Genomic DNA, 56,964 nt, shown 5'->3' with positions numbered 1-56,964 from the left:
CAACGCGGTCGATACCGTCTACTGCGTACCCGGCGAAAGCTACCTGCCCGTGCTCGACGCGCTGTACGACGCAAAGAGCGTGAAAACCATCGTGACGCGCCACGAAGGCGCGGCCTCGAACATGGCCGACGCCTACGGCAAGCTGACCGGCCGGCCCGGCATCTGCTTCGTCACGCGCGGCCCGGGCTCGGCGCACGCGAGCAACGGCGTGCACACCGCGCGCGAGGACTCGACGCCGATGATCCTGTTCGTCGGCCAGGTCGAAAGCGGCTTTCTCGGCCGCGGCGCCTTCCAGGAGGTCGATTACCGGCAGATGTTCGGCGGCCTCGCGAAATGGGCGACGGAGATCGACTCCATCGAGCGGATTCCGGAAATCGTCGCGCACGCCTTCAACGTCGCGCTCTCGGGGCGGCCGGGCCCGGTCGTCGTCGCCCTGCCCGAGGACGTGCTGTTCGGCTCCGCCGTCGTGACCGACGCGCCGCCCGTGCGCGTGAGCCAGGCCGCCCCCAACCCGGCCGCGATGGGCGAGCTGCGCGAATTGCTCGCCGCCGCGAGCCGGCCGCTCGTCGTCGTGGGCGGCACGGGCTGGAACGCCGAGGCAGGCGCCGCGCTCAAGCGTTTCGCGACCGCGAACGCGCTGCCCGTCGCAGCCTCGTTCCGCCGCCAGGACCTGTTCGACAACCGCGATCCGCACTACGTCGGCCAACTCGGCCTCGGCGTCTCGCCGAAACTCGCGGACCGCGCCCGCGAAGCGGACCTGCTGCTCGTGATCGGCTCGCGCCTCGCCGAAACGACCTCGTCCGGCTACACCGTCGTGCAAAGCCCCGTCACGCGCCAGACGCTCGTGCACGTGCACCCCGATCCGCAGGAACTCGGACGCACCTATCAGGCCCGCCTGCCGATCAACGCCGGCCTGAGCGCGTTCGCGCGCGCGCTCGATTCGCTCGAACCCGTCGCGGCGCCGGCCTGGCGCGCCTGGACCGAGGCGGCCCGCGCCGACTACGTCGGCCACTCCACGCCGCAGCCGACGAGCCCGGAACTCAAGGGCGTCGACCTCGCACAGGTCGTCGCGTACCTGAGCAACGTGCTGCCCGACGACGCCGTGATCGCGAACGGCGCCGGCAACTACACGGTGTGGGTGCACCGCTTCTACCGCTATCGCACCCAGCACACCGAGCTCGCGCCGACCAACGGCGCGATGGGCTACGGCTTCCCGGCGGCCGTCGCCGCCAAGCTCAAGGACCCGCAGCGCACCGTCGTCTGCTTCGCCGGCGACGGCTGCTTCATGATGTACCCGCAGGAGCTGGCCACGGCCATGCAGTACGGCGGACCGCTCGTCGTGATCGTCGTGAACAACGGCATGCTCGGCACGATCCGCATGCACCAGGAACGCGAATACCCGGGCCGCGTCTCGGCCACGCAGTTGGCCAACCCGGACTTCCTCGCGCTCGCGCGCGCGTTCGGCGCCCATGCCGAGCGCGTGGAACGCACCGAAGACTTCCCCGCGGCGTTCGAGCGCGCGCAGCGCGCCGGCGTCGCGGCCCTGATCGAGCTGCGCACCGACCCGCAGCAGATCACCCCCATTAGTCGCCTGAACGGATGAACGACACCATGCAGATACTCGGCGAACTGATCATTGGACACGAAGCCCGCCGCGGCACCGGCGGCGAACTTCACGCGCTCGCGGCCGCGAGCGGCGAACAGCTCGAACCGGCGTTCGGCGCCGCGACGCAGGACGACCTCGACCGTGCCTGCGCGCTGGCCGAAGCCGCCTTCGACCCGTTCCGTCAATTGCCCGACGAGCGCCGCGCCGCGTTTCTCGAGCGCATCGCGCAGGGTCTCGTCGACCTCGGCGACACGCTGATCGAACGCGCGCAGCTCGAAAGCGGCCTGCCGAAGGCGCGTCTCGAAGGCGAGCGCATGCGCACGGCCGGCCAGTTGCGGCTCTTCGCGAGCCTCGTGCGCGACGGCCGCTGGCACGGCGCCGTCATCGACCCGGCGCAGCCCGAACGCACGCCGCTGCCGCGTCCCGACCTGCGCCAGCGGCGCATCGGGCTCGGCCCCGTGGCCGTGTTCGGCGCAAGCAACTTCCCGCTCGCGTTCTCGGTCGCGGGCGGCGACACCGCCTCGGCGCTCGCGGCCGGCTGCCCCGTCGTCGCGAAGGCCCACCCGGCGCACCTCGGCACCTCCGAGCTCGTCGCGCGCGCGGTCCAGCAGGCGGCGCGCGACACCGGCATGCCCGAGGGCGTGTTCTCGCTCGTCGTCGGCGACGGCAACTGGATCGGCGAGGCGCTCGTGAGCCATCCGGCCATCCAGGCCGTCGGCTTCACGGGCTCGCGCCAGGGCGGCCTCGCGCTGCAGCGGATCGCCCAGGCGCGGCGCGAACCCATCCCCGTCTATGCGGAGATGAGCAGCATCAATCCCGTGTTCCTGCTGCCGGCGGCGCTCGACGCGCGCGGCGAGCAGATCGCGCGCGACTTCGTCGATTCGCTCGTGCTCGGCGCCGGCCAGTTCTGCACGAACCCGGGCATCGTCGTCGGGCTCAAGGGCGCGGCGCTCGACGCGTTCTGCACCACCGCGAGCGCCGCGCTCGCCGCGAAGGCCGCCACGACGATGCTGACGCCGGGCATCCACCGCGCCTACGGCGCCGGCGTCGAACGCCTGCGCGCGCTGCCCGGCGTGACCCGGCTCGCCGAGGGACAGCCGGCGCAGGGGCGTCACGACGCACAGCCGGCGCTGTTCAGGACCGACGCGCTCGCATTTCTCGCCGACCCGCGCATGGAAGACGAAATCTTCGGCCCGAGCTCGCTCGTGGTCGTCTGCGACGATCTCGCCGAAGTGCACGCCGTGGCGCGCCATCTGTCGGGGCAGCTCACGGCGACGCTCCAGTACGACGCCGGCGACCGCGAGAGCGCGCGGCAACTGCTGCCGACGCTCGAGCGCAAGGTCGGCCGCATCCTGTTCAACGGGTTCCCGACCGGCGTCGAGGTGAGCTACGCGATGGTGCACGGCGGCCCGTTCCCGGCGACCTCGGACAGCCGCACCACCTCGGTCGGCGCCGCCGCGATCGACCGCTTCCTGCGCCCGGTCTGCTACCAGGCCGTGCCCGACGACCTGCTGCCCGAGGCGCTGCAGGAGCGCAACCCGCTCGGCATCTGGCGGCTGCGCGACGGCCAGCTCGTCAAGGGCTGATCTCGACCTGACCGGCCGCCGCCGCCGCGAGCGCGGCCTCGGCGGCCGGATGCATCGTCGCGTCCGGCCACGCGCCGTCGCGCATCAGCGCGGCGGCGCGCTGCCGGATCATCCGCGTCACTTCCCAGATTCCTTCCGGCACGGCCCGGTTCTGCGGCCACGCGATCGCCACGTCGCGGCGAATGGCCGGATTGTGCAGCGCGTGGCAATGAAGCCGCCCCGCCGCGACCTCCTCGACCACCGCCGCGAACGGCAGCACCGTCGAACCGCAGTTTTCGAGCACGAGCCGCTTGGTGATCGAGATCGAGCCGTCGCATTCGAGCGCGATTTTCGGCGCGAAGCCGCAGCGCGCCGCGAGCGACTCGACGAGCACGCGCAGCCCGTGGTGCGTGCTCGGCAGGATGAGCGGCAGCTCGCCGAGCACGCGGACGTCGACGGGACCCGGCGGCAGCGCGCAATCCTTCGGCGTGACGAGACAGACGCCCTCCGTGAGCAGCAGGTCGAACTGCGTCGAGCCGCGGTACTCGGGCACGTACATGATGGAGAGGTCGACTTCGCCGTCGCTGAGCCAGCCGAGGATGTGGCTCGCGAGCCCCTCGACGAAGCGCACCTGGGTGCCCGGGTAGCGCGCCTTCAGCGCGTGGCCGAGACTGCCGAACATGATTCGCGCGATGGTCGGCTGCGCGGCGATGCAGAGCCTGGCCGGCCCCTGCTCGACGCTGCTGCGCATCGCGTGCTGCGCCTCGTCGAGCGTGCGCTCGAGCGTCCTCGCGTAGCCGAGCAGTTGCTCGCCGCGCTCGGTCAGCAGCACGCCGCGGCCGCTGCGCCGGAACAGCCGCACGCCGAGTTCGCCTTCGAGCATGCCGATGCGCCGGCTGACGGTCGACTGGTTCGCGCCGAGATCCATCGCCGCGCGGGAAATGCTGCCGGCCTTGGCGACGCGCGCAAACAACTCGAGGTCGTCGGAATTCATACCCACCTTTTCGAAAGAACGCCGGGCGCACGCGCCGTCCGCCGCCGGCGAGGCCGCGCCTCGCGCGGTCGTCCCCGCCCGGTCGCCGTGAATGATAGTGCAGTCTGACGAAACGCAAACATTCTGACCGACGGAAACGGCCGCAACGGCGCAAATGCCGTCCCCGCCTGCGCGGCCGGACAACTGCGTCAAACCGGCGCTCACCCGGCGGTACGGGTAGAAACGGCATCTATAATAGGAATGGTTCTTATTTACCATTCAGGCATTCGATGTATCTCTCCGATCTCCCCAAAGGAACGTCCGCCGTCGTGGAACGCGTCGAGGACGTGCAGGCTTCCGACGCCATCGCGAAACGTCTTCGCGACCTGGGCTTCGTGCCCGGCGAGCCGGTCCGCGTCGTCGCCCATGGCCCGTGGGGCGCCGAGCCGGTGCTGATCCAGATCGGCTCGACCCGCTTCGCCCTGCGCCGGGCCGAAGCGCGGCGCGTCAGCGTCGCCCCGGCGGTCCGCTCATGAGCCGGAACGCGCTGCGCATCGCCCTCGTCGGCAACCCGAACTGCGGTAAAACCGCGTTGTTCAACCTGCTGACGGGCGGCCGCCAGAAAGTCGCCAACTACGCCGGCGTGACCGTCGAGCGCAAGGTCGGGCGTCTCGTCACGCCGTCCGGGCGCGCCGTGCAGGTGCTCGACCTGCCCGGCGCCTACAGCTTCGACTCGGTCAGCCCCGACGAGCGCATCACGCGCGACGTCGTGCTCGGGCGCCATCCCGGCGAGGTCCCGCCCGACCTCGTCGTCTGCGTCGCCGACGCGACGAACCTGCGCCTGCACCTGCGTTTCGTGCTCGAAGTCAAACGCCTCGGCCGCCCCGTCGTCCTCGCGCTGAACATGATGGACGAGGCCCGCCGGCGCGGCATCGTCATCGACGTGCCGACGCTGCAGCAGCGGCTCGGCATCGGGATCGTGCCGACCGTCGCCGTGCGGCGCGGCGGCGCGAGCGGCCTGATCGAGCTGCTCGACCTGACCGCCGCCGCAGGCAGCGCCGATACGGCCGATACCGCCAATACCCCCAATACGCGGCCCGCGCAACATAACGCCTCCGGGCGCGACGCGGCGAACAGCGACGGCGCCGATGACCTGCACGCCGAGGTCCGCGCGCTGCTCGCGGCCGCCGTCATGATGCCGCGCGCCACCGACGCGCGCGACGACGCCCTCGACCGCATCGCCCTGCACCCCGTGCTCGGCATGCTGCTCCTCGCGCTCGTGATGTTCCTCGTGTTCCAGGCCGTCTATTCGCTCGGCAAGCCGCTGACGGACGCGATCGGCGACGGCTTCGACTGGCTCGGCGGCGCCGTCGGCGCCCTGCTGCCCGACGGACCGCTGCGCGGCCTCGTGACCGACGGCCTGCTGACCGGGCTCGGCACGGTGCTCGGCTTTCTGCCCGAGATCCTCGTGCTGTTCTTCTTCATTCTCGTGCTCGAGGAATCGGGCTATCTGCCGCGCGCGGCCTTCCTGCTCGACCGGCTGATGCTCTCGGTCGGCCTCACGGGCCGCTCGTTCATCCCGCTGCTCTCGAGCTTCGCCTGCGCGATTCCGGGCGTGATGGGCACGCGCAGCATCACGGACCCGCGCGACCGGCTGACCACGATCCTCGTCGCGCCGCTGATGACCTGCTCGGCCCGCCTGCCCGTCTACGCGCTGCTGATCGGCGCGTTCATCCCGGCGCGCCGCCTGTTCGGCGTCTTCAACCTCCAGGGGCTCGTGCTGTTCGCGCTCTACGCGGCCGGCATCGGCGGCGCGATGCTGGTCGGCTGGCTGTTCAAGCGCCTGCGCCGCGACAAGGCCGAGCACGCGCTGCTCATGGAACTGCCGTCGTACCGGCTGCCGCGCGTGCGCGACGTGGCGATCGGGCTCTGGGAACGCTGCACCATCTTCCTCAAGCGGCTCACCGGCGTGATCCTCGCGCTGACCGTGCTGATGTGGTTCATCGCGACGTTCCCGGCCCCGCCCGACGGCGCGACGGGGCCGGCCATCGACTACACGTTCGCCGGCTACATCGGCCACGCGCTGCAATACGTATTCGCACCGCTCGGCTTCAACTGGCAGATCAGCCTTTCGCTGATTCCCGCGTTCGCCGCGCGCGAGACGGCCGTCTCGGCGCTCGCGACGGTCTACGCCGTGAGCGGCGGCGATGCCGACACGCTCGGCCTCGGCCACGCGCTCACGGCCAACCTCCCGCTCGCGAGCGCGCTGTCGCTGCTCGTCTGGTTCGCGTTCGCGCCGCAGTGCATGTCGACGCTCGCCGTCATTCGCCGCGAAACGCGCTCGTGGAAGAACGTGGCCATTTCGTTCGGCTACATGTTCGTCATGGCCTATGCGGCCTCGTTGCTGACCTGGTCGATCGCGAGGTGGCTCACGTGAATACCGGCCTCTATCTGCAATACGCCGTCATCGTCCTGCTGGTGGCCGCGAGTTCCGTCTACCTGTTCCGTCGGCTCGCGCCCCGCGCGGCGGCGCGCTGGCAGACCTCGGCGGCCGCCTCGCTCGCGAAGACGCGACGCCCGCGCGCGGTGCGGGCGCTGGGCCGCTGGCTGGAACCGCGCGCGGCCGCGTCGGGCGATTGCGACAGCGGCTGCGGCGGTTGCAGCGGATGCGGCAAGGCCGAAGCCCCGTCCGCCGCCGAGGACCAGGACGTCCTGCAATTCCGTCCGCCGCGAAAATAGGCGGCCGTCTCCGGCGCGCCTTGCCGCGCTCATGCGGCAAGGCGCGCCTTTCAGCAGCGTTTGTCCGCCACCGACCCGCGTCCCGCCTCGCCCCGTTCCGGACTTCCCGCTTCCCCGCTCCCCCGCTTCCGCCTCAAACCCGCCCAGGCTTCCGCTTCACGCATCGCCGTCGAGAGCCGCGTTGCCGTACGGACGCGGCCATCGTGAACGCGCCCCAATCGGCCGGCATGCTTTAATGTGGGTTCGCAGGTCTGTAATTCGTTCCGAAACGACAGGAGGCAGTACCGATGATCCATCCATTCCGAACCCCCATGCGCCGGGCGCTGGCCGTGGCGCTCGTCGCGGCCATGACCGCGACCGTGGCGCTGCCGGCACAGGCACAGCACTTCCGCGGCCGTGGCGGCTTTCACGGCGGCGGTGGCTATCACCGAGGCGGAGGCGGCATAGGCGTGGGCGGCGGGCTGCTCGTGGGCGCGCTGCTCGGCGCCGTCGCGGGCGCGGCCGTCACGAACGCCACGGCCGCGCCGCCGGCCGCCGCCTACTATTCGGCGCCGCCGCCGCCCCCGCCGCCCGGCGCCTACTACTATCCCAACAGCTATCCGGCGCCGCCCGGCTACTGATGCCGAGCCACAGCGCACCCGACGCCGGCCGCCCGTTGCCCACCGATTCCGGCAACCGCGAACCGCGCGCCCTCATCCGACAACCCGATTCCAGCATCCCGACATGAAAAACATCGTTCGCCAAGCTCTCGCTCCTGCCCTGCTCTCGCTCGCCTTCGTCGCGACGTACGCCTCGGCGCAAACGACGCCGGCCAGCGCGCCCGACGCCGCCTCAGGCTCGCATGCCCGCCGGCACGCGGACTACATCGAGCAGCGGCTCAACACGCTGCACGCCCAGCTCAAGATCACGGATCAGCAGTCGCAGCAGTGGGACGCCTACGCGCAGGTCGTGCGCGACAACGCCCACAGCACCGACGCCGCGTTCCGCGACCGCGCCCGCCAGTTGCCCACGCTGAACGCCGACGACGCGATGAAGTCCTACGCGTCGATCGCCCAGCTCCACGCGGAAAACATGCAGAAGCTTTCGACCGCGTTCAGCGCGCTCTACGCGTCGCTGTCCGACGACCAGAAGCAGACCGCCGACGAGCTGTTCCGCAACGAGCGCGCGCGTCGCCACGGCGCGGCGAGCCACCGGCACGCTGCCCCGGCCGCCGCTTCGGCGCCGGCACCGGCCTCGAACTGACCGGTCGCCCAGCCCCGGGCATACGCCCGTCCGCCCGCATTGCGCGGGCGCGGCGGTCGCATGCCCGCCGTTGCGCTTTTCAACGCCGGTTGGCGCCGCCGCCCATGCAAATGAGCGGGCAAGGCGCTCCATGACGTGCTATCGGGCGGAGTACGTACCGCTCGCATCCTGTTGACGCTCAGTCTCGGCAGCAAGCTCAGTCAACGAAATATCCAGCGCCTTGCACAGCGAAATCATCGTGCCCAGCGTGGGCGAGCATCTCCCCGACTCCAGGATCGAAATATATCCGCGGTCCAGCCTGGAATCGAAAGCCAGAGACTCCTGCGTCAACCCTCGTGCCTTGCGAAGCTGTCGCAGCGCGCGACCGAAGGCAAAACTATGCCGGGACATTTCCGACGCCCGGTGGTAATCGAAATTGCTGCATGCCGGCACGCCGTGCATGACATGGCCGCCCCGGCGCTCCCCGCCGATCGAACGATCTCCCGCCGTGGGCCACGATCGACTGCATCGTCATCCCCGTCGCGCCGTCTACTTCGCCGCCGCGACGGCCTGCGTGACGCGCCGGTACAGCAAATCGAGTTCGGCCATGTGATGCGAGCTCAGCTTCGGCCCCGGCATGCGCATCGTCGCGTGACGAATCGCGCCGCGCCGCCGCAGCACCTCCTTGCGCGCGGCCACGCCGAAAAAGCCCTGCGCCTCGTAGGAAAGCAGCGGCAGATAGCGGTCGAAGAGATCGTGCGCGGCCTCGACCTGACCTTCGGTAAAGAGCCGGTAGACGCCCGAAAGCATCTCCGGATGCGAGAACCCGGCCATCGGCCCGTCGATGCCGCGCGCCATCTCGTAGGGCAGGTAAAGGCCGTTGTTGCCGGTCAGGATCGCGACGCGACGCGTCTCGCCCTTGCGTAGCTGCGTGATCTTCTCGAGGCTCGGCAGGTCCTCCTCCTTCACGACCTGGATCTGCGGGAAATGCCCGATCAGCCGCAGGATCGACGGCACCGACATCCACACGCCGCTCGCGCCCGGAAAGTCCTGCAGCACGACCGGCACGTCGCCGATCATCGAGAACACCGTCGAGAAATAGCCGAACAGCTCCTCCTCCGTGCGAATGCCCGACGGCGGCGAGATCATCACGCCGGCCGCCCCGCGCGACATCGCCTCGTGCGTGAGCGTCGCGAGCTGCGCCGTGCTCGGGTTGCTCACGCCGACGATGACGGGCTTGCCCTCGGCGCGCGCGATGAAGCGGCTCGTCACCTCGACGGCCTCGTGCTGGGCCAGCTTGCCGCCCTCGCCGCTCACGCCCAGCACCACGAAACCGTTCGCGCCGTGCTGGAGATAGAACGCCGTGAGCGTGTCGATGCTCTCGAGATCGAGCTCGCCCCGCTCGCCGAACGGCGTCTGCGCAATGATGAAACTGCCCCGGATGTGACTCAGCATGTCTGTCGGCTCCTTCTGCCCGTGTCCCGTCCGCCCCGCCCCGCTCGCGTCGCGGCAACCCGGCCAGGCGGGACGATTGAGATGATTTGAACGACTTGTTGAACGATTTGTTGAAGAACCGCGATGATTGCGCTAACAATCCATTCTTGCGCGAGTCGCCCGATGCTGTCAACGGCGGCCCCGTGCTTTCATGCCGGCCGGGCGAACGATGCCCGGCCGACTGCCGTCATGCGCCGTTCCGCCCCGCGCCGAGCGAGGCCGACGACGGCGCGAAGGCGTCGTCGCGAATCTCGACGGGACCGCGCACGAGCACCAGATAAACCGCCGACGCGGCCAGCGAGACGCCCGCCCCCGTGAGCAGCGCCGGCACGAACGAGCCCGTGTGCTGGACGATGAGTCCCGTCACGATCGGCGCCAGCGCGCCGCCCAGATAGCCGCCGAAGTTCTGCAGCGCGCCGAGCGAGCCGGTGCAGCCCGCAGGCGCGAGCACGCTGATGGCCGACCAGGCGATCGTCGAGGCGGCCGTGCCGCAAAACATCGCGACCGACACGCAGGCCACGGCGACGGCGTTGCTGTCGACGAAACCCGCGATGCCGATGAGCACGGCCTGCACGACGAGACACACGCAGGCGGGAATCTTCCGGCTGTTGACGAGACTCAGACGCCAGTTCGCGAGCCAGTCGACGACGTAGCCCGCGCTCAGCGCGCCCGCCACCGCGAACAGATACGGAATGGCCGCCGTCCACCCGATGCGCGCGATGCTCATGTGTCGCGCGATCTGGAGATAGCCGGGCAGCCAGGTGTTGAACAGCCAGTTCACGTAGATCATGCCGAAGAAGCCGAGCACGAGCCCCCAGGTCGTCACCGAGCCGAACAGGCCGCGCCACTGCCGCAGGTTGATCTTCGGCGCGACCGTCCGCTCGGCGTTGCCCGTGCGGTAGTGCTGCTCGGCCGCGTTCAGGTCGACCTCGCCGGCGTTGCGGTAGCGCGCCGCCCAGACGAGCGCGACGACCCAGCCCGCCACGCCCATGATGAGGAACATCGCGCGCCAGCTGAACTGCAGCATCAGGAACGTGACGAGCGGCGCGGCGAGCCCGGTGCCGAAATACGACGCCGACAAATAGATGCCCGTGGCCCGGCCGCGCTCGCGCACCGCGAACCAGTCGCGCACGACGCTCGCGCCGGTCGGAAATTGCGGCGCCTCGCCGACGCCGAGCACCACGCGCGCGAGCCCGAACTGCGCGGCCGAGCCGACGAGGCCGCACATCGCCTGCGCGCTGGACCAGACGGCGAGCCCGCCCGCGAGCAGCCAGCGCGCGCCGAAGCGGTCGATGAGCCAGCCGATCGGCAACTGCGCGAACGCATAGGCCCAGAGGAATGCGGACAGAAGCACGCCCATCTCGGCGATGGACAGGCCCATGTCGTGGCGGATCAGCGGATTGGCGATGGCGAGCGCGGCGCGGTCGACCGTGCTGATCGTGCCGCTGGCGAACAGCATGGCCAGCGAGGCGCGCTGGATCGCCTTGATGCGCGCGAGCGGCGGCGTTGGGGTGGGCATGGCGTCTCCTTCATTTTTTATGTCTGTCCGTGCGCCGCCGCCGTTTTCCGCGTCGTTTCCGGAAAAGCAGACGACCAGGCAGCAGCCACGCATCCAGCTTATATCCGGCTATCGGTCGTCGATAGTCGATGTTTGCGCTACCATTCTTTGCTCCCGGGATGGGCCTTGTCAAGCAAGGCGGACTGCTGGGAAACCCCAGGCGCCGTCGGCGCAAAAACCCGACGCTATAATCGGGGCCGCACGTTGCCGCCCCCTTTGGCCGGCCTCACCAACGGACGATTCATGACGAGCGAAGCGTTTCCCGCCGCGACGAGACGGGTCAAGAAAACCTCGACGGGCAGTTCGACTCTCGAGGACGTCGCGCGCAAGAGCGGCGTGTCGGCCATGACGGTCTCGCGCGCGCTGAACCGGCCCGAGCTCGTCAGCGCGACGACGCGCGACCGGGTCTGGCAGGCCGTCGAGGAGATCGGCTACATCCCGAACCTGCTCGCGGGCGCGCTCGCCTCGAACCGCAGCCGGCTCGTCGCCGTGATGCTGCCGACGATGGCCAACTCGATCTTCGCGGGCTACATCCAAGCGCTGACCGAGCGCCTCGCGGCCGCCGGCTACCAGGTCATGCTCGGGCTCACGAACTACAGCTTCGAAACCGAGGAAGCACTGCTCGCCACCGTCATCAGCCGCCGGCCCGACGGCATCGTGCTGACCGGCACGCAGCACAGCGCGCGCAGCCTGAAGCTGCTCGGCGCCGCGAAAATTCCGGTCGTGGAAACGTGGGACAAGGTGCAGGCGCCGCTCGACATGCTCGTGGGCTTCTCCCACTTCGACGTGGGACGCGATACGGCCGGCTATCTGCTCGACCGCGGCTATCGCCGCTTCGGCCTGCTCTGGCTCGACGACGTGCGCGGCACGCTGCGCCGCGAGGGATTCATGCAGGCGCTCGCGCAGCGCGGCATCGCGCCGGCCGGCGTCAGCGTGGTCGCCGCGCCGGCGAGCCAGCAGCTCGGCCGCGAGGGGCTCGACGAACTGCTGCGGCAGGACCCGTCCATCGACGCGATCGTCTGCAGTTCCGACGAGCTCGCGTTCGGCGTGCTGGCCGAGGCGAACCGGCGCGGCATCCGCATGCCCGACGACCTCGCGCTGATGGGCTACGGCGACCTGAGCGCGGCCGCCCACACCTACCCGTCGCTCACGACGGTCAAGGTCAACAGCGCGACGATCGGCGCGAAGGCGGCCGAGGTGCTGCTTGCGCGGCTTCAGCCGTCCGACCCGTCGTCCGGCGGCGACGGCAGCCGTGCTCACGGCGGCGAAACGAGGATCGACACGGGCTTCGAGATCGTGCAGCGGGAAAGCACGTAGCGCTCAAGCGCGCGCATCCGCGCGCCGTCGGTGTCAACCCTCGTCCGGCGCCAGGCCGAACCCCGCGAGCAGCCCGCTCGCGCGCTGCACCTTCGTGCCCACCGCCTGTTCGAGGATCGGCCGGCCCTCCGGCACCGCCAGCGTCAGGAACCGGCGCGCGCGCGTGATGCCCGTGTAGACGAGTTCGCGCGTGAGGATCGGGCTGAACGTGTCGGGCAGCACAAGCGCCGCGTGCTCGAACTCCGAGCCCTGTGACTTGTGCACGGTCAGCGCGAGCACCGTCTCCACCGATTGCAGGCGGCTCGGCAGAACCCATTTCACGCCGCCCGATCCGTCGCCGGCCGGGAACGCGACGCGCAGCGCCGGCGCGCCCGACGCATCGCTCGCCCCCGAGCCCGGCGCCGTCCCCGGCCAGGCCAGCGCAATGCCGATGTCGCCGTTCATGAGGCCGAGCTCGTAGTCGTTGCGCGTGACGAGCACGGGCCGGCCCGGATACCACTCGCCGCGCATCGCGACGAGGCCCTCCTCCTCGAGCAGGCGCGCGATGCGCCGGTTCAGCCCCTCGACGCCCCACGGTCCGCGCCGCAACGCGCAGAGCACCTGAAACGCGCCGTGCGCCTCGAGCACACGGGCCGCCCATTCGTCGAAGGCCGGCGCACCTGCATCGTCGGCCGGGCGCGTCTCGCGCATCGTTTCGAGGTAATGCCGATAGCCGTACCGCACGGCGTCGCACGCTTCGTCGTGCCCGCCGTGCCCGTCGTGCCCGCCGTGCCCGTCGATCACGAGCGCGCGGAACGACGCGTCGTCGGACGGCGAACAGGCGAGCAGCGCGAGATCGCGATGACCATGCGTCCAGATGCCGGCCACGGCCCCGGCATGCCCCTCGTTGACCCACGCGGCAAGCTGGCCGATGCCGCTGTCGGCCGCGAACCGATGGCTTTGCCGCAGCATCGCGATCGCCTGGTCGAGCGGCGCGCCGTGCGCGTCGATCTTCGACGCCTCGATCGTCTCGCCCGTCGCCGCCTGCAGCCAGTCGCGCGTGGCCGGCGTGTAATGGCCGCGGGCCGCGCGCTCGCAGAGCTCGCCGAGCACCGCGCCGGCTTCCACCGAGGCGAGCTGGTCCTTGTCGCCGAGCAGAATCAGCCGCGCCGGGGCGGGCAGCGCGTCGAGCACGGCCGCCATCATCTCGAGATCGACCATCGAGGCTTCGTCGATCACGAGCACGTCGACGGGCAGCGGATGGTGCGCATCGTGGCGAAAGCGCCGGCTGCCGGGCCGCGTGCCGAGCACGCGATGCAGCGTCGTCACGGTCTTCGGAATCGCCGCGCGCGCGGCCTCGCCCTGCGCGAGCCCCGCCAGCGGCAATGCCTTCACCGTGTTGGAGATCGATTCGTTGAGCCGCGCGGCCGCCTTGCCCGTCGGCGCCGCGAGGCGAATCCGCAGCGGCCGCGCCGCGCGTTCGAGCGCGAGCGTCTGCAACAGCACCAGCAGCTTCACCACCGTCGTCGTCTTGCCGGTGCCCGGCCCGCCCGTGACGATGCTGAACGCGCCGCGCGCCGCCAGCGCGCAGGCAAGCTTCTGCCAGTCGGCGCCGGCGGCTTTCTCCCTGCTCGCGGGAAACAGCACGTCGAGCACGCCGCGCACTTCGCCGGCCGGCAGCGCGGCCTCCCGCTGCGCCGATGAGGCCAGCCGTCGCTCGATGGCCTCGCGCACGTCCTGCTCGTACTGCCAGTAGCGCCGCAAATACAGCCGCGTGCCGACGAGCACGAGCGGCGTGTTGCCGGCTCCCGCGCCGACCAGCTCGCGATGGTCGAGCGCCGCGAGCCACTGTTCGAGGCTCACGCCGGCAAGCACCTCGGCCGGCAAGGCGGCGGATTCGTCGTCCGCCTCCGGCGCCTCGGCGAACGTCGTCGCCCCTTCGGGCGGCAACGACAGCGCGAAGGCCGGGTCGTCGAGCGTCGCGCGCAGGTCGAGGCAGGCGTGGCCGCGCCCGAGCTGATGGCTCGCCAGCGCGGCGGCCAGCACGGCGAGCGGCGCGGCGTCCGGCACCTCGTGCCGGAGAAACCGCGCGAACGCGGCGTCGAGCGCGCGCAGCCAGCCGCGCGCGACCCATCGGTCGAGCACGCCGAGCATGGGCCGCGCGTCGCCGTCGCGGGGGATCGAGATGGCGCGCGACGGACCGGCCGGTTGCGCGGCCGCGGCCTTTGCGGATCGTTGGGCCCCGACCGTAGCGACCGTAGCGTGGGCGTCGGATCGAATGGTCATGGCGTCTCCCCGAGGTCGTGCGATATCGGCTCCGGCGTACCGCCGCCGTGCTCGAACAGCGCGTCGAGCCGCTCGATCAGCTCGCGCGGCGGCCGCTCGACGTGCAGCCCCTGCCCGGCCGAGCGACTGCCGCGCAGGAACAGATAGACGGCGCCGCCGACGTGACGGTCGTAGTCGTAGTCGGGCACGCGCGTCCTGAGCAGCCGGTGCAGCGCGAACAGATACAGCACGTATTGCAGTTCGTAGCGCGCATGCAGGATCTGCTGGCGCATCCTCGCGCCCGTGTAGTCGGCGTCGTCGGGGCCGAGCCAGTTCGATTTGTAGTCGGCCACGTAGTAGCGCCCGCCGTGCTCGAAGACGAGGTCGATGAACCCCTTGAGCATGCCGTTCAACCGGGCGGGTTCGAGCGCGGGCCGCTCGGCGCCGTCGAGCGTGAAGCGCGTCACGAGCGCGTCGAGCGCGGGCGTCTCGACGCGATGCGCCGCCAGCCAGAATTCCATCTCGGCCATGTACGACTTCAGGTCCGCCAGCACGACGGGCGGCACCGCCTTGCCGCGCACGGGCGGCAGCGCAAGCGGCTCGCGCAGCAGATGCAGCATCCAGTCGGTCAGCGGATCGATCCAGCGCGCCCAGCCGGCTAGGTTGCAGCGGCGCGCGATCATGTCGCGCATGCGGCGCCGGTCGCGGGAGAGCGTCGCGAAGCCCTCGGCGGCGGCCGATTCCATGAGACCGTGCAGAAAGCTGCCCGCGTCGGCGCCGCGCGGAAAGTCGTGCAGCGCGCCGCCGAACGACAGGGCGGCCTGCGCGATCGACACGGCCGGCGGCGCGGAGAACGACGGACCCGAGGCGTCGTCGGCGAGCGTCCCGGCCTCGTGCAGATCGCGGAACACGTCCTCGCGGCGCGTTTCCGGCGCGACGCGCGCGCCGTCTTGCACATCGCTCTCCATCGTCGCGCCCTCGATCGCGACGGCCGGCGCCGCGCCCGCTTCATCGCCGTCCATCCCGTCCATCGCACCGGCAATCTCGCGCGATGGGCCGCTTATCGTCGTCGGGTCCTTGCGCAGGCTCGAATAGCTCGCGATCCACCAATGCTCGCTGACGCGCCTCGACAACGACCGCGCCGCGCCGTGCACCTGCCGCTCGTCGAGCGGCACGAACGGATCGTCGCTCGCGGCAGGCGCCTCGGCCACGGCGATGCCCTCGCACTCGCCGCGCAACCGGGCGAGCAACGCGCCGAGCCGCGCGGGCTCGACGGGCCGGCCGCCGTCGAGCAGATAGCCGAACGCGCTCGCCTCGACGCCCGGAATCGGCGCGAGGCCGACCCAGGTCGCGTAGCGCGCGCGCGTGAGCGCCACGTAAAGCTTGCGCAGGTCTTCGCCGAGCCGCTCGCGGTCGGCCCGCGCGAGCGCGGCCGGATCGCCGGGACTCACGTGCAGGCGCCCTTCGTCGTCGTGCCACTTGAGCGGCATGTCGGTGATCTTCGCCGCCCGGTAGCTGCACGCGAACGGCAGGAATACGAGCGGATATTCGAGCCCCTTCGACTTGTGGATGGTGACGACCTGCACGAGGCCCGCATCGCTTTCGAGCCGGAGCTGGCGCGCGTCGCCGCCCGCGTTCGCGCCTTCGTCGCCGCGCTGCTCGTCGAGGTAGCGCAGCAGCGCGTGCTCGCCGTCGAGCTGGCGGCTTGCCTGCTGCAGCAGCTCGGCCAGATGCAGCAGGTTGGTCAGCACGCGCTCGCCGCCGACGGCCTCGCCGGCCGTCTGCCCGAGCAGGCGCTGCGGCACGCGGTAGTCGTTGAAGAGACGCCGCAGCATCGGCAGCACGCCCTGCTTGCGCCAGCATTCGCGATAGCCGCGGAAATCCAGGACGCGCCGCTCCCAGGCGAGCTCGTCGCGATTGAGCGCGTCGAGCTCGGCCCAGTCGAGGCCGAGCGTGGCCGTCGCGAGCGCCGTGCGCACGAGCCGGCCGTCGTCGGGCTCGGCGCAGGCCGCGAGCCAGTGGCGCAGCTCGCCGGCCTCGTCGGTCTGGAACACCGAATCGCGATCCGACAGATAGACGCTGCGCACGCCGCGCACGGCCAGCGCCGCGCGAATCGCGCGCGCCTCGTCGCGGTTGTTGACGAGCACGGCCATGTCGGCGGGCACGAGCGGTTTCGTGCCGCGCGCGCCGGCAAAGCCGGCCTCGCCGCGCTGCCCGAGGTTCAGCAGACGCGCCATCTCGCTCGCGCAGCTTGCCGCCATCTGCCGGAAATAGGCCTCGCGCGAAAGCGGCTTGCCGTCTTCCGCAGGCGGCAGCCACCAGGCGTTCAGCGCGGGCAGCGCGACGCCGCCGGCTTCGAGGCGGTCCTGGCGACCCTGCGCCTCGGCCGCGACGAACGGCAGCGGATTCGCCTCGTCGTCCGGACTCCGGAACAAAAATGCGCCCGCCCCTTCCGGCCGCGTTTCGGCCGCCTCGAAGCAGCGGTTGACGGCCGCCACCATCTGCGCCGTGGAGCGGAAGTTGCGCACGAGCGTGTGGAGCCGCCCCTCGCAGGCACGTCGCGCCTGCAGATACGTGTAGATGTCGGCGCCGCGAAACGCGTAGATGGCCTGCTTCGGATCGCCGATCAGCACGATCGCCGTGTCGGGATCGTTGCACTCGATCCGGTAGACGAGGTCGAAAATGCCGTACTGCACCGGGTCCGTGTCCTGGAACTCGTCGATGAGCGCGACCGGATATTGCCGGCGGATGATTTCGGCGAGCCGCGCGCCGTTCGGCTTTTGCAGCGCCGCGTGAAGGCGCGTGAGCAGATCGTCGAAACCCATCTGCGAACGCTTCGCCTCCTCGTCGGCAAAGCGGCGCTCGACCCAGCGCGCGGCGTGACAGAGCAGGTCGTACCAGGCGTTCGGCTGCGCGTCGAGCGCGGCCGGCAGCGATTCGAGCGCGGCCCACGCGGGATGCGCCGGCGGCTCGCCGGTGGTCCAGATTTCCCTGAGCCCGTCCGGCGTCAGGCGCGTCCAGGCCGCCGAGCGCTCGTCGAGCGCCGGCCGATCCCGCTCGGGCTCGGTCGCCCATTCGTGCAGCCGGCCGAGCCAGTTCTCGAGATTGCGCGCGTTCAGACGCCGCGCGTCGTACTGCTTCTTCGCCTTCGCCGCCTCGAACAGCGTCCGGATTTCATCGATCCATCCGGACCAAGGCGCCTTCAGTTTCGCCAGATAGTCGCGCCGTTCGAGGCGCGCCGCCGCCAGCGTCTCGCGCGGCGCGGGCCCCTCGGGTAGCTGCGCCGCGTAGCCGGTCAGGCCGCGCATCTGCGCGAGCAGCGCGTCGGGGCTCGCGAACCGCTGGCGCACTTCGGCCGCGTCCTGCGCATCGAGCGGCGCGAGGAACGTGCGCCAGTAGTCGCGCACGACCTCGGCGCGCAACTCGCTCTGGTCCGTCACGAGCGTCTGCGAAAACAGGCTGTCGCTGTCGAACGCATGCTCGCTCAGCATGCGGTTGCACCAGCCGTGGATGGTCGAGACGGCGGCCTCGTCCATCCACTCGGCCGCGAGTTCGAGACGGCGCGCGCAGGCGGCCCAGTCGTCGGGCGCGTATTCGCCGCGCAGGTCGTGCAACAGGTCCTCGTTCGCGGCGCGCGGCGCGATTTCGCCGGGATCGGCCCGGAAATACGCGGCCGCCTCGACGAGCCGCGTGCGGATACGCTCGCGCAACTCGCGCGTCGCCGCGTCGGTGAACGTGACGACGAGGATCTCGGGCGGCATCAACGCGCGCGTGCTGCCGTGCCCGAGCACGAGCCGCACGTAGAGCATCGCGATCGTGAAGGTCTTGCCGGTGCCCGCGCTCGCCTCGATCAGGCTGCTGCCGCGCAGCGCGAACCGCAGCGGATGCAGCACGGCGGCGGACGCGCCGGCGCGCGTCGTGGAAGTCCGGGTCATGAGGCGTCTCCGGCGTCGGCGGCAGGTTTCGCGCCGCCGCGGGATTTCGACGCGACGGGAATCGCGCGATGAAGTGGCAGCAGCAATTCGCGCGCGAGCGCGTCGAACTCGCCGCTCGCGCTCAGCGCCTCGAAGTCAGGCCAGGCGCGGCGCAGGAAGACGTTGGTGTCGCGCTCGCCCGCCTGGCGCGGCGCGCCCTCGTAGACGAGGCGGGCGACGTCCCGCGCCTGCTGGAGCGAGGCGGCCGGCGCTTCCCGGCCCTCGTCGCCCTTGTCGCCTTCGTCCCCCTCGTCCCGGACGTCGGCCCGCTTGCGCAGCCAGGCGAAGGCCGTCTTCACGGCGAGCGGCAGCGGCCGGCGCATGCCCGCCTCCCAGCGGCGCCGCAAGCCGAGCAGCACCTCGCGCGCCTCGTCTTCGGCGACGGGCGCGAACTCGACGTCGCCGATCTTGCTGACGACGACCGTCGTCACGGGGCCGGCCGCGAGCTGCGCGGCCAGATGCCCGACCCAATGCGCGACGAGCCGTTCGCTGCGATAGCGATTGTCCTTGACGAGCGTGCCCGCATCGAGCGCGACGCGCGCGCGCGCGCCGTCGGGCGCGCTGCGCAGGCCGTCGATCCAGTCCTCGATCGCCGGCAACCCTTCGGCGGCCGCCTCGTGCAGCGCGCACGGCTCGTCCAATACTGCCGGCCAGCGCGCGAGCGCCGCGCGATAGCGTTCGAAGAGCCCCGGCATCGGTTCGAGCAGTTGCGCGCCGATCACCTCGCCGAAGCCGCCCCCGGCCAGCTCGCCGCTGCGCCGCAGACGGTCGAGGCAATCCAGCGCGGCCGGCATCAGGTCCTCATCGCCGCGCGCGAGCGCCTCGGCCTGCGCGCGGATCAGCGCGTCCTGCAACCGCCAGGCGTCGAGCGCGTCGACGTCGAACGGCTCGTGGTCCTCGCTCGCGGCGTCGGCGGCATCGAACGCCACGCGCAGCCGCTGACGGAAGAAACTCCTGACGGGATCGCGCAGAAACTCCGCGAGCTCGCCCACCGAAAGCGGCTCCTCGCGCACCAGCGGCGGCAGCGCGAGGTTGGGGCCCGCGCCGGCGACGCGGGCCGCATCGGCCACATCGGTCGTATCGGCCGTATCGGCAGCAACACCCGGCGCATCGGCATGCACGGGCGGCGCCCATTCGCTCGCGTAGGTGAAGAGCGCCGAATCCTGCCCGGGCGCCGGGAAATAGTCGACGCTGAACGGCTGCAGCGGGTGCTCGACCGTCAGCGCGTCGAGCAGCGCCTCGGGCGGCGCATCCGCATCGGCCCCCGCCAGCCGCCAGCCGGCCTTCAGATGGTCGCGCAACTGGCCGACGAGCACCGACGCCGGACGCGGCGTGTTGTCGTTGACGCTGCGCCCGACCCACGACACGTGCAGATGCTCGCGCGCCGAAAGCAGCGCCTCGAGAAAAAGATAGCGGTCGTCCTCGCGGCGCGAGCGGTCGCCGGGGCGATAGTCGCGGCGCATCAGGTCGAAGTCCGGCGGCGTGCGGGTGCGCGGATAATCGCCGTCGTTCATGCCGAGCAGGCAGACGCGGCGAAACGGAATCGCGCGCATCGGCATCAGCGTCGCGAACGTCACGGCGCCCGCGAAGAAGCCCTGCGAGAGACCGCCGGCGCCGAACTGCGAGAGCCAGTAGTCGCCGACGATCGACAGCGGCAGCTCGCCCTCGAACGCGGCCTCCTCGCAGGCATCGCGCCAGGCCTGCAGCGTGCTGTCGAGCCGCTCGAGCGTGTAGGCGTCGTCGCCGTCGGTCGCGGCGAAGAAGGTGTCCTTGAGCGCCCGCAACCGCGTGCACCAGTCCTCGACGGTGGCCGGCGTGCGCAGCGTGCGCCAAGTCTCGTCGAGCGCCTCGACGAGACGCATGAGCGGCCCGAGCAGCGCTGCGTCGAGCCCGCCGATCTCCGCGTACGGCTCGATGTCGTGCCATGCGTGCGCGCCCTCGCCGCTCGCGTAGCCGAGCAGCATCCGGCGCAGGCCGAAGCGCCAGCTATTGGGCGCATTGCCCGCGCCGGCCCCGGGCAGGTTCAGGCTCGCGCGCTGCTCGGCGTGCAGCCCCCAGCGGATGTTCGCGCCTTCGATCCAGCCGCGCAGCTTCGGCACGTCTTCGGCGTCGATGCCGAAGCGCGCGCGCAGCGCCGGCACTTCGAGCAGATCGAGCACGTCGCTCGCGGCGAGCCGCGACTGCGGCAGCGCGAGCAGCGTTTCGAGCGCGCCGATGAGCGGATCGAAATCGCGCTGGCCGCGGTCGGCGAGATTGAACCGGATGTAGCGCGCATCCTTCGCGTCGAAGAGACCGAACACGGCCTGGATGTGCGGCGCGTAGACCTCGACGTCGGGCACCATCACGATGACGTCGCGCGGACGCAGCGTCGGGTCGGCGTCGAACGCGGCGAGCAACTGGTCGTGCAGGATCTCGACCTCGCGCTGCGCGCTGTGCGCGACGTGGAAGCGGATCGACGCATCGCGCCGCGCCTCGAGCCCGGGCCAGCGCGCGCGCGTTTCCGCAAGCGGGCGCAGGTCGCGGATGTCGTCCTGCAACTGCTGGAGCAGCGTACCCGTCTCGCCGTCCTCGAACAGATCGATGCGCTGGCCGATGCCCGCGAAGTGCGGCGCGTAGCGCGCGCGCGCCTCGTCGTTGTCGTACTCGTCGAGCAGGCCGACGAAGTCGCGCCCCTGCTTGCCCCAGGCCGCGAGCAGCGGGTGCGCGTGCAGATGGAGCTGCGTGTGGTCGAGCACCGGGGGCGCGCCTTCGCGCCGATGCTGACGCGAGCGGTCCGCGCGCAGCAGGTCCTGGTCGGCGACGATGTCGCCCCAGTAGTAGGCGCACGGGTTGTGTACGCACATCAGCACCTGGGTCCAGCGCGCGAGCGCGGCCAGCACCTCCACCGACTGCCGCGGCAGGCTCGAGATGCCGAACACGACGATCCGGCGCGGCAGGCCCGGCGGCGGCGCGGCCTCGTCGGGCCACGCGACGGCGGCCCGCATGAACGCCTCGTGCACGGCCGCGCGGCCGGCCTTCGACGGGCCGCCGCCGGCCGCGTCGGCCCGGCCCCCGCCGACGTCGTCGAGCAGCGCGCGCCAGAGCGCGGCTTGCCAGCGCTGCTCGTCGGGCAGAGGCGGACGCCGCTCGCGCGCGTCGATCAGCACGTCCTCGCCCGCGGCCCAGGCCGCGAGCCAGTCCGCGCGATACACCTGGTACTGGTCGAATAAATCGGCCACCTGCTCCGCGAGCTGGAAGCGCTTGCGCTCGTCGTCGTCCTCGGCCATGAAACGCTGGAGCGGCGCGTAGCCGGGCCGATCGAGCAGTTCGGACAAGAGCCGCGTCAGCCGCCAGACGAGGCGCGACTTGTCGAACGGCGAGACGGCCGGCACCGCCTCGGCGCCGAGCACCGCGCGATAGGCCTGCCACAGGAAGCGCGCGGGCAGCGACATCTCGAAGGCCGCGCAGATGCCGCAGCCGCCGTCGGCCTCGTCGGCGGCGAACGTGAGCTTGAGCCACTGCGCGATGCCGTTGCTCTGGACGAGCATGACCTCCTTTTCCAGCGGCGCGAGCGGATGCTGCCGGATCCACTCGACCACGAGGTCGCGCAACCGCTCCGGCCGGTTGCCGTGAATCAGCATCAGTCCCGCGGAAAGGGCGTCCATGGTCAGGCGAGGCTCCGTCGATACCGTCGAAGAAAAAGCGCGCGCGGCCCGCACGGGCGGTAGCCTGGGCTACGTCCGTGCGGGCCACGCAGGCGGAACGCGCGTTCCGCCCGACAAGTATACGGGGCGCGCGCCGCTTCAGGCGCCCTGCAGCACGGGAGGGTCGGTGACGATCGACTTGAGTTCGGCGACCGGCGCGGCGAGGCGCGACAAGTCCGGCAGCGGACGGCTCAGCGCCGGGTCGTCGCGCAGCGCGGCTTCGAGCGCCTGCGCGACGTCGAGCACGCGCGCGTCGCCGCGGAACGGGCCGACGAGCTGGAGGCCGAACGGCATGCCGGCGTGATCGACGCCGCACGGCAGCGAAAGCGCCGGGTTCGTCAGCAGCGTGACGACGTAGGTGAGCCCGAGCCAGCGGTAGTAGTTGTCGAGCGGACGGCCGTTGACCTCGGCCAGGTGCCACTGCGACCACGGGAACGGCGAGATCGACGAGGTCGGCGAGACGATCAGGTCGTACTCGTCGAACTTCGCCTGGAAGCGGCGGAACAGCTTCGTCTGCTCGGCATGGGCCCAGACGGCGTCGACGAGCGACATCTTCTGCCCCATCTCGTAGTTGGCGCGCGTGTTCGGGCCGAGCAGCGACGGGTCGCGCTCGTAGGTCTCGCGCATGCTCGCGAGGAAGTTCTGTGCGCGGATCACGTCGAAGCAGCGGTCGGCCTCGCCCATGTCGAGCTCGACCGGCTCGCAAAGCGCGACGTAGGGCGCGAGCGCGGCCATCTTCGCGCGGAAGGTCGCGCGCGTCGCGTCGTCGACCGCGCAGACGCCGAAGTCCTCGGTAAAGCCGATGCGCAGCGTGCGCACGTCGACGGGCTGCGCGTCGGCGAAGGCCGGCGCGTCCACCGCGTAACCGAGCGGATCGCTCGGGTGCAGGCCCGCCTGGGCCGCCAGTTGCAGCCGCGTGTCGGCCACGTCGCGCCCCATCGGGCCGCTCACCGAGATCGGCGTCCAGCCGAGCTGCTTGCGATCGCCCGGCACGAGGCCCGGCGACGGCCGGAACCCGACCACGCCGCACAGCGCGGCCGGAATGCGCAGCGAACCGCCCGTGTCGGAGCCCGTGCAGACGGGCAGCATGTCGGTGGCGAGCGCGACGGCCGAGCCGCCCGAGGAGCCGCCCGCGTTCAGGAGCGGATTGAACGGATTGCCCGTCGCGCCCCAGACCGCGTTGCGCGTGTTCGCGCCCGCGCCCATCTCGGGCGTGTTGGTCTTGGCCGTCACGATGGCGCCCGCGGCGCGCAGTCTCGCCACCATGGCGTTGTCGCGCGCCGGCACGTTGTCGCGAAAGAGCGCCGAGCCGTAGGTGGTCAGAAGACCCGCGGTTTCCTCGAGATCCTTCACGCCGAGCGGCAGGCCGTGCAGCAGGCCGAGCGGCTCGCCGCGCACGACGGCGGCTTCCGCGCGGCGCGCCTCGTCGCGCGCGCGCTCGAAGCAGGTGCCCGCGATCGCGTTGACGGCGGGATTGATCGCCTCGATCCGCGCGATGCAGGCGTCGAGCAGTTCGACGGGAGACAGCTCGCGCCGCCCGATCAGTTGCCGGGCCGTCACGGCCGAAAGCGAAACCAGCGATGTGTCCATACGTGTTCCCTGAAAGCTGAAAAATGCTCAAACGGCGGCCGCGGCCGTCTCGGACACCGGCGGCGCCCACTGGACGACGCAGGCGACGATCGCGTTGCGCGTGTTCTCGAGGTGGATGCGGGTCTGCTCGGCGACGACGTCGGCGTTGCCCGCGCGATAGGCGTCGAGCAGCTCGGCGTGCTCGTGGTTGTTGCTCTCCATGAGGTCCTGCTGGATGTGCATCGACAGCGACACGTAGGGACGCGCGACGTTCGAGAGGCCTTCGACGAGCTCGAACAGACGCGTCTTCGCCTGGCTGGCCATCAGATGGCTATGGAACTCCACGTTGAGCTGGGCCCAGCGCTCCGACGAAGGCGTCGCGCTCATGGTCTCGTGGCAGGCGCCGGCCGCGTCGAGATCGGCGGGGCTCGCCTGCCGGCAGGCCCGCTGCGCGAGCAGCGGCTCGAGCACCATGCGCAGCTCGTAGATTTCGCTGACGTCCTCGGCCGTCAGCCCGCGCGTGACGACGCCGCGGTTCGGGTCGATCGACACGAGCCCCTCCGCGCGCAGATCGCGGAACGCCTCGCGCACGGGCGTCGTGCTCACGTTCAGACGCTTCGCGACCTCCTCCTGGCGCAGCCGCGTATTGGCCGGATACGTCCCGCCCAGAATCTCGGCTCTCAGCGTGCCGAGGACATACTCCTGAATCGTTCGAAACGGTTTGCTCATTTGTCTCCTCTCCTCGCCTCTCTCCGCGCCGGCCGGCCAGCGCCCGATCGTGCCCGACGGGGCGCGACCGCCCGCCGCCCGGCCGGCGCGGTTGCCCTCGCCATCAGACGGGCACGGTCCGCCCGACCTCGCCGTTCGTCACCTGCGCGAGGGGCCATTGCGGACGCAACGCGCCCTCCACCCAGGCCGCGACCTGCAGCGTGTGCCGATCCTCGCCGAACGCCCCCACGACCTGGAAGCCGAACGGCAGGTGGTTCTCCGAGCGGCCGGACGGCACCGTCACGGCGGGGCTGCCCGTCAGGCTCCACGGCGCGCAGAACGTCGCGTCGCCGGTGTCGTCGATGCCGGCCGGCGGCTCGCCAGGCGCGGACGGCGTCACGAACGCGTCGCAACCGGCGAGCAGCGCCTTCGATTCGCCGCGCAAGCGCGCCTGCAAGGCGAGCGCGGCCTCGTACTGCGCCGCGGGCACGGCCGCGCCCGCTTCGATCAGCGTGTGCATGTGGGCGCTGACGAGTTCGGGATGCCGCTGCGCGAGCGGACCGATCGCGCGCAACGCTTCGACGCGCGCGATGATCTGCACCGCATCGACCATCTCCTGCATGTCGGCGCCGAATTCGAGTTCGACGAGCGTCGCGCCGGCCGCGCGCAGGCGTTCGAGCGACGCGTCGAAGTTCGCTTTCTGCGCCGGCTGCACGCGCGCCCAGAACGGCGTGCGCAGCACGCCGAGCCGACCCGGTTGCCAGGCCGGAAACGCGGCGGCCCAGGCGTCGGTGCTCGCCAGCGCCTCGGGCCGGCCCTCGACGAAGAGCGCATGGGCGAGCGCCGCGCCCTCCACCGTCTGCGCGAAAAACCCGACGTGGTCGAGCGAGGCCGAAAGCGGATGCACGCCGTCGCGCGGCACGCGGCCGAAGCTCGGCTTGTAGCCGACCACGCCGCAGTACGCGGCCGGCCGGATCACCGAGCCGACCGTCTGCGTGCCGATCGCGAGCGGCACGATGCCGGCGGCGACGGCGGCGGCCGAGCCGCTCGACGAGCCGCCCGGCGTGTATTGTTTATTCCACGGATTGACGGTCGGGCCCGGCTCGCGCCAGGCGAATTCGGTCGTCACCGTCTTGCCGAACACCGTGCCGCCGGACTGGCGGATCAGCTCGACGATGCGCGCGTCGGCCGAGGGCCGATGGTCGCGATAGATCGGCGAGCCGTAAGCCGTCGGCATGTCGCGCGTGTCGATCAGGTCCTTCACGCCGACGGGCAGGCCGGCAAGCGGTCCGCCGGCCGCCGCGCCGACGTCGTAGGACGACGGCCGCCAGGTGAACGCATGCAGCCAGGGCTCCAGCTCGTCGGCGCGGGCCGTCGCGGCGGCGAGCCGCGCGCGCGCGGCCTCGACGTCGCCCCGGTCCGCCACGAGGCCGGCCAGCAGGGAGGGTCTTTCGTTACTCGTCATGAAATGGTTCGGTTGCTGTGTCGGTCGATAACGCGCCATGCGCGGCGCCAGTCGCTTGCCGCGGCGCCCGGCTGTCCGGCGCGCCGCGGCCGGTCCGCGCTTTACGGGTGCGAGACCGCCGCCGCGAACGAGTTGTCCACGGCGCTCGCGTAGGTCACGCTGCCCGGCTTGATGTTGCCGATGTCCTGCTGCAGGTCCAGCGCGTTGCTGTAGGCCTGCTGCGAGATGCCCGGCGTCGTCGCGTAGATCTTCTGGTCGATCATGCGCTGCACGGCGTTGTTCACCACCGTCGCGTTCAGCGACGGGAACTCGGCGCGCGCGACGGCCTTGGCCGTGTCGGGCGACTGCTGGATCAGCGCCTCGGCCTCGCCCATCGACTTCACGAAGGCCGCGACCATCTGCGGTTTCGTCTTGATCGTCGAGGCGAGCGTGTCGATGGTCGAGAACGCATAGCCGCCCGGATAGGCACGCGGGAACGCGTAGACGATGTGATAGCCCTGCGAGATGCCGGTGTCGGCCTGGGGCTCGTAGACGCACGCAGCGTCGGCGCGGCCGGCGTCGACGGGCGCGAGTTCCGTGCCGATCTGCACGGTGCTGACCTTCACGTTGGCGAGCTTTTCGTCCTTGACGAGCCGTTGCAGCAGATAGGTGCTCGTCGTCGGCGGCAGCGCCGTGGACACGCTCTTGCCCACGAGGTCGGACGCCTTCTTGAGCGACGAACCCGGCGGCGCGATGACCCAGACCGGCACGCCGGCCACCACTTCGGCCACGTTGACGACCGTCGCGCCCTTGAGGTCGGCGAGCGCGGCCGTCATCGGGTCCTGCAGCGAGAAGTCCGCGTGGCCGCCGATCACGGCCGCCACGCCGGCCGCGCCGCTGTTGGCCGTCATCTTCTGCACGGCGAGGCCGTTCTTCGCGAAGAGGCCCTTGTCGATGGCGACGTAGAGCGGCAGATACTGGATCGACTGGAAGGCCTGATAGACGACGACGGGCTGGGGCGCCGCCACCGCTGCATGAACCCCGGAGGCCGCGACTGCCGCCGCGACGCACGTGCGAACGAACTTCACCGTTTTGTTTTCCATGAAATGACCCTTGCTTCCGTGAATTGAACGATCCAGCTCAGAATGGTTGCCATGAGCGTGAGCACGATGATGCCGAGCCACACCGTGTTCAGGTCGAAGAGCGACCCGGCGACGAACACTTCATGCCCAAGCCCCGCCTGCGAGGCGATGTACTCGCCGACCACCGCGCCGATCATCGCGAAGCCGATGTTCACGCGCAGCGTCGAGAAAATCCACGGCATCGCGCCCGGCACGATGAGCTTGGTAAAGATGAGCGCGGGCTTCGCCTTGAACGAGCGGAACAGGTTCAGCAGGTCCTTGTCCACCTCGCGCGCCGCGGCGCACGCCGAGATCATCGCGACCGCGAACGTCGAGATGGCCGCGAGCCACACCTTCGAGGCCATGTCCGCGCCGAACCAGATGACGATGAGCGGCCCGAGCGCGATCTTCGGAATGCTGTTCAGGATGATCGAAAGCCCCTCGGCCACGCCGGAGACGAGCGGCACGAACCAGAGCACGAGGCCGAGCCCGATGCCGAGGCCGCTGCCGATCACGAGGCCGAGCACCGTCTCGTAGAGCGTCATGAGCGTGTCGGAGACGAGCGTGCCCTGCGGCGAGAACCCGAGCACCGCGGCCCGGTAGATGCCTTCGGGCGAGCCGAGCAGGCGGCCGTTGATCCAGCCGAGGCCGACCGCCGCCTGCCAGAGCGCGACGAGCACGACCACGATCGCGCTCACGGCGAGCGTCGTGCCCAGTTGCCGCGAACGGTTCGAGGGCGCGCGCTTGCGCGCCGCCGTTGTGTTTGTCGATATCGCCACGTCGCTCATGCCGATGCTCCCGCGTGCTGGATGTTATGGCCGCGCAGTCCGTTCCAGATGCGCGAGTGGAAGGTGCGGAATTCTGGCGCCTCGCGCGCCGACACCGCCGTGCGGGGACCCGTCGTCGAGAGGCAAACCTCGATGTCGTCCTCGATGCGCGCGGGCCGGCCGCCGAGCAGAATGACGCGGTCGCTCATCGCGATGGCTTCCTCGATGTCGTGCGTAACGAGAATCACGCTCGTGCCGCTCTGCTCGCGCAGCGCCATGACGTCGTCCTCGAGCGTCAGGCGCGTCTCGTAGTCGAGCGCCGAGAACGGTTCGTCGAGCAGCACGAGCGTCGGGTCGACGAGCAGGGTTCGCGTGAGCGCCACGCGCTGGCGCATGCCGCCCGAGAGCGAATGCGGGTAGGCGCCGGCCACCGAGTCGAGGCCGTAGCGCGCCAGCATCCTGCGCGCGCGCTCGAGGTCCTCGCGCGTCACCTTGCGATAAAGCTCGATGCCGAGCACCGCGTTTTGCAGCACGGTGCGCCACGGCATCAGCAGGTCCTTCTGCAGCATGTAGGCGATGCGCCCCTCGCTGCCGTCGGCGCGCCGGCCCACCGCCACGCGCCCGGCCTGCGGCGTGAGCAGCCCCGAGATAAGATTGAACAGCGTGCTCTTGCCGGCCCCGCTGCGCCCGACGATCGAGATGATCTCGCCGCTGCCGACGCCGAAATCGAGCTTGTCGAAAATCGGCACGCTGACGCCGTCGGCCGTCACGAACGCGTGGCTGAGCTCGGAGACCAGCAGACGGTCGGCGGGCTTCGACGCGCGCGCGCCGGCCCCGGTCGCCGAAGAAAGAGGGGGTGAACTCATGGGCATCCTCACAAGAACGCAATGTCGTCGAACGACGCGCCCGCACGGGCCCCGGCCGCTGTCCGCGCGCGTCTTCGTCCATGCCGGACGCTGCGTATCGGGCAGCGCCATCGTGGACTGTGCATAACGCATAATGCACAATCCAAAAAAACGGGTAACCTGGTCAAAAAAAAAGATGAGGTCAGCGGCGAGTTCCAAAGCGGACCCGTCGTGGCTGTCTCTTATCGCTGCATGGACAGCGGACTGTAAGCCGGCGTTGCGGATGCGGATGCCGCACAACGGAAAGAGCCGGAGTACAAGGCTCCGGCTCCGATAGCATGCCGCGTCGCGCCAGATGCGCGGACAGTCGCCGCAAGCAAAGTAATGCCTCGCATTGGCGGGCAGGTATTGAACTGCGGCTGATTGTGCTGTAACCCGCAGTCTGCTTCTTGCAGCGAACCGGGCGCACATTGCGCTCTTTCTTCTCCGCTGCCGTATCTGCTGAACAGAACAAAAGCCAGGACATGACGCCCTGGCTTTTTGCGTTTACGGAAGCGGTGTAGCGGGCGTTGTTACCCGCGGAGGATTTCACGTCCCGTCACTGTTCCGCTTCACGTTATGGCTGTCGGGAATCCATATCTCTGCGTCCATCAGCCCGGCAATCGCGAATGACGGATGATTGCCCGTCCGGTCGTTCGACTGCATGCTACGCTGCGAACTTAGCAGAAAATACGAATAACAAATCGGATACAAATATTTGCCCCCGCCAGGCCGGTTGCGTTTTACTTGCGAACTGCTCGTGTTTGCGACCGATTAATGCGAGCCATATTCCGGAGACCATCCATAATGATTCGAAAGAACACGCTTCGATTGCTGCTTGCCGCCTCGCTGGTAGCGACTGGATCTGCTCACGCACAGACTTCCGGTACGCTGCAGAAAATCGCGAATAGCGACACCATCGTCCTCGGCGTTCGCCCGGCGGTTGTGCCGTTCTCGTATTACGACGATCAGCAGAAGAGCATCGGCTATTCGCAGGACATCGCACTCGCGATCGTGGGCGCGGTCAAACAGAAGTTGAATCGGCCGAACCTTACCGTCAGGACGATCGCGATTACGCCGCAGAACCGTATTCCGTTGTTGGTGAACGGGACGATCGACATCGAATGCAGTACGACGACGAACGATGCGGAACGGCAGAAACAGGCCGCTTTTTCCAATACGATCTTCATTATCGGCACACGCCTGCTGACGAAGAAAAACTCGGGCATCAAGGACTTCGCCGACCTCAAGGGGCGCACGGTCGTGACCAACGCGGGCTCGACGTCCGAGCAGATCCTGCACCGGCTCGATACCGACCAGCACCTGGGCGCGGTCATCACGACGCAGAAGGACGTGGCGGAGTCGTTCCTTGCGCTCTCGACGGGGCGGGCCGACGCGTTCATGCTCGACGACGCGATGCTGGCCGGCGAACGCGCGAAGGCGCCCGATCCCGACGATTACGTGATCGTCGGCAAGCCTCAATCGAAAGAGGCTTACGGGTGCATGTTCCGCAAGGACGATCCCGACTTCAAAAAGGTGGTTGACGATGCGGTCGCCCGTTTGCAGACCTCGGGCCAGGCCGATGTGCTTTACAGAAAGTGGTTCGATAGCCCGATTCCGCCGGGCGGCATCAATCTGCATTTGCCGGAGAGCGACGATCTCAAGGCGTTGTTCAAGGCGCCCAACGACAAACCTCTGAGCTGATTCGCGTGGCCGGCCGCGCGTAGCGATGCGCTGCGGCCCGCGCCTGTCATCGTGTCGTGGAGCAGATATGGGTTATCGCTGGGACTGGGCGATCTTTCTCCAGCCTGTCGGTACCGGAGAACCGTCCACGTACCTCGGGTGGATCGTTTCGGGGCTGGAAGCGACTGTCGGCATTTCGCTTGCGGGATGGATCATTGCGCTGGCGGTCGGGGTATCGATGGGTATCGTCCGGACCTTGCCGGGCAAAGCGCTGTACTGGTACTCGGCCAGCTATGTTGCGCTGTTCCGCAATATTCCGTTGATCGTCCAGTTTTTCCTTTGGTTCTGGGTCGTTCCCGAATTGCTGCCCGGCCAGCTCGGCAGCGCCATCAAGCATCTACCGCCGACTGAAGCCGGCGTGCTGGCGTCGGTGGTCTGCCTCGGGTTGTTCACGTCGGCGCGGGTGTGCGAGCAGGTGCGCTCGGGCCTGCAGGCGCTACCGGCCGGGCAGCGGGCGGCGGGACTGTCCCTCGGGCTGGACCTGTTTCAGACCTACCGGTACGTGTTGCTGCCCGTCGCGGCACGCAACCTCGTGCCGCCGCTGACGTCCGAATTTCTGAACATCATCAAGAACTCGTCGGTCGCCTCGACGATCGGCGTGCTCGAACTTTCCGCGCAGGCGCAGCGCATGGTCGACTACACGTCCCAGGCGTACGAGTCGTTTATTGCGATCATTGCCGGCTATGCCCTGATGACCGGCCTCGTCATGATCGTCGCGCGGCGCATCGAGAAGTCCGTCCGGCTGGCTACCTCATCGGGCGGTCGATGATGCCGTACAGCTTTCACTGGTCCGTCATCCTGAAGGATTTGCCCGAGCTGGCCCGCGGCCTGCACCTGACGTTTGAAATAACGGCGGTTGCGCTGGTCGCGGGGTTTTGCGTCGGCGTGCTCCTGGCCCTGTTCCGGCTGTCGCGTTCGCGGCTGCTGTCGGCGTTCGCGCAGGCCTATGTGACGGCCTTTCGCGCGGTACCGATGCCGGTGGTGCTGCTCGTATTCTTTCTCGTCGTGCCGCAGTTGCTGTCGGCATTGCTGCATCTGCCGTCGAACATCGATATACGTCGCGTCTCCGCATTGATCGCGTTCTCGCTATTCGAGGCGGCTTACTACGCGGAGATCATTCGCGCGGGCGTCAACAGCGTTCCGGCCGGACAGGTCAATGCAGCGCTGGCGCTCGGCATGACGCCTTTCCAGTGTACGCAACTGATCGTCCTTCCCCTGGCGCTGCGGGCCATCGTGCCGTTGCTGCTGACGCAGGCCATCATCCTGTTCCAGGACACGTCGCTGGTCTACGTGATCGGACTTGGCGATTTCTTCACTATCGCGTCGAACATTGGCGCGCGGGATGGCACGACGGTCGAACTGATCGTATTCGCCGGCGCATGCTATTTCTGTGTCTGCACGGCCCTGTCCGCCGTGGTGCGGCAATTGCAAGCGAGGTTCGGAGTCGTACCGGGGAAAGGGTTTCTTTGACTCGCTGCCGGTGCGCCCGCGTTTACAGGTGAGCTTGCACATCTGTCGTAGGCGCGAAACGGCATTCGTCCGGCTGCAGGATGCCAGAAGGCCGTAAAGTCGCGCTGGTACGCGCGACTGGTACCTATAATGTTTAGGTTGACGAACTATTCGGCTTCGGGCGGCACGGTCCCGAGCCGGTGAAATTCGGCGGCGTCCGGTTGCCGGCGGTCGACGCGCGTAACGGGAGTCAGACAGATCGTACGTACGCACGGCCGGCCTGCGCCGCCGTCGTCTTGCCCTGGATGATGCCCAGCACCAGCGCGCCCTTGCGCCTGGCTGTCCATCGCCTGATGGTCTTCTTCCATCTTCACGCTCATCGTCACGTTCCTTCAATTCTCTCCCGTCGACCCGCTACGCGTGCGTTCGATCCGGCGTATCGTCCTCCACTTCGCCGCCCCACACCGGAAACGGATCGGGTAGCGCGAGCCACGCGCGCGGTCCCCGCGCCATCTCCGCATCGCTCAGCAGACAGGCATCGAGCCGGCGCCGCAAACCGGCTTCGTCCATGTCGATGCCGATCAGGACGAGCTCCTGACGCGCATCGCCGACGTGCTCGTCCCAACGTTCGTCGATGGCCTCGAGTGCCTCCGGGTCCCGCGGCCAGCGCTCCCGCGGCACGGCCGCCCACCAGAGCCCGGCCGCGCCGTGCCGGCACACGCCGCCAGCCTGCGACCACGACCCGGCGTAAGTGGGCCGGCTCGCCAGCCAGAAGAAGCCCTTCGAACGCACGACGCCCGGCCATTCCTCGCCGACGAGCTGCCAGAAGCGTTCGGGATGCAGCGGCCGCCGCGCGCGCCAGACGAAGCTGGCGATGCCGTACTCCTCCGTTTCCGGCGTGTGCTCGCCGCGCAATTCCCTGAGCCAGCCCGGCGCTCTCGCGGCCACCTCGAAGTCGAACAGCTTCGTGTCGAGCACCCGGTCGAGCCCGATGCGGCCGAACTCGGCCACCTCGATCCGCGCCCGCGGATTGAGGCTGCGCAGCATGCCCATCAACCGCTCGCGGCCGTCCGCGTCGATCAAATCGACCTTGTTCAGCACGATCACGTCGCAGAACTCCACCTGCTCGACGAGCAGGTCGACCACGGTGCGCTGGTCCGCCTCGCCGAGCGATTCGCCGCGCGAGCGCAGGCTGTCCGCGCTGCCATAGTCCTTCAGGAAGTTGAACGCGTCGACGACCGTCACCATCGTGTCGAGCCGCGCGACGTCCGCCAGGCTGCGCCCCTGGTCGTCCGCGAAGGTAAACGTCTCGGCCACGGGCAGCGGCTCGGAAATACCGGTCGATTCGATGACGAGCTGATCGAAACGGCGCTCGCGCGCGAGGCGATTCACTTCGAGCAGCAAGTCTTCGCGCAGCGTGCAGCAGATGCAGCCGTTGCTCATCTCGACGAGCTTCTCGTCGGTGCGCGAGAGCTGCGCACCGCCGTCGCGCACGAGGGCCGCGTCGATGTTCACCTCGCTCATGTCGTTGACGATGACCGCCACGCGACGCCCCTCGCGATTGTTGAGGATGTGGTTGAGCAGCGTCGTCTTGCCGGCTCCGAGAAAGCCGGACAGAACGGTAACGGGCAATCGTGCATCCATGAGGCGGGCTCCTTGTCGTTGGTCCGCTGAAGTTGATCCGCTGAAGTCGGTCCGTAAAAAAACGGAACGGACATTAATGCAATGTTATATCATTTCAACAAGACGCGAGACAGATGTACTGGCGACAAGCCCGCAAGGCCCTGATTGACCGGACGCGTCGCGCGCAGCACGGGGTACCCGGTTCGCAACGGACGAGCCGGGGCGGCAAATCAACGACATCCACCACCTTCAGAACATGAAACCTCGCATACGCAGGGCGCAGGTCGGCCTTTTCGTGCTCGCCGCGCTGGCCGGCGGTCAGGTCCGGGCGGCCGACGCACAGACGACGCTGAGCGGCACCGTCACCGACGCGGCGGGCAAACCCGTCGCCCACGCGGTCGTTCACGTCACGACCGCCGCCGGCACCGACGCCGGCCAGGCCTCCACGAACGCGACCGGCCATTTCGCGCTCGAAGCCGTGCCGCCCGGCACGTATGCGCTCGTCGTCTCGGCGCAGGGCTACGCCACCGCCACGCAGATGGCCAGCGTGAGCGCCGGCCATCCGGCGAGCGTGACGCTCGCGCTGAAGCAGGACGGCACGCTCGACGTGGAGGTCGACGCGAAACGGCTCGACGAAGCGCGCAACGGCTTGCTGCCCGAAACCGGCAGCAGCATCTACCGCATCACGCAGGCGGACATCCAGACCATGCCGCAAGGCGAGAACACGCCGCTCAACCAGGTCCTGCTGCAGGCGCCCGGCGTGGCCGACGACTCGTACGGCCAGCTACACGTGCGCGGCGACCACGCCGACCTGCAGTACCGCCTCAACGGCATTCTGATTCCCGAGCCGATCAGCGGCTTCGGGCAGTCGCTCGACACGCACATCATCGACCAGGTCAACCTGCTGACGGGCGCGCTGCCCGCCGAATACGGCTATCGCACGGCCGGCATCATCGACATCACCACGAAGTCGGGCGACCTCGGCGACGGCGGCGCGATTGACGTCTACGGCGGCAGCCACCAGACCCTCCAGACGAGCGCAGACGTCTACGGCAGCAAGGGCGACCTCACCTATTTTTTCAGCGGCTCGCTCGGCGAAAACAACCTCGGCATCGAGGCGCCGACGTCCGACCCCGATCCGCTGCACGACCACACGCGCCAGGGCAACGGCTTCGGCTACATGTCGTACCTCATCAATCCGCTCACGCGCGTGAGCCTGATGGTGGGCACGGCGGCCAACCAGTTCCAGCTACCCGACACGCCTGGCCTCACGCCCCAGTACACGCTGGCCGGCGTGCCGAACTTCAATTCGGCCGACCTGAACGAAACGCAGTCCGAACTGAACAACTTCGCCGTGGTCGCGCTGCAGGGCACGAACGGGGCGGCGCTCGACTACCAGGTGGCGTTCTTCACGCGCTACACGCGCACGCAGTTCAACCCCGACCCGACCGGCGACCTGATCTTCAACGGCGTGGCGTCGAACGACTTTCACAGCGACACGGACGACGGCCTGCAGGCCGACACCACCTGGCGCCTGAACGACCATCACACGATTCGCGCCGGCGTGCTGCTGCAGCAGGACCACGCGGACTTCAACGACGCGGTCTCGGTCTTTCCGGTCGACGCGGCAGGCAACCAGACCTCCGACGTGCCGACGACGATCGACGACGCGAGCAGCAAGACCGGCTACCTCTACAGCGTCTACGTCCAGGACGAGTGGAAGATCAACGGGCGCCTCACGCTGAACTACGGCCTGCGCTACGACGGCATGAACGAGTACGTGCAGGCGAGCCAGCTAGACCCGCGCATCGGCGCGGTCTTCAAGCTCACGCCGACCACGACGCTGCACGCGGGCTACGCGCGCTACTTCACGCCGCCCTCGATGGAGCTCGTGGCAAGCACCACCATCGGCCGCTACGTCGGCACGACCAACCAGAGCCAGGTCACCCAGAACGACCCCGTCGAACCCGAGCGCGACGACTACTACGACGTCGGCATCACGCAGCGGTTCGGCTCCGACCTGACCGTGGGGCTCGACGCCTACTACAAGAAGGCGCACGACCTGCTCGACCTCGGCCAGTTCGGCACCGCGCTCATCTACACGCCGTTCAACTACGCGTACGGCCGCGTCTACGGCGTCGAACTCACGACCAACTACAGGCACGGCAACGTCTCCGCCTACCTGAACGTCGCGTTCAGCCGCTCCCAGGGCAAGGACGTCGATTCCGCGCAGTTCAACTTCGATTCGGCCGAGCTCGCCTTCATCGCCAACCACTGGGTATTCCTCGACCACGACCAGCGCGTCACGGCCTCGCTCGGCGGCGCCTATACCTGGGGCCGAACCACCTTCACGATGGACGGCACGATAGGCAGCGGCCTGCGCGAGGGCTTCGCCAACACCGGCAAGCTGCCGCTCTACACCCAGTTCAACCTCTCCGTGATCCAGCATCTGAACGCGCCGCTGATCGGCAAGGTCGATGCGCGCGTCGTGCTCGTCAACGCGTTCGGCGACGTCTACGAGCTGCGCGACGGCTCGGGCATCGGCGTGTACGCGCCGCAGTACGGCCCATATCGCGCGGTCTACGCGGGCATCACGAAATTCTTCTGAGTCGCGAACATCGAGGCACCCCATGCAGGATTGGCCCGACTTCATCGAGCGTTTCATCGGCACGGCACGCATCGCGGGATGGATCGTCTACCCGCTGAGCCTCATCGCGCTCGCCGCGCTCGTCATCATTCTGGAGCGCGCCTACGTGTTCTGGCGCTTCGCGCCGGTGCCCGGCGTGCAGGCCGGCCTCGACGGAACGCTGAACGCCACGCTCGCGGCGCTGCCCGAGCGCCACGCGCTGCGCCGGCTCATGACGCCGCTCGCGCGCGAGGCGGACAAACCCGTCTGGTGGATCGAGGAACGCGCCGGCACGCTGGCGCTCGAAGTGCAGCGCGACATGTCGCGCGGCCTGTGGGTGCTCGAAACCGTCGTGACGGCCGCGCCGCTCGTCGGCCTGCTCGGCACGATCGTCGGCATGATGCGCGCGTTCCGGCTGCTCGGCGACAACGGGCTCGTCAATCCGGCCGGCGTGACGGGCGGCGTGGCGCAGGCGCTCGTCGCGACGGCCATCGGCCTCGTCGTCGCGCTCGTCGCGCTTTTTGCCTTCAACTATTTTTCGCGGCGCATCGACCGGCTCGTCGAAGAAATGGAGGCGTTCGCCGGCACGTGGCTGGCCGGCGTGCGGCTCGCGCGCGAAACGGCCGCCGCCTCGCCATGAAGCTCAAGCGCTCGCGAACCGCGCGGCGGGGACGCATCGAGATCATTCCGATGATCGACGTGATGTTCTTTCTGCTCGCGACCTTCATGCTCGCGTCGTTGTCGATGCAGCGCCTCGACGCGATGAAGCTCGACCTGCCCGCGGGCCGTGCCCAGCCGCTCGCGGGCGCCGTGCCGCTCACGCTGAGCGTGGCCCGCGACGGTCACGTCGAAATCGACCGGCAGCGCGTGCGGCCCGACCAGATCGCGGCGACGGTCAGGCGGCTCGTGCGCCCCGACGGCAACATCGTGATCGCCGCCGATTCGGCCGCGCCCGACGGGCTCGTCGTCGAGGCCATGCTGCGCGCGCGCGAAGGCGGCGCCGAACACTTCCTGATTGCGCTTCGACGTGACCCATAGAAGACGGACGCGCGCGGGACGCGTGCTCGACGTGTTCGATGCGCCCCGCCCGAGAATCGCGGCGGCACTCGTGCTGGCCGTCGTGCTCTGGTGGACGTTCGTCGCGGACTTCGCGCGCGGGCTGTCGGAATTCGACCGGCCCGTGGCGCCTTTGCCGGCGCTCGACGCGCGGCTCGTGCGACTGCCGCCGCCGAAAACGCCGGCCGCGGATGCACACGCGCCGGTTGCGATGTCACCGTCCGGCAGTATCGGTTCGACGGCGCGCCGCGTTGCGCCGGCTACGCCATCGAAAGTCTCGCGGACGGAAACCGCGCCGGCCCGCCCGCGACCGCCCAGGCCGGTCGTACTCGCCGCGCCGTCGCCCAGCCCCGCCGAACCCGGGCATACGCCGCCCGTCTCCACCGAAACGGAAGCGGCCACCCATGCGACGACGACCCGATCGACTGCCGACGCCACCGGTCGGCCGGCCGGCCCCGCAACCGGTACGCCAGGCCCCACGCCCGTCGCGACGCCCGGCGCACTCGCCGGCACACGCGCCGCACCGTCCGCCGGCGACGCATCCGGCAACGTCCCGGCCCGCGCCCTCCTCCAGCCGCTGCCCGCGCTGCCCGACGATCTGCGCGACGACGCGCTCCGCGCCGTGGCGCTCGCGCGCTTTTCGATCCATGCCGACGGCTCGGTCGACGTGACGCTGATCCATCCCACGCAAAGCCCCCGGCTGAACCAGTTGCTGCTCGATTCGCTGCGCCAATGGCGCTTCTTTCCGGCGATGAAAAACGGCCAGCCGGTCGAAAGCACGCAGGACATCCGGGTCCACGTCAACGTCGACTGAACGACGCTAACCGGTTCGCGACACGAGGAGCCTGAAGCCCGCGAGCCCGAACACGACGGCGAGGCAGCCCTCCAGCCCCCTGCGGACCCGGACGTAACCGCGACGAACGATGGGCATCGAAAACAGCATCGCGTAGCTGCCGAACACGAACAGGCCGATCGCGAGGCAACAGGCCATGACGACGCCCGTGCCCGGCTGCCCGCTGCGTGCGGGAGACGCGAGCGCCGCCACCGAAAGCCAGACGAGAATGGCCTTCGGATTCGTCAGATGCAGCATCGCGCCGGACAGATAAAGTTCGCGCGGCGCGCGCGGCCGCGGGCCGACCAACGTGACGGCCGGCTTCGCCGCCAGCGCCGAGCGGCCGGACTTGAACGCGAGCCAGAGCAGATAGAGGCCGCCGAACAGCTTGATCGCGACGATGAGCCGGGAGCAGGCCAACAGCGCGGCGGACCACCCCAGCATCGCGAGCAGGGCCCAGCACAGCGAACCGGACAGGACGCCGAGCGCGAACGCGAGCGCGGCTTTCCTGCCGTGCGCCGTCGCGGTCGACATGATGGCGAGATTGCTCGGCCCGGGGCTGGCCGTGCCGACGAAATAGGCCGAGCAGGCGAACAGCGCGTTCGTCGTGAGCCAGGTATGGGCGCTCATGAGCAGCCTCCCGATTTTGCGTTGCCGCCTGTCGTTGCGCGCAGGCGGTCAACGGATTGTCGGCGGCGCGCCCCGACGCACCCATGTACAGTTTGCCGGCGCCCGGACCGGACAGTCCCGGCGCGCGCGCCGCCGACCATCCGGCGAAACCGTTTAGGCCGGGAGCGAAGGCAAAAAACGCCCGCCGCTTACAAACCCGATTGCCGACCCGACTGCAAACGATTGCCCGACCACGACGTTAAATGGCGCGTGCGTTTCCGACGGTAAACACCGACACCATCCTGTCGAGATGCGCGGCCTGTTCCTGCAGCGACTGCGCGGCGGCGGCGGCCTGCTCGACGAGCGCCGCGTTGCGCTGCGTGACCTCGTCCATCTGCGAGATCGCGCGATTGACCTGCTCGATGCCGCGCCCCTGCTCGTCCGAGGCCGCCGCGATCTCCCCGATGATATCGGCGACGCGCTTCACCGATTCGCGCGCCTCGTCGGTCGTGCGGCCCACCTCGGCGGCCTGGGTCGAGCCGAGCTCGATGGTCTCGACCGACTTGCCGATCAGGTCCTTGATCTCGCGCGCCGCCGCCGACGAGCGCTGCGCGAGACTGCGCACCTCCGAGGCGACGACGGCGAAGCCGCGTCCCTGTTCGCCGGCCCGCGCGGCCTCGACGGCCGCGTTCAGCGCGAGGATGTTGGTCTGGAACGCGATGCCCTCGATCAGCGCCGTGATCTCCGCGATCTTGTCCGAGCTCGACGTGATCTCGCCCATCGTGCCGAGCATGCGCTCGACGACGAGCTTGCCGTTGTCCGAGACCTGGGTGGCCTCGAGCGCGAGCCGCGACGCCTCGCGCGCGCCCGTGGTGTTCTGCTTCACCGTCGTGGTCAACTGCTCCATGCTGGCGGCCGTCTCCTGCAGCGAGGCTGCCTGCTCCTCGGTACGCGAGGAGAGGTCCACGTTGCCGGCCGCGATCTGGCCGGACGCCGTGCTGACCGAGCCCGCGGACTGGCGCACCTCGGCCACGACGCGCGCCACGCGATCGAGCAGCGCGTTGAACGCCGTCGCCGCCTCGCCCACTTCGTCCATGCGCCGGACTTCCACGACGCGGGTCAGGTCGAGCGACTCGCTGACGTCGCGCAGCGTGCCGCGAATGCCGTTCAGCCCGGACGTGATGGCGCGATACAGGCTCAGCCCGAGCAGCGCGCACAGGAAGATAGCCGCCACGCAGACGAGCGACAGCAGCCACACCGTCTGGTGGTAGGCCGCGTCGTTTTCGGCGCGCAGCCTGTCGCTGAGCTGCTGGTTGTAGGTAATGTGCCGGTTGAGCGACACCACGAGCTTCTGGCTCGCCGGGTACAGCGCGCCGCCGTCGAACAGCATGCTCTTCGCGCCGTCGGCGTCGCCGGCCTGGCATTTCGCGACGTAGGCGTGCTGCGCCGGCAGATAGGCGGCGAACGCGGCTTCTTCCTCGTTGAGCAGATTGCGGTCGGTGTCGCTCGAAATGTCCTCGCGGCCGTACGTATCGAAAAGCTGCTGGATATGCTGGTCGGCGGCCTCGATGGAGCGATCGACGACCGCGCGCTGCGTCGGCTCGTTCACCAGCATGATTTCGCGGAAAATCAGGCGGCGAATATCGCCGATTTCGTAGCGGACGTCGCTCAGGATTTTCGTGCTCGGAATCACGTTGCTCTGCACGTATTCGAACCGCTGTTCAGCCTGATTCAGTCGCCATAGCCCGATTGAGCCGACAATCAATAAAGCCAGTAATGCGATCGTCAACGTGAGTATCAGACGACGAGAAATAGTCATTTGCTTTCCACCTCTTCCACACTTCGAATGACCGGCAACGGAAGCCTTGTCGCTGCGGGTTTCGGCGCAATGCAGCTACCGGAACCGCGACGTACCGCGATAATCGATCCGCCTTTATGGGGTGGTTAACGGCAGCGCGTCCGATGTCATGAGCCGCCATTCCGGCCGGCGCCTGCCGATATTCGGCCGGCTCCCGTTAAATGGCGTCCGGTCGGGCCAAGGCGAATGGGAGAATGACCGGCCGGCAATACGCCGGAATGAAGTGAAATGTCACGAAATACGGCCCAAACCGGATCGATTTCCGGCGGACCGCCGCGATTCCGGCCGGCAGGGGCGACACCGGGACACATCGCCCGCTACGACGGAAAAAATTCCGCACCCCGCATTCGGCCCATAGCTGATATGCGTTTTTCACCATAAAGAAAACCGCTCATGCGAAATGTCCGGGTCTGGTGGTAGTCTGCATTTTGCTTTCATCCTGCAATGACCGACCGGCAACGAACATGAGCAGACCGTGGACCCCCGACGACATCGCGCCCCAGACCGGCCGGCACGTCGTCGTCACCGGCGCGAACAGCGGCATCGGCTACCACGCGGCCGCGATCCTCGCGCGCCACGGCGCCGAAGTCGTGCTCGCCTGCCGCGACGAGCGGCGCGGCGCCCGCGCGCTGGCGCGCCTGCGGGCCGAGGTGCCCGAGGCCCGGGTACGGCTGGCCCCGCTCGACCTCGCCAGCCTCGCGTCGGTACGCGCGTTTGCCGACGGCGAACTCGCGCGGCGCCAGCCGCTCGACCTCCTCGTCAACAACGCGGGCGTCATGGCGCCGCCCCGACGGCTCGAAACCGCCGACGGCTTCGAACTGCAATTCGGCACCAACGTGCTCGGCCACTTCGCGCTGACGGGCCTGTTGCTGCCCGCGCTCGAGATGGCCGCTAACAGCTCGACCGAACAGCCGCGCGTGGTGACGATCGCCTCGATCGCGCACAAACAGGGGCGGCTCGACTTCGACGACCTTCAGTCGACGCGGCACTACGGACCGATGCCCGCCTACCGCCAGTCGAAGCTGGCCAACCTCCTGTTCGCGTTCGAACTCGACCGGCGCCTGCGCGCGGCCGGCTCGCGCGTGATGTCGGTCGCCGCGCATCCCGGCGTCGCGAACACGAACCTGTTTCGCAGCGGCGAGCATTCGGCCGCCGGCCGGGCAATCCGCGCCGCCCTGAGCGGATTCATCGGCGCCGTGCTGAACAGCGACCTCGCCGGCGCACTGCCGACGCTCTACGCGGCGACCGCGCCCGACGTCGTCGACGGCGGCTACTACGGCCCGCTCGGCCTGTTCGAGGCGCGCGGCGAGCAGGTAGGGCCGGCGAAGGTCGCGCCCCAGGCGAGGAACGAAGCCGACGCCCGGCGCCTCTGGCAGGTCTGCGAGACGCTGACGGGGACGGCGTTCGGGTAAGCGTCGGCCCTATGCCCCGGCACGATTGCGCCGACCAGGGCGTCGCGCGTTACGACGCGTCTTCGCCGAGCACGCCGAATTCGACCGGAGCCTTCACGTAGAAAAGATGCACGCGCTCGGTTTTCAGCCGCTCGAACAGACGCGTGCATTCCGCGGTCGTGACCGCCATCTGCACCGAAACGGGCTGATCGGTCAGTTCGAAGAAATGGGCCGAGTGCAGCCGACGGTCGTGTCCGATCCCTTCGGCGGCCGGAATCAGCGTGGCGCCGCGCAGCCCGAGTTCGCCGGACAACTGGACCAGCCAGTCCGCTACCGGCTTGCCGCGATGACGCCGGTCCTGCTGGGTATAGAAGGTGACGAGGTAGCCGTCCATTGCGTTTCTCCTCAATGCGATTTTGGCCGCCGGACCGACGCGATTCCCACCATCGTCGCCGCCGGCAAACCGCAGACGTCAATCCGGATTGCTTCAAACGGCGAGGCCGGTTGTCGACCGCGCCGGAGCAGCACAACCGCCTGCCGCGCAACAGTTACGAAACAGTCGCCCAGGCGGAAAAACGGCCGCCGATCACGCGAGCGGCAGCACGGTTTGCCGCGAAGGCACCTCGCGGCATGACCGGAAAAAGCAGGTTTCGAGTTGAGGGGTCCACATTGCGCTGTCCATGGTCGAGTTCTCGTCGGGGACAGGCGAACGCAACCTACGCAGCCTGTCCACAGGCGACACGTAGGCATCATCAGCCGCAGGGCGCGGCGGTTGTCGGAGGAATGCCATCTCCATCGCGACCAATGTAGCACACTCAAAACCCGCCGTCCCCGACGGGGCGCGCCCAAGGCGCGCACCCAGGGCGCTACCCGGCCGGGAATCGATCGACGAGTTCGCAGACTGCGCGCGATCGCAGGCTCAGCCCTGTCGCGGATATTCGCTCCGCTCCGTCGGAGCCAGCGCATGAAGCAGCTCGAAACGCTCGCAGACAAGCGGCATCGACTTGTCGGCCACCCGTCCGATCCGTTCGCATTCCTGTGTGAAGAAGCGCCAGTGCTCGGCCTGCCAGTACGCGAGAGACAGGTCGCCCTCGCCTTCGCTCGCCGCGAATTCGGCCGTCACGCAATCGAACGGCACGATTTCCACCTGGGTGATCCGCAGGGCGAGCACGGGACGCCGATGCCAATCCAGCACGATCTCGACGTCTCCGACCGTCGGAACGGCCTCGCCGTCGAACGCCCAGGACCAGGCAAGGCTGCACGTCCCCCGCTTCACGCCGGCCCGAACGAGCGCGATCAGCGCTTCCGAAAGCGGCTCCGAATCGCCGAAACCGCCGATCCGGACGCGCCCTTCCGGAAAGGCCATGCCGCGCGCCGCCCATTCGGCAATGAGCCGATGCAGATTCGAGTCCATGTGCGCCGCGTTTTCCTGAAGGGTTAATCCTGAGGCACCGTCTCGAAGACGATGCCGATCACGCGCTCGAGCGCGGAAAGCGGCGCATCCGGCCGGAACGCCGCTTCGCATCGCCCATAAAATCCACCCGCCCCGTCACTCGACGCGCGCCTTGCCGTCGTGCGGTCCGATCGGCCGGGCCGGCCAGTCCGCCCATCGATCGGGGCGCGTCGATTCGTGCGCGGCGTTCAATGGATAACGAATGCGATTCTCCGGTTTCGACGCCTCGCCGATCACCATCAGGCTCACCTCGCGCGCCGTGTTGTTGAGGAAGCTATGGCAAATGCCCGTGCCGGCGGGAAAGGCGACAGAGTCGCCCGGCTTCAGCCGGTGCAGGTCGCCGTCGATCCAGACGTCGGGCGTTCCCTCGAGCACGTACACGAACTCTTCCTCCGCGCTTTCCGCGTGCGGATACGAGGTTCGGCGCCCCGGCAGCAGCCTGACGTGATGAATCCCGATGCGCTCGAGTCCGAGCTTTCGGGCCAACGGCGCACCGATGCCCATGCGTTCCGTGTCGCCCCGATAGTGGGCGTTGTCAGGCTCTTCGAGTTCGGTCCAGTGCCGGATAAAGCCGGGGCGGTCCATGGCAAGTCCTCCTGAAAGCAATTCGGCGACGGGGTTCGACAACCCGCGCGACAAGAAACCCTTTCTTTTACCGGCTCTCGCCTATCCTCGCGTACATTCTGAAATCGCGCGGCTTGCCGTTCATCTTCCAGTAGTTGCGCAGCAACCCTTCATAGACGAACCCCGACGTTTCGAGAACGCGTTGCGACCGCGCGTTCGTATCGAGCACAGTGGCCTGAACCCGCGCGAATCCGTATTCGTCGAAGGCCCATTCGGTGACGGACCGGCAAATCGCCCTGGCGATGCCCCGGCCCCAGTAGGCCGGCGCCAGGTCGTAGGTGACCTCCGCGCGCCCGTCCAGCGCCGACACGGAGTGAAATCCCACCGTTCCCGCCAGGGCTTTCGTCCCGGCATCGACGATCGCGAGCCGTCTCGGCGACGAGACCCCCGGCGATTCGAAGCCGTTGAAGAACCCCAGCAAGGTCTCCTCCGTATAGACGTTTCCCCCCGATTGAAGTCTCACCGGCTCCGAAGCGAGATAGGCGCACCATTCGGCAACATCCGCCCGCTCGAGTTGCCGCAAAAAAAACCCTGAATACCCCGACTCCGGCGCAACCGCGATTCTCATGCCATTCCCTGCCCTGATTCCTGAAAGATCAATCGATAGTACGAGCTTATAGCGGTTTCCCGGATTCGATTCGCGGAAAAGAGCGTCCTGAACGGACGCAGGGGAAACAGGCGCACAGCAATCCCGAACCCGCCCGCCATTTCGCTTCGTGTACATTGTCACGACATTCCACTCCAGCGAGCCCATCGTCATGACGCCATTCGATCAGGCCAAGGCCGGCAAACAGCCCTCCAGTCCGGAGGGCTGGCATCACCTGCGGTTCCATCTGCCGTACAAGCACTTGACCTCGACCTTCGGCGACGACTGGTTCGCGCTCAAGGCCGAGTCCTTCGCGCGCTTCTTCGGCACGCCGACGTTTCTCGTCGCGCAGACGCTGATCGTCGCGATCTGGGTCATCGCCAACGTGACGGGCCTGACGAAATTCGACGTCTACCCGTTCATTCTGCTCAATCTCGCATTCAGCCTGCAGGCCGCCTACGCGGCGCCGCTGATCCTGCTCGCGCAGACGCGCCAGGCCGAACGCGACAAGGCCCTCGCCGACGCGGACGCGCGCCATCGCGAGGAGATCGCGAAATCCGCCGAGGAGCGGCAACTGCAGATGACCGAGCACACGGCGCAGATGGCCGCGCTCCTGAAACAGAACACCGAGCTCACCGAAATCACGCGGCAGCTAAGCGAGCGCATCGAGGCGCTGACCCGCGAAATGCACGCGAAGGTGCTGGCGACGGACTGAGCGCGACGGGACGCTCACATCGTCCGTGCAACACGGATACGCAAAAAAACGAAGCGGGCCACGCGAATCGCTCCGCGTGGCCCGCTTTCCGGGCATGACCGTCGTCACGACACCGGCATGACGCCGGCGCCAATCCGGTCAGTCAATCAACCGGCAATACCGTCCACGATGCCGTTGAGCGTCGCGCTCGGCCGCAGGGCCTTGCTCGTCAGCTCGACGTCCGGATGGTAGTAGCCCTTGATGTCGACGGGCTTGCCCTGCGCCGCGCCCAGCTCGCCGACGATGCGGGCTTCGTTCTCGCCGAGCGCCTTCGCGACGGCGGAGAACTGGGCCTGCAGCTCCTTGTCCTCGCTCTGGGCGGCCAGCGCCTCTGCCCAATACAACGTGAGGTAGAAGTGGCTGCCGCGGTTGTCGATGCCGCCGACCTTGCGCGCCGGCGAGCGGTTCTCGTCGAGGAACTTGCCCGTCGCCTCGTCGAGCGTCTTCGCCAGCACGAGCGCCTTCGGGTTGCGGTAGGCGTTGCCGAGGTGTTCGAGCGACGCGGCCAGCGCGAGGAACTCGCCGAGCGAATCCCAGCGCAGGAAGCCTTCCTCGAGGAACTGCTGCACGTGCTTCGGCGCCGAGCCGCCCGCGCCCGTTTCGAACATGCCGCCGCCCGCCATCAGCGGAACGATCGAGAGCATCTTCGCGCTCGTGCCGAGCTCCATGATCGGGAACAGGTCGGTCAGGTAGTCGCGCAGCACGTTGCCCGTGACGGAGATCGTGTCCTTGCCGGCGCGAATGCGCTCGATCGAGAAACGCGTCGCCTCAACGGGGTTCAGGATGCGGATGTCGAGACCGCTCGTGTCGTGGTCCTTCAGGTACTTCTCGACCTTCTTGATGATCTGCGCGTCGTGCGCGCGGGCCGAATCGAGCCAGAAGACGGCCGGCGTGTTCGTCGCGCGCGCGCGGTTCACGGCGAGCTTCACCCAGTCCTGCACGGGCGCGTCCTTGACCTGGCACATACGCCAGATGTCGCCGGCCTCGACCGGTTGCTCGAGCAGCACCTGGCCCGCATCGTCGGTCACGCGGACCACGCCGTTCGCCGCGATCTGGAAGGTCTTGTCGTGCGAACCGTATTCCTCGGCGGCCTGCGCCATCAGGCCGACGTTGGGCACGCTGCCCATCGTCACCGGATCGAACGGGCCGTGCTTCTTGCAGTCGTCGATCACGACCTGGTAGACGTCGGCATAGCAGCGGTCGGGAATGACGGCCTTGGTGTCGTGCAGTTGGCCGTCCGGACCCCACATGCGGCCCGACTCGCGGATCATCGCCGGCATCGACGCGTCGACGATCACGTCGCTCGGCACGTGCAGGTTCGTGATGCCCTTGTCGGAATTCACCATCGCGAGCGCCGGGCGCTTTTCGTATTCGGCCTTGAGATCGGCCTCGATCGCCGCGCGCGTCGCTTCGGGCAAATCCTTCAGGCGCGCGTACAGGTCGCCGATGCCGTTGTTCGGATTGAAGCCGACCTTCGCCAGCGCGTCGGCGTGCTTCGTCAGCACGTCCTTGTAGAACACCTCGACGGCCTGGCCGAAGATGATCGGGTCCGAGACCTTCATCATGGTCGCCTTCAGGTGCACCGAGAACAGCACGCCCTTGCTCTTCGCGTCGGCGATCTGGGCTTCGAGGAAGCTGCGCAGCGCGGCGCGGCTCAGCACCGAGGCGTCGATCACTTCGCCGACCTTGACGGGCGTCTTTTCCTTCAGGACCGTCTTCGTGCCGTCGGTGGCCGTCAGCTCGATCTTCACGTTGCCGGCCGTCGCGATCAGCGCCGACTTCTCGCTGCCGTAGAAGTCGCCCGTCTCCATGTGCGAGACGTGCGACTTCGAATCGGCGCTCCAGGCGCCCATCTTGTGCGGATGCTTGCGCGCGTAGTTCTTCACCGACAGCGGCGCGCGGCGGTCCGAGTTGCCTTCGCGCAGCACCGGGTTGACGGCGCTGCCCTTGATCTTGTCGTAGCGCGCCTTGATGTCCTTCTCGGCATCGGTCTTCGGCTCGTCCGGGTAGGCGGGCAGCTTGTAGCCCTGGCCCTGCAGCTCGGCGATCGCGGCCTTCAGTTGCGGCACCGAGGCGCTGATGTTCGGCAACTTGATGATGTTCGCTTCCGGTTTCAGCGTCAGCGCGCCCAGCTCCGCGAGGTCGTCGGAAATCTTCTGCTGGTCGCTCAGAAACTCGGGAAACGTCGCGATGATCCGGCCGGCCAGCGAGATGTCGCGCGTTTCGACGGCGACGCCCGACGAGCGCGTGAAGGCCTTGACGATCGGCAGCAGCGAGTACGTCGCGAGCGCCGGCGCTTCGTCAGTGAGGGTGTAGATGATCTTGGAAGATGTAGACATAGCTGATGCGTTGCCTGGATGAAGTGATGGACAAGACAAGGCGGTGGCGGCGCTGAGCCGGCGGGATTGCAGCGGAACGGCTGCTGCAAGGTCTGCGCGACCCGTGGCGCTGCCTTTCGGGATGCGTCCGTGAGTATAGACCCGTTTTAGGGGGCCCGTTGCCAAACTCGGCTCGCGCGCGCCGTTCGCGCCTCCGCACCGAACGGAAATTGTAACCAATCGCGGGGCAGCGGAAAGGTTCGGGCGCCGGCGGCGCTCCTCTCCGGCTCGCCGCGCAGCGCCGCGAATCACCGCTCGTTCAGGCGTCCCCGTGCGCCGCCGCGTCGGACGCGAGTTGCTCCGCCGCGCGCTTTTTCAGGCTTGCGCGGTCGATCTTGTTCGTCGAGGCGAGCGGCAGCGCCGCGACGAACCAGACGCGACGCGGATGCTGGTAGGCAGGCGCGTGGCGCAGCGCGAACGCCTTCACCTGCGCTTCGTCGAGCGCGGCGCCCGGCTTGAGCACGACGAACGCCACGGGCTTCGTGCCCTTGATGGCATCGTCCACGGGCACGACGCAGGCCTGCTGGATCGACGGGTGACGTTCGAGCATCCGTTCGACGTCGCCGGGGTAGATGTTTTCGCCGCCCGAGACGAACATGTCGTCGCGCCGGCCGACGAACGTGTAGAAGCCGTTGCCGTCGCGCTGGAACACGTCGCCCGTGCGGTAGTAGCCGTCGTCCGTGATCGGCGCGGGCAGATCGGGACGGTTGTGATAGCCGCTCATCAAGCCGGGACTGCGCAGTTGCAGCTCGCCCTCGTCGGCCTCGGCGCCGTGCCCGTCGACGAGACGCAGATCGACGAGCGGATGCGCGACGCCCACCGAAAGCGGCGGCGTCGGCAACCCGTCCGGATGCGCCGCGAACACGACGGGGCCGCCCTCGGTCGTGCCGTAGGCGTTGATGACCTTCGCATTCGGCAGCAGCGCGCGAAGCGCGTCGAAGAGCGCGGCGCTCACGGGCGCCGAGCCCATGCGCACGTAGCGCACCGACGAAAGGTCGGTCTGCCCGAGCAACGCGCGTTCCTGCATCATCATCGCGATCATCGGCGGCACGGCCGTGAGCCAGGTGCAGCGCCACGCGTCGATCGCGCGGATGTAGTTGGCCGCGCCGAACTGCGGCAGCATCACCGTCGTCGCGCGCGCGGCCAGCGCGAGAAACGCGAGCGCCAGCGCGTTCATGTGAAAGAGCGGCGCGGCGATCAGCACACGCTCGCCGGCGAGCGGCTGCGACTTCAGGCGCGTGCGCACGACCCAGAGATGGCTCTCGTGCGAAAGCACCACGCCCTTGGGCCGGCCCGTCGAGCCGGACGTGTAGAGCATCAGCGCCGCCTCGCCGGGCGCGGGCTCGACGGCCTCGAAGCGCACGCCCTCTTCCGCCGCGACGAACGTCGAGAACGTCGCGACGCCGGCCGGCAGCGCCCCGGCCCGCCCGTCGCCCACGTCGAACACGACGCCGGGCAGCCCCGCCGGCAAGTCGGCGACGCGGCGCGCGTCGCAGAACACGAGCCGCGCGCCGCTGTCGGCAATTACGTCGGCGATCAGCTCGCGCGGAAAGCGAAAATTCACGGGCACGGCGACGAGGCCCGCGCGCATGATGCCGAGCACCGTCGCCACATAGCGGGCCGAATTCGCCGCCAGCACCGCGACGCGCTCGCCGCGCGCGTATTGCCCGGCGAGCGTCGCGGCAACGCTGTCGGCCAGTGCGTCGAGATCGCCGAAGCGGTACTGCACGGGTTCGAGCGCCTCGTCGAGTTCGACCAGCGCGAGTTCGCCGGCGTCGGCGTCGCGGTCGATCAGCGCGCCGAGATTGGCCGGCCCGGTCATGGCACGAACTCCAGCAGCGTGTCGAACGCCGGCAGCAGCACGATGCTGCGCGCCTCAAGCCATTCGAACGGCAGGCCCGCCGCCTCCGCCCGCCGGCCGATTTCATGCCATTGCGGCGTGCGGATCGTCACGGCCGCGAAGCGCGGCGAGCGCGTCGACAGCGCATGCGCGAGCGCGCCGAAGTGCGCATCGAACGCCGCGCGAGACCAGAACGTCAGCTCGAACCCGGGCGCGAGCGCGCCGAGGCGCGCATAGGCGTCCTGCGGCGCGTCGACGAGATGGAGTCGCGCGAGCGCGAAAGCGCCGTTCGGATGCGTGCGCCATTCGTCGCGAAACACGAGTTCGGGCGTCAGATGCTGGCAGAAATAGACGCGACCGCCGGGCAGTTGCCCCGGCGCGAGCCGCACGGTGACGAAGCGCGCGTCGCCGTGCGGCTCGACGGGCCGCGAAAACGACTGCGGCGGCGTCGCCTCGAAGCCCGCGGCGCGCAGTGTCTCGAACGTACGCTGCGGATCGTCGCTGCGAAACACGAGGCCGTCCGCGCCGAGCGGGCTTGCCGCGATCTCCTCGCGAATCGTGCGGCCGTCGGCGGGCAGCCCGATCAGCTCCAGATAGTGGCCGTCGAACACGATCGCGTGGTTGATCGAGCCGAGCGTGTGATAGCCGCGCGGCGACACCGTGAAGCCGAGCCGCTCGAAGGTGGCCTGCGCCGCGTCGGTGTCGAAGCGCGTGTTGATGACGAGATGGTCGAGTTCGAGCATCGGCGTCGCCCCGGCTAGGCCGTCGCCGTCGAATAGACGCCCCGGCCGCTCGCGACGAGCTTGCCGTCGGCGTCGAACACCTGTGCCTCCGCGCTCGACACCTGCGAGCCGAAGCGGATCACGCGGCCCTTCACGCGCAGGTCGCCCGGATAGGCGGCGCGGTGATAGTCGACGCGCAGGTCGATGGTCGGCACGCCGCGCCCCGTCTTCGAGACGAGCGCCCAGTCGGCCGCGAGATCGACGAGCGCGGCGAGAATGCCGCCGTGCGTGTAGCGCTTCTCGGGATTGACGACCCATTCCTCGCGCCACGTCGCGCTCAGTTCGATCTCGCCTTCGCCGACCGAGATCACCTTCAGGCCGAGCCAGTCGTGAAAGGGTGCGCGCCGCAGGCGCGCTTCGATAGCCTGCGCGTCGGGCGGATTCGGCAGATTCGCCGGCGGGTTCGTTTCGCTCATGATTCGGGTTCCTCGCGGAAAATTCAGGGATTGACGACGACCTTGCCGAGCACTTCGCGATCGCGAATCAGGCGCAGGCCTTCGGCCGCCTCGTCGAGCGGCAGCACGCGGTCGATCGACGGCTTGAGCCGGCCCCCGGCGATCTGGTCCAGCAGCGCGCGCAGGTTCTCGTCGTAGAAGCTGTTGGAGCCGATCACCTTGAGCTCGAAGCTCCAGATGTAGCGCAGATCCTCGGCCGGATCGTGCCCGGCAGTCGCGCCGCAGACGAGCAGCGTGCCGCCGCGCTTGAGGCACTTCAGCGACGGCACCCAGGTGTCGCCGCCCGTGAAGTTCACGACCACGTCCACGCCGCCCTCGTAGTTGCGCCGCTGCGGCTTGCCGTACTGCGCGACGGCCCACTTCGAAAAATCGGTGGTCCGGTAGTTGACGACGTGATCGGCGCCGAGCGCCTTTAGTTGCGCGGCCTTCCCGTCGCTGCCGGCGCAGGCGATCACCTCCGCGCCGAGCTGCTTCGCGAGCAGCAGCGAGGCTGTGCCCACGCCGCCGCTCGCGCCGAGAATCAGCACGCGGTCGCCGGCCTTGACGGTGTTGTGCGTGACGAGCATGCGATGCGCCGTGCCGTAGGCGACCGGCAGCGCCGACGCGTCGTCGAAGCTGACGGCCCCGGGCAGCGCGATCAGTTGCTCCGCCGAGACCGCGCAGTATTCGGCCATGCCGCCGTCGAGCATCTCGCCCATCAGGCCTTTCGCACGGTTCAGCGGATTGACGAGCACGCGGTCGCCCGCCTTCCAGCCTTCGACGCCCGCTCCCGTCTCGACGATCTCGCCGGCCATGTCGAGACCGATCACGACCGGCAGCGGCACCTTGATGCCGGGCATGCCCTTCACCGTGAAGACGTCGTGATAGTTGAACGACGAGGCGCGCACGCGGATCACCACGCCGCCCGGTTCGGCGCGCGGCACGGGCTTGTCGGCCACGATCCTGAGCTGGTCGAGGTCGCCGTGCGCGTCGAGGACGAGCGCGCGCATGGTCGACGGGAGGGAGGCTGCCATGTCTAAAACTCCGATGATGAATGGGTGGCGTGTTTTCAGTGGAGCGCGCGGGACGCCTCGTAAGGCCCCGTCGCGAACAGGTCGGCCGGCAGGTTGCCCTGAATGACGCCGCCCGTCACGAAAATCTGGTGCTCACGCTCGAGCGTCGCGATGTCGACGGGCTCGAAGGTCACGCGGTTGATGTCGGACCAGCGCGCGGCGTAGGCATCGGCATCGGCGGCCGGCAGGTTCGCGCTCTTCTGCAGGATCGCCGACACTTCGGCGTGATGCGACGCGCCCCATTGCAGCGCGTCGCGCATCGCGGCGATCACTTTCGCCACGTCCTGCGGATGCTGCTGCAAATACTCGCTGCGCACGGCGCTCACGCCGATGTAGGGCGTCGCGTCGGACTTCGTGAGCTTCTTCCACTCGTCGCCGAACGAGCCGAGCGGCTTGACCTTCAGCTCCGTCAACTGCGCGACCGTGACCGTGCGCAGCGCCGCCGCGTCCACCTGCTTCTGCACGAGGAACTGCGCAAGCCGCGCCTCGTTGCCGGGCACGAGCGAGAAGTCGCCGCTCCTGATGCCGTCGTTGCCTTCGAGCACCGCCGTCGCGATGGCCGCGACCGAGCTGCCCGGCGGCGACATGCCGACCTTCTTGCCGCGCAGGTCGGCGAGCGAGCGGATCGGCGAATCGGCGGGCGCGACGAACTCGACGTCGGCCGGCTGCGTGGCGAGCACGATGCGCACCGGCACGCCCTCGGACGCCGTGCTGAACACGGCCGCGGCCGGCGCGGCGAACGCGAAGTCGATGGCGTTCGCGGCCAGCGCGCGGTTCGGCGCGTTGACGTCGGCGAAGTGCACGAACTGGGCGTCGATCCCCTCCTGCTGGAGGAACTTCTGCGCTTCGAGCACGGCGCCGAAGCCGAGGCTCACGCCGCTCGTCCAGTAGCCGATCCGGATCGTGTCGGCCGCGTGCGCCGTGCCGGGCGCGGCGACGGCGACGAGCGCGGCCGTCGTCGCGATCGTTACCGCGGCCGAACGCGCGGCCCGTTTCATGAAAGCAGTCAGTTGCATGGCATTACCCCGTCTGTCGTCAGTCCGTTTTTTTCCAGCGAAAGAGGCGTCGTTCAAGCGGTTTCAGGATGCCGGCCTCGATGAGCAGCATCAGCACGACGAGCGTGAGCGTCCAGGCGAACACCTGGTCGGTCTGCACGAGGTCGGCCGCCTGGCGCAGCCGGTAGCCGATGCCGTTCGACGAGCCGATCGTCTCCGCGACGAGCGAGACGCGCCAGCCGAAACCGAACGCAAGTCGCGCGCCCGAGAAGAAGTGCGGCAGGATCGTCGGCAGATAGATCTTGCGCATGATCTGCGCGCCCGACATATGAAAACTGTGCGCGAGTTCGACGTGCTGGCGCTCCACCGTCAGCGCGCCCTGCCAGACGTTGGTGAGGATCAGCGGCATCGCCGTCATGAAGACGACGAACACCGTCGTCGCGTTCGAGATGCCGAACCAGATGATCGCGAACACGGCCCAGATCGCCGAGGACACCGTGTTGACGATGGAAAGCAGCGGCTCGAAGAAGCGCGCGGCGCGCGGGTTCGAGCCGAGCACGATGCCGAGCGGCGCGCCGGCGAGCGCGGCCAGCACGAAGCCCATGCAGACGCGGTACATCGTGACGCCGAGGTCGTCGAAGAACGTGCCGCCGTTGACGAGCGAAACGAGCGCCGCAAGCACTTTCGGCGGACCGGGCAGCACGAACTCGGGCATGTGCAGCGACGCCAGCCACCAGACGGCGACAAGCAGCGCGACGAGCACCGCGCGCTGCGCGGCCGCAGTCGCGAAGGAAGAACGAAACAGGGTGGACATCGTCAGATGAGAAGACGCAGTTGGCGGATGGCTTCGGCCACCTCGGGGTCGGTGGCGCGCCGCGGCCGCGGCAGCGTAATGGGCACGATCTCGCGCACGCGGCCCGGACGCGGCGCGAGCACGACGACGCGGTCGGCCAGCACGACGGCCTCCTCGACGTCGTGCGTGACGAAGAGCACCGTCATCTGCTGCAGCGCGCGCAGGCGCAGCAGCTCGTCGTGCATCTGCGAACGCGTTTGCGGATCGAGTTTCGAGAACGGCTCGTCCATCAGCAGGACCTGCGGCTCGCCGACGAGGCTGCGCGCAAGCGCCACGCGACTGCGCATGCCGCCCGAGAGCTGGTGCGGATAGCGCTCGGCGAACCCGCTGAGGCCGACCATGTCGAGCGCGGCCTCGGCCCGTGCGCGGCGCTCGCGCGCCGCCAGCGCCGGCCGCGCCGCCTCGAGGCCGAACTCGGCGTTGGCGCGCACGCTGCGCCACGGCAGCAGGCGGTCCTCCTGGAACATGTAGGCGAGCCCGCGCCGGTCCTTCAGGCGCGCCGCGCGCGCGCCGTCGAGCCAGAGCTCGCCGCCGTCGGGGTCGACCAGGCCGGCCACGATGTTGAGCAAGGTGCTCTTGCCGCAACCGGAAGTGCCGAGCAGCGCGACGGTCTCGCCCGCGGCGACGTCGAACTCGATGCCCTCGAGCACGTCGAGCGTGCCGAAGCGCTTGGCGACGCCGCGCAGCGAAATGGCGGCCGCGCTCACCGGCGCAGCTCCGCCACGGTAAATACCGGCAGCGACGCGCCCGCGCTCGACAGGCTCGCGTAGACCTTCTCCATCGTCATGTCGCGGAACGTCTCGATGTGACGGCGCGCGATGGTTTCGGCGCGGCGCCCGTCGCCGGCCTCGAACGCGTCGATCATCGCGTTGTGATCGTGCTTGATCTCGGGCTTCGTGCCCTGCACGCCGAAGCCGAGCGCGACGAACCGGGACATCTCGTCGATCAGGTTCGCGAGCGTGCGGTGCAGGCGCTCGTTGCCGCTGGCCTGCGCGATGGCGAGATGGAATTCGCGGTTCGCGTCGAGAAACACGTCGATCTGGTCCGAGAGCGCGCGCTCGGGATAGCGCACGCGGCAAGCCGCCTCGAGGCGCCGGAGCAGCGCGACGTCGACGCGCCCGCAGGCCAGGCGCGCGGCGAGCGGTTCGAGCTGCACGCGCAGCGAGAACACCTCCTCGACGTCGCGCAGCGTGATGGGCGAGACGCGATAGCCCTGGCGCGGCATCGCGCGCACGAACCCTTCGTGCACGAGCCGCACGAGCGCGATGCGGCAACTGCTCTTGCCGATGCCGTAGTCCGTCATGAGCTGGCTTTCGGTCAGCGTCGAGCCCGGCATGAAGCGGCAGGAGAGCACGTCGCGGCGGATGCGCTCGTAGGCGTCGTCGCCGCGCGAGCCCGTCGCTTCGCGGGGAGGCGCTTCGTGCGACGCCGACTGGCCGCCGGCTGCGTTTTCGTGAATCATCGACAATTCGCCCGGTGAGCAGCTCACAAGTCCAATCTGGAAAACTCAAGACGCCATCGTAGAGATCGCTGTCCGATTTGATAACGAAAAAATCATGGGAACAATGTACGCAATCCCGATATCGTGAGCAGCTTACGTGCCTGCCGCATGAATCTTCTTCTATGGACCGGAATGGATTGAAAGACCCGGGACTGGCGTCGGGCGGATATCCCGTTCATTTGCCGTCGCGCACTTTGCATAGTCGAATTGCTTGGTTCGCGAAAGCGGCGGCCACGGCTAGATTGACGGCTTTCTTTCAGCCCGAACGAGGAAACGTCCGTGCCCACCGTGTCCTTCCTGATCCGCCTCGTCCGCCCGATCCGCCACGTCCTGCGGGCCGCCGCCGTCTCGCTGCTCGTCGTCGGGGCCGCCCATGCCGCCGACAGCGCTCAGGGCGCGAACAAGGTGCTCAAGGTCGGCGTCACGAGCGGGCCGCACGAGGAGATTTTCGAGGTCGTCAAGCAGGTGGCCGAGCGCGAATACGGCCTGCACATCCAGATCGTGTCGTTCAACGACTACATCCAGCCCGACGCCGCGCTCGACGCCGGCGATCTCGACGCGAACAGCTACCAGCATCGTCCGTTCCTCGCCTCGCAGATCCGCGCGCGCGGCTACCATCTGGTCGGCATCGGCCGGACCTGGATCGGGCCGCTCGGCCTCTACTCGAAAAAGTACCGGCACTTCGCCGACCTGCCCGACGGCGCGCGGATCGGCATTCCCAACGACCCGGCCAACGAGAGCCGCGCGCTGTTGCTGCAGCAGAAGGCCGGCGCGATCACGCTGCGCTCGGGCATCGATCCGGTCACGGGCATCAACGCCACGCCGCTCGACATCGCCTCGAACCCGAAGCACTTCCGCTTCACCGAGGTGGACGCGGCCCAGTTGCCGCGCACGCTCGACGACTTCGACGCCGCGACCGTCAACGCCGACTACGCGATCAAGGCCGGCCTCGACCCGGCGCGCGACCCGATCCTCAGGGAAGACGGCTCGAGCGTCTACGCCTGCCTCATCGCCGTGCGAGCGCAGGACGCCGGGAAACCGTGGGTCCGCGAACTCGTGAGCGCCTATCAGTCGAACGAGGTCCGGCAGTTCATCCTCACCCGCTACAAAGGCGCGATCATCCCGGCGTTCTGAACGCGGCGCCCGCCTTTCCCCCCGAATCCACCCCGACATCCCCCCGAAAGCGGCGGCCGGCAGTCCGCCGCTTTTCGTTCGTACGTCGTCGATACGCCGGTCCGGGCGCGCGGCTTGCTAAGGCGAAGGCGCCCGACGGCAGGCCCGGCCGCACCGGCTCCTGGCCCGCTTTTGGACACCTTCCCGGGCATCTCCCGGGATGCCTTCCCGTTTCGGTCCGCCGCGCACGGCGCGGCCCACTGTGTTCCCGACGACACGATGAAAAAGACTGCCGCCTTCAAATGCCTTTCGTTCTTCGCGATGCTGGCCGCGCTCACGACGACGGCCGGCTGCGCCTCGTTCGGCATGCACGACCTGCGCGCCGACCAGGTCGACTATGCGCGCGCGCTCGGCGACGCGAAAAAGCGCGAGATGCTCGCGATGATCGTCGGCCTGCGCTACGGCGACGTTCCCGCGTTCGTCACCGTCACGCAGATCATCGCCGCCTATCAGTTCGACGCGAG

Annotated in this window: 47 protein-coding genes, 2 pseudogenes and 1 riboswitch (2 of these 50 only partly in view); of the genes and pseudogenes, 19 read left to right on the top strand and 30 right to left on the bottom strand. The window is 68.9% G+C overall.

Annotation, left to right across the window (positions count from 1 at the left end; genetic code table 11):
• Window positions 1–1,603: the 3' portion of a thiamine pyrophosphate-binding protein gene (locus CY652_RS08460; RefSeq protein WP_102130261.1), read on the top strand. 59 nt of this gene lie to the left of the window's left edge; only the last 1,603 of its 1,662 coding nucleotides appear in the window; its start codon lies beyond the left edge, outside the window; its stop codon occupies window positions 1,601–1,603.
• Between the two features lie 8 nt (window positions 1,604–1,611).
• Window positions 1,612–3,192: an aldehyde dehydrogenase (NADP(+)) gene (locus CY652_RS08455; protein WP_102130323.1), complete on the top strand. Its 1,581-nt coding sequence runs from the start codon at window positions 1,612–1,614 to the stop codon at window positions 3,190–3,192.
• On the opposite strand, the gene CY652_RS08450 is transcribed toward CY652_RS08455, so the two are convergent.
• Window positions 3,182–4,165 (bottom strand): LysR family transcriptional regulator, encoded by a 984-nt coding sequence (locus CY652_RS08450; protein WP_102130260.1) that lies wholly within the window; start codon window positions 4,163–4,165, stop codon window positions 3,182–3,184. The two genes, CY652_RS08455 and CY652_RS08450, sit on opposite strands and share 11 nt — an antisense overlap.
• Window positions 4,166–4,434: 269 nt before the next feature.
• On the opposite strand from CY652_RS08450, the gene CY652_RS08445 reads away from it, so the two are divergent.
• From CY652_RS08445 to CY652_RS08425, 5 genes are all read left to right on the top strand, one after another.
• Window positions 4,435–4,680: a FeoA family protein gene (locus CY652_RS08445; RefSeq protein WP_102130259.1), complete on the top strand. Its 246-nt coding sequence runs from the start codon at window positions 4,435–4,437 to the stop codon at window positions 4,678–4,680.
• The gene (gene feoB, locus CY652_RS08440) at window positions 4,677–6,581 is read left to right on the top strand and encodes a ferrous iron transport protein B (protein ID WP_102130258.1); all 1,905 of its coding nucleotides are present in this window, start codon (window positions 4,677–4,679) and stop codon (window positions 6,579–6,581) included. The genes CY652_RS08445 and feoB overlap by 4 nt, the downstream gene beginning before the upstream one ends.
• Window positions 6,578–6,883, top strand: a complete 306-nt coding sequence (locus CY652_RS08435; protein WP_180970477.1) for a DUF6587 family protein — start codon at window positions 6,578–6,580, stop codon at window positions 6,881–6,883. The genes feoB and CY652_RS08435 overlap by 4 nt, the downstream gene beginning before the upstream one ends.
• A 287-nt stretch (window positions 6,884–7,170) precedes the next feature.
• Window positions 7,171–7,503, top strand: coding sequence for a hypothetical protein (locus tag CY652_RS08430; RefSeq protein WP_219723717.1), 333 nt, complete (start codon window positions 7,171–7,173; stop codon window positions 7,501–7,503).
• A gap of 103 nt (window positions 7,504–7,606) precedes the next feature.
• Window positions 7,607–8,125, top strand: coding sequence for a Spy/CpxP family protein refolding chaperone (locus tag CY652_RS08425; RefSeq protein ID WP_102130256.1), 519 nt, complete (start codon window positions 7,607–7,609; stop codon window positions 8,123–8,125).
• A gap of 138 nt (window positions 8,126–8,263) precedes the next feature.
• On the opposite strand, the gene CY652_RS08420 is transcribed toward CY652_RS08425, so the two are convergent.
• The 3 genes from CY652_RS08420 to CY652_RS08410 all read right to left on the bottom strand — a co-directional run bounded on the left by CY652_RS08420 (window position 8,264) and on the right by CY652_RS08410 (window position 11,117).
• Window positions 8,264–8,515: a helix-turn-helix domain-containing protein gene (locus CY652_RS08420; RefSeq protein ID WP_102130255.1), complete on the bottom strand. Its 252-nt coding sequence runs from the start codon at window positions 8,513–8,515 to the stop codon at window positions 8,264–8,266.
• A gap of 138 nt (window positions 8,516–8,653) precedes the next feature.
• Complete coding sequence (locus CY652_RS08415; protein WP_102130254.1) at window positions 8,654–9,559, bottom strand: dihydrodipicolinate synthase family protein; 906 nt, start codon at window positions 9,557–9,559, stop codon at window positions 8,654–8,656.
• Between the two features lie 226 nt (window positions 9,560–9,785).
• On the bottom strand, window positions 9,786–11,117 hold the full coding sequence (locus CY652_RS08410) for an MFS transporter (RefSeq protein WP_102130253.1): 1,332 nt from the start codon (window positions 11,115–11,117) through the stop codon (window positions 9,786–9,788).
• A 282-nt stretch (window positions 11,118–11,399) separates the two neighbouring features.
• On the opposite strand from CY652_RS08410, the gene CY652_RS08405 reads away from it, so the two are divergent.
• A complete protein-coding gene (locus tag CY652_RS08405; protein ID WP_102130252.1) occupies window positions 11,400–12,473 on the top strand; it encodes a LacI family DNA-binding transcriptional regulator in 1,074 nt (357 codons plus the stop codon).
• A gap of 33 nt (window positions 12,474–12,506) precedes the next feature.
• Here CY652_RS08405 and recD read toward each other — a convergent pair whose 3' ends face one another.
• The 9 genes from recD to CY652_RS08360 form a co-directional block, all read right to left on the bottom strand.
• On the bottom strand, window positions 12,507–14,738 hold the full coding sequence (gene recD / locus CY652_RS08400; protein WP_102130251.1) for an exodeoxyribonuclease V subunit alpha: 2,232 nt from the start codon (window positions 14,736–14,738) through the stop codon (window positions 12,507–12,509).
• Complete coding sequence (recB, locus tag CY652_RS08395; RefSeq protein WP_102130250.1) at window positions 14,735–18,652, bottom strand: exodeoxyribonuclease V subunit beta; 3,918 nt, start codon at window positions 18,650–18,652, stop codon at window positions 14,735–14,737. The genes recD and recB overlap by 4 nt, the downstream gene beginning before the upstream one ends.
• Window positions 18,649–22,335, bottom strand: a complete 3,687-nt coding sequence (recC, locus tag CY652_RS08390; protein ID WP_219723716.1) for an exodeoxyribonuclease V subunit gamma — start codon at window positions 22,333–22,335, stop codon at window positions 18,649–18,651. The genes recB and recC overlap by 4 nt, the downstream gene beginning before the upstream one ends.
• Before the next feature lie 138 nt (window positions 22,336–22,473).
• Window positions 22,474–23,964 (bottom strand): amidase, encoded by a 1,491-nt coding sequence (locus CY652_RS08385; RefSeq protein WP_102130249.1) that lies wholly within the window; start codon window positions 23,962–23,964, stop codon window positions 22,474–22,476.
• A gap of 27 nt (window positions 23,965–23,991) precedes the next feature.
• Window positions 23,992–24,672 (bottom strand): GntR family transcriptional regulator, encoded by a 681-nt coding sequence (locus CY652_RS08380; RefSeq protein WP_102130248.1) that lies wholly within the window; start codon window positions 24,670–24,672, stop codon window positions 23,992–23,994.
• 103 nt (window positions 24,673–24,775) lie between these two features.
• Window positions 24,776–26,116 carry an amidase gene (locus CY652_RS08375; protein WP_102130247.1) on the bottom strand — a complete coding sequence of 447 codons (1,341 nt, stop codon included), beginning with the start codon at window positions 26,114–26,116 and terminating at the stop codon, window positions 24,776–24,778.
• A 101-nt stretch (window positions 26,117–26,217) separates the two neighbouring features.
• Window positions 26,218–27,198 carry an ABC transporter substrate-binding protein gene (locus CY652_RS08370; RefSeq protein WP_102130246.1) on the bottom strand — a complete coding sequence of 327 codons (981 nt, stop codon included), beginning with the start codon at window positions 27,196–27,198 and terminating at the stop codon, window positions 26,218–26,220.
• On the bottom strand, window positions 27,180–28,004 hold the full coding sequence (locus CY652_RS08365; protein ID WP_102130245.1) for an ABC transporter permease: 825 nt from the start codon (window positions 28,002–28,004) through the stop codon (window positions 27,180–27,182). The genes CY652_RS08370 and CY652_RS08365 overlap by 19 nt, the downstream gene beginning before the upstream one ends.
• Complete coding sequence (locus CY652_RS08360; RefSeq protein WP_102130244.1) at window positions 28,001–28,849, bottom strand: ABC transporter ATP-binding protein; 849 nt, start codon at window positions 28,847–28,849, stop codon at window positions 28,001–28,003. The genes CY652_RS08365 and CY652_RS08360 overlap by 4 nt, the downstream gene beginning before the upstream one ends.
• Before the next feature lie 825 nt (window positions 28,850–29,674).
• On the opposite strand from CY652_RS08360, the gene CY652_RS08355 reads away from it, so the two are divergent.
• From CY652_RS08355 to CY652_RS08345, 3 genes are all read left to right on the top strand, one after another.
• Entirely contained in the window at window positions 29,675–30,571 is an 897-nt protein-coding gene (locus CY652_RS08355) for a glutamate/aspartate ABC transporter substrate-binding protein (RefSeq protein WP_102130243.1), read from the top strand.
• 67 nt (window positions 30,572–30,638) lie between these two features.
• Entirely contained in the window at window positions 30,639–31,379 is a 741-nt protein-coding gene (locus tag CY652_RS08350; protein ID WP_102130242.1) for an amino acid ABC transporter permease, read from the top strand.
• The gene (locus tag CY652_RS08345; RefSeq protein ID WP_102130321.1) at window positions 31,379–32,080 is read left to right on the top strand and encodes an ABC transporter permease subunit; all 702 of its coding nucleotides are present in this window, start codon (window positions 31,379–31,381) and stop codon (window positions 32,078–32,080) included. The genes CY652_RS08350 and CY652_RS08345 overlap by 1 nt, the downstream gene beginning before the upstream one ends.
• A 244-nt stretch (window positions 32,081–32,324) precedes the next feature.
• Here CY652_RS08345 and CY652_RS25035 read toward each other — a convergent pair.
• Both CY652_RS25035 and zigA read right to left on the bottom strand, forming a co-directional pair.
• Window positions 32,325–32,439 (bottom strand): annotated as a pseudogene (locus CY652_RS25035) (DUF1153 domain-containing protein); the annotation flags it as partial.
• Window positions 32,440–32,473: 34 nt separating this feature from the next.
• Complete coding sequence (gene zigA / locus CY652_RS08335; protein WP_102130241.1) at window positions 32,474–33,703, bottom strand: zinc metallochaperone GTPase ZigA; 1,230 nt, start codon at window positions 33,701–33,703, stop codon at window positions 32,474–32,476.
• A gap of 235 nt (window positions 33,704–33,938) precedes the next feature.
• Here zigA and CY652_RS08330 point away from each other — a divergent pair, with 235 nt between their 5' ends.
• The 4 genes from CY652_RS08330 to CY652_RS24400 are packed head-to-tail and all read left to right on the top strand — an operon-like array spanning window position 33,939 to window position 38,178.
• Entirely contained in the window at window positions 33,939–36,290 is a 2,352-nt protein-coding gene (locus CY652_RS08330; protein WP_102130240.1) for a TonB-dependent receptor, read from the top strand.
• Window positions 36,291–36,312: 22 nt separating this feature from the next.
• Complete coding sequence (locus CY652_RS08325) at window positions 36,313–36,948, top strand: MotA/TolQ/ExbB proton channel family protein (protein ID WP_102130239.1); 636 nt, start codon at window positions 36,313–36,315, stop codon at window positions 36,946–36,948.
• Window positions 36,945–37,346, top strand: coding sequence for an ExbD/TolR family protein (locus CY652_RS08320; RefSeq protein WP_102130238.1), 402 nt, complete (start codon window positions 36,945–36,947; stop codon window positions 37,344–37,346). Before CY652_RS08325 ends, CY652_RS08320 begins: the two co-directional genes overlap by 4 nt.
• A complete protein-coding gene (locus tag CY652_RS24400) occupies window positions 37,336–38,178 on the top strand; it encodes an energy transducer TonB (protein ID WP_258002237.1) in 843 nt (280 codons plus the stop codon). The genes CY652_RS08320 and CY652_RS24400 overlap by 11 nt, the downstream gene beginning before the upstream one ends.
• Window positions 38,179–38,184: 6 nt before the next feature.
• On the opposite strand, the gene CY652_RS08310 is transcribed toward CY652_RS24400, so the two are convergent.
• Together CY652_RS08310 and CY652_RS25030 are read right to left on the bottom strand one after the other, a co-directional pair.
• Window positions 38,185–38,826 (bottom strand): LysE family translocator, encoded by a 642-nt coding sequence (locus tag CY652_RS08310; protein ID WP_102130237.1) that lies wholly within the window; start codon window positions 38,824–38,826, stop codon window positions 38,185–38,187.
• Window positions 38,827–39,064: 238 nt separating this feature from the next.
• On the bottom strand, window positions 39,065–40,624 hold the full coding sequence (locus CY652_RS25030) for a methyl-accepting chemotaxis protein (protein WP_102130236.1): 1,560 nt from the start codon (window positions 40,622–40,624) through the stop codon (window positions 39,065–39,067).
• Window positions 40,625–41,127: 503 nt separating this feature from the next.
• On the opposite strand from CY652_RS25030, the gene CY652_RS08300 reads away from it, so the two are divergent.
• The gene (locus tag CY652_RS08300; RefSeq protein ID WP_102130235.1) at window positions 41,128–42,075 is read left to right on the top strand and encodes an oxidoreductase; all 948 of its coding nucleotides are present in this window, start codon (window positions 41,128–41,130) and stop codon (window positions 42,073–42,075) included.
• A 49-nt stretch (window positions 42,076–42,124) separates the two neighbouring features.
• On the opposite strand, the gene CY652_RS08295 is transcribed toward CY652_RS08300, so the two are convergent.
• The 4 genes from CY652_RS08295 to CY652_RS08280 form a co-directional block, all read right to left on the bottom strand.
• Window positions 42,125–42,448: a DUF190 domain-containing protein gene (locus CY652_RS08295; protein ID WP_102130234.1), complete on the bottom strand. Its 324-nt coding sequence runs from the start codon at window positions 42,446–42,448 to the stop codon at window positions 42,125–42,127.
• A 342-nt stretch (window positions 42,449–42,790) separates the two neighbouring features.
• Window positions 42,791–42,857: riboswitch (Fluoride riboswitch) on the bottom strand.
• A 116-nt stretch (window positions 42,858–42,973) separates the two neighbouring features.
• Window positions 42,974–43,468 carry an ASCH domain-containing protein gene (locus CY652_RS08290; protein ID WP_258002236.1) on the bottom strand — a complete coding sequence of 165 codons (495 nt, stop codon included), beginning with the start codon at window positions 43,466–43,468 and terminating at the stop codon, window positions 42,974–42,976.
• A gap of 135 nt (window positions 43,469–43,603) precedes the next feature.
• On the bottom strand, window positions 43,604–44,092 hold the full coding sequence (locus CY652_RS08285) for a cupin domain-containing protein (protein ID WP_102130233.1): 489 nt from the start codon (window positions 44,090–44,092) through the stop codon (window positions 43,604–43,606).
• 67 nt (window positions 44,093–44,159) lie between these two features.
• The gene (locus CY652_RS08280) at window positions 44,160–44,699 is read right to left on the bottom strand and encodes a GNAT family N-acetyltransferase (RefSeq protein ID WP_102130232.1); all 540 of its coding nucleotides are present in this window, start codon (window positions 44,697–44,699) and stop codon (window positions 44,160–44,162) included.
• A 190-nt stretch (window positions 44,700–44,889) separates the two neighbouring features.
• Between CY652_RS08280 and CY652_RS08275 the strand changes: the two genes are divergently transcribed.
• Complete coding sequence (locus CY652_RS08275; RefSeq protein WP_102130318.1) at window positions 44,890–45,432, top strand: DUF1003 domain-containing protein; 543 nt, start codon at window positions 44,890–44,892, stop codon at window positions 45,430–45,432.
• 146 nt (window positions 45,433–45,578) lie between these two features.
• Here the strand turns inward: CY652_RS08275 and CY652_RS08270 are convergent, their stop codons facing one another.
• The 9 genes from CY652_RS08270 to CY652_RS08230 all read right to left on the bottom strand — a co-directional run bounded on the left by CY652_RS08270 (window position 45,579) and on the right by CY652_RS08230 (window position 55,288).
• Complete coding sequence (locus CY652_RS08270; protein ID WP_102130231.1) at window positions 45,579–47,810, bottom strand: NADP-dependent isocitrate dehydrogenase; 2,232 nt, start codon at window positions 47,808–47,810, stop codon at window positions 45,579–45,581.
• Window positions 47,811–48,108: 298 nt separating this feature from the next.
• A complete protein-coding gene (locus CY652_RS08265; protein WP_102130230.1) occupies window positions 48,109–49,671 on the bottom strand; it encodes a class I adenylate-forming enzyme family protein in 1,563 nt (520 codons plus the stop codon).
• Window positions 49,668–50,432 carry a VOC family protein gene (locus tag CY652_RS08260; RefSeq protein WP_102130229.1) on the bottom strand — a complete coding sequence of 255 codons (765 nt, stop codon included), beginning with the start codon at window positions 50,430–50,432 and terminating at the stop codon, window positions 49,668–49,670. Before CY652_RS08260 ends, CY652_RS08265 begins: the two co-directional genes overlap by 4 nt.
• A gap of 14 nt (window positions 50,433–50,446) precedes the next feature.
• Entirely contained in the window at window positions 50,447–50,887 is a 441-nt protein-coding gene (locus tag CY652_RS08255) for a PaaI family thioesterase (RefSeq protein WP_102130228.1), read from the bottom strand.
• A gap of 23 nt (window positions 50,888–50,910) precedes the next feature.
• A complete protein-coding gene (locus CY652_RS08250; RefSeq protein WP_180970481.1) occupies window positions 50,911–51,915 on the bottom strand; it encodes a zinc-binding dehydrogenase in 1,005 nt (334 codons plus the stop codon).
• A gap of 59 nt (window positions 51,916–51,974) precedes the next feature.
• Window positions 51,975–52,994 (bottom strand): ABC transporter substrate-binding protein, encoded by a 1,020-nt coding sequence (locus CY652_RS08245; RefSeq protein WP_219723715.1) that lies wholly within the window; start codon window positions 52,992–52,994, stop codon window positions 51,975–51,977.
• 19 nt (window positions 52,995–53,013) lie between these two features.
• Window positions 53,014–53,787, bottom strand: a complete 774-nt coding sequence (locus CY652_RS08240) for an ABC transporter permease (protein ID WP_102130225.1) — start codon at window positions 53,785–53,787, stop codon at window positions 53,014–53,016.
• Between the two features lie 2 nt (window positions 53,788–53,789).
• Window positions 53,790–54,533 (bottom strand): ABC transporter ATP-binding protein, encoded by a 744-nt coding sequence (locus tag CY652_RS08235; protein ID WP_102130224.1) that lies wholly within the window; start codon window positions 54,531–54,533, stop codon window positions 53,790–53,792.
• On the bottom strand, window positions 54,530–55,288 hold the full coding sequence (locus tag CY652_RS08230; RefSeq protein ID WP_102130223.1) for a GntR family transcriptional regulator: 759 nt from the start codon (window positions 55,286–55,288) through the stop codon (window positions 54,530–54,532). The genes CY652_RS08235 and CY652_RS08230 overlap by 4 nt, the downstream gene beginning before the upstream one ends.
• A 390-nt stretch (window positions 55,289–55,678) precedes the next feature.
• On the opposite strand from CY652_RS08230, the gene CY652_RS08225 reads away from it, so the two are divergent.
• Complete coding sequence (locus tag CY652_RS08225; protein ID WP_258002242.1) at window positions 55,679–56,461, top strand: MetQ/NlpA family ABC transporter substrate-binding protein; 783 nt, start codon at window positions 55,679–55,681, stop codon at window positions 56,459–56,461.
• A 300-nt stretch (window positions 56,462–56,761) separates the two neighbouring features.
• Window positions 56,762–56,964: pseudogene (locus CY652_RS08220) on the top strand (hypothetical protein); it runs 836 nt beyond the window's last position.

Source organism: Burkholderia sp. WAC0059 (genome assembly GCF_002870125.1).
In the GTDB taxonomy this organism is placed as follows: domain Bacteria; phylum Pseudomonadota; class Gammaproteobacteria; order Burkholderiales; family Burkholderiaceae; genus Paraburkholderia.
Note: the sequence above shows the minus strand (reverse complement) of the source record. Positions and strands in the feature narration are given on the sequence as shown.

What these genes read in the sequence shown, in the direction of transcription:
- recD (WP_102130251.1), bottom strand. Translation starts at nt 14,738, where the DNA reads ATGACCATTCGATCCGACGCCCACGCTACGGTCGCTACGGTCGGGGCC.
- CY652_RS08330 (WP_102130240.1), top strand. Translation starts at nt 33,939, where the DNA reads ATGAAACCTCGCATACGCAGGGCGCAGGTCGGCCTTTTCGTGCTCGCC.
- CY652_RS08350 (WP_102130242.1), top strand. Translation starts at nt 30,639, where the DNA reads ATGGGTTATCGCTGGGACTGGGCGATCTTTCTCCAGCCTGTCGGTACC.
- feoB (WP_102130258.1), top strand. Translation starts at nt 4,677, where the DNA reads ATGAGCCGGAACGCGCTGCGCATCGCCCTCGTCGGCAACCCGAACTGC.
- recC (WP_219723716.1), bottom strand. Translation starts at nt 22,335, where the DNA reads ATGGACGCCCTTTCCGCGGGACTGATGCTGATTCACGGCAACCGGCCG.
- CY652_RS08375 (WP_102130247.1), bottom strand. Translation starts at nt 26,116, where the DNA reads ATGACGAGTAACGAAAGACCCTCCCTGCTGGCCGGCCTCGTGGCGGAC.
- recB (WP_102130250.1), bottom strand. Translation starts at nt 18,652, where the DNA reads ATGACCCGGACTTCCACGACGCGCGCCGGCGCGTCCGCCGCCGTGCTG.
- CY652_RS08365 (WP_102130245.1), bottom strand. Translation starts at nt 28,004, where the DNA reads ATGAGCGACGTGGCGATATCGACAAACACAACGGCGGCGCGCAAGCGC.
- CY652_RS08430 (WP_219723717.1), top strand. Translation starts at nt 7,171, where the DNA reads ATGATCCATCCATTCCGAACCCCCATGCGCCGGGCGCTGGCCGTGGCG.
- CY652_RS08360 (WP_102130244.1), bottom strand. Translation starts at nt 28,849, where the DNA reads ATGAGTTCACCCCCTCTTTCTTCGGCGACCGGGGCCGGCGCGCGCGCG.
- CY652_RS08280 (WP_102130232.1), bottom strand. Translation starts at nt 44,699, where the DNA reads ATGAGAATCGCGGTTGCGCCGGAGTCGGGGTATTCAGGGTTTTTTTTG.
- CY652_RS08310 (WP_102130237.1), bottom strand. Translation starts at nt 38,826, where the DNA reads ATGAGCGCCCATACCTGGCTCACGACGAACGCGCTGTTCGCCTGCTCG.
- CY652_RS08320 (WP_102130238.1), top strand. Translation starts at nt 36,945, where the DNA reads ATGAAGCTCAAGCGCTCGCGAACCGCGCGGCGGGGACGCATCGAGATC.
- CY652_RS08240 (WP_102130225.1), bottom strand. Translation starts at nt 53,787, where the DNA reads ATGTCCACCCTGTTTCGTTCTTCCTTCGCGACTGCGGCCGCGCAGCGC.
- CY652_RS08370 (WP_102130246.1), bottom strand. Translation starts at nt 27,198, where the DNA reads ATGGAAAACAAAACGGTGAAGTTCGTTCGCACGTGCGTCGCGGCGGCA.
- CY652_RS08355 (WP_102130243.1), top strand. Translation starts at nt 29,675, where the DNA reads ATGATTCGAAAGAACACGCTTCGATTGCTGCTTGCCGCCTCGCTGGTA.
- CY652_RS08455 (WP_102130323.1), top strand. Translation starts at nt 1,612, where the DNA reads ATGCAGATACTCGGCGAACTGATCATTGGACACGAAGCCCGCCGCGGC.
- CY652_RS08255 (WP_102130228.1), bottom strand. Translation starts at nt 50,887, where the DNA reads ATGAGCGAAACGAACCCGCCGGCGAATCTGCCGAATCCGCCCGACGCG.
- CY652_RS08245 (WP_219723715.1), bottom strand. Translation starts at nt 52,994, where the DNA reads ATGCAACTGACTGCTTTCATGAAACGGGCCGCGCGTTCGGCCGCGGTA.
- CY652_RS08260 (WP_102130229.1), bottom strand. Translation starts at nt 50,432, where the DNA reads ATGCTCGAACTCGACCATCTCGTCATCAACACGCGCTTCGACACCGAC.
- CY652_RS08325 (WP_102130239.1), top strand. Translation starts at nt 36,313, where the DNA reads ATGCAGGATTGGCCCGACTTCATCGAGCGTTTCATCGGCACGGCACGC.
- CY652_RS08405 (WP_102130252.1), top strand. Translation starts at nt 11,400, where the DNA reads ATGACGAGCGAAGCGTTTCCCGCCGCGACGAGACGGGTCAAGAAAACC.
- CY652_RS25030 (WP_102130236.1), bottom strand. Translation starts at nt 40,624, where the DNA reads ATGACTATTTCTCGTCGTCTGATACTCACGTTGACGATCGCATTACTG.
- CY652_RS08265 (WP_102130230.1), bottom strand. Translation starts at nt 49,671, where the DNA reads ATGACCGGGCCGGCCAATCTCGGCGCGCTGATCGACCGCGACGCCGAC.
- CY652_RS08295 (WP_102130234.1), bottom strand. Translation starts at nt 42,448, where the DNA reads ATGGACGGCTACCTCGTCACCTTCTATACCCAGCAGGACCGGCGTCAT.
- CY652_RS08275 (WP_102130318.1), top strand. Translation starts at nt 44,890, where the DNA reads ATGACGCCATTCGATCAGGCCAAGGCCGGCAAACAGCCCTCCAGTCCG.
- CY652_RS08270 (WP_102130231.1), bottom strand. Translation starts at nt 47,810, where the DNA reads ATGTCTACATCTTCCAAGATCATCTACACCCTCACTGACGAAGCGCCG.
- CY652_RS08385 (WP_102130249.1), bottom strand. Translation starts at nt 23,964, where the DNA reads ATGGACACATCGCTGGTTTCGCTTTCGGCCGTGACGGCCCGGCAACTG.
- CY652_RS08285 (WP_102130233.1), bottom strand. Translation starts at nt 44,092, where the DNA reads ATGGACCGCCCCGGCTTTATCCGGCACTGGACCGAACTCGAAGAGCCT.
- CY652_RS08230 (WP_102130223.1), bottom strand. Translation starts at nt 55,288, where the DNA reads ATGATTCACGAAAACGCAGCCGGCGGCCAGTCGGCGTCGCACGAAGCG.
- CY652_RS08450 (WP_102130260.1), bottom strand. Translation starts at nt 4,165, where the DNA reads ATGAATTCCGACGACCTCGAGTTGTTTGCGCGCGTCGCCAAGGCCGGC.
- CY652_RS08380 (WP_102130248.1), bottom strand. Translation starts at nt 24,672, where the DNA reads ATGAGCAAACCGTTTCGAACGATTCAGGAGTATGTCCTCGGCACGCTG.
- CY652_RS08290 (WP_258002236.1), bottom strand. Translation starts at nt 43,468, where the DNA reads ATGGACTCGAATCTGCATCGGCTCATTGCCGAATGGGCGGCGCGCGGC.
- zigA (WP_102130241.1), bottom strand. Translation starts at nt 33,703, where the DNA reads ATGGATGCACGATTGCCCGTTACCGTTCTGTCCGGCTTTCTCGGAGCC.
- CY652_RS08420 (WP_102130255.1), bottom strand. Translation starts at nt 8,515, where the DNA reads ATGTCCCGGCATAGTTTTGCCTTCGGTCGCGCGCTGCGACAGCTTCGC.
- CY652_RS08250 (WP_180970481.1), bottom strand. Translation starts at nt 51,915, where the DNA reads ATGCGCGCGCTCGTCCTCGACGCGCACGGCGACCTCGACCAGCTCAGG.
- CY652_RS08300 (WP_102130235.1), top strand. Translation starts at nt 41,128, where the DNA reads ATGAGCAGACCGTGGACCCCCGACGACATCGCGCCCCAGACCGGCCGG.
- CY652_RS08415 (WP_102130254.1), bottom strand. Translation starts at nt 9,559, where the DNA reads ATGCTGAGTCACATCCGGGGCAGTTTCATCATTGCGCAGACGCCGTTC.
- CY652_RS08345 (WP_102130321.1), top strand. Translation starts at nt 31,379, where the DNA reads ATGCCGTACAGCTTTCACTGGTCCGTCATCCTGAAGGATTTGCCCGAG.
- CY652_RS08445 (WP_102130259.1), top strand. Translation starts at nt 4,435, where the DNA reads ATGTATCTCTCCGATCTCCCCAAAGGAACGTCCGCCGTCGTGGAACGC.
- CY652_RS08425 (WP_102130256.1), top strand. Translation starts at nt 7,607, where the DNA reads ATGAAAAACATCGTTCGCCAAGCTCTCGCTCCTGCCCTGCTCTCGCTC.
- CY652_RS08410 (WP_102130253.1), bottom strand. Translation starts at nt 11,117, where the DNA reads ATGCCCACCCCAACGCCGCCGCTCGCGCGCATCAAGGCGATCCAGCGC.